Below are 54565 nucleotides of genomic sequence, written 5' to 3' on the forward strand. Positions count from 1 at the left end.
GCTCCGGGTCCGGTTTGCAGCGTCCGAGGCGTACCGAGAAGATCTGGGCGTCGAGCAGCGGCGCGACCGCGAGCTGTGGCAGGAACGCCGGCAGTTCGTGCGTGCAGTCGCTGACCAGCCCGGTGCCGACGCCCCGGTGGCGCAGCGCGGCCAGCACCGAAACCGCCTCCGCGCGTAGCCGGGTGTCGGCCCGTACGGCCCGGTGGCGGGTGGCGACGGCGGCGCGCACCGCCGCGTCGGACGGGTGGACGCCGAGCCGGGCGCACACCCAGCGCATGGTGGACTCGGCGTTCCCGAAGGAACCGCTGGCCCGTTCGTAGAAGCTGCCGTGCAGCACCTCCACCAGCGCCTCGGTGGAGCAGCCGAGCAGTTCGGCGGTGGCGCGGTGGGCGGCGCCGCGCCGGACGCCGTGCGTCAGGGTGCCGAAGAAGTCGAACAGCACCGCCTGGAATCTGGGCATGAGGGAACGCCTCCGGACGTCGAGGGGGAGATCGCCGGGACGCACGATCGTAACGGAGTGCTGACTTTCCGTGTCTGTCGGGTGTCCGTGGGACGATTACCGTTCGTGCCGACCGTTCCGCACCGCCCGCCGCTCGACGTGTTGACGGTGGGCGCGCTCGCCCTCGCTGTCGCCTCGGTGTCGTCCTCGGCGCCGCTCGTGGCGTTCGCCGCCGCCTCGGCGCTCGCTGTCGCGTTCTGGCGTACCGCGTTGTCGGCGGTGGTCCTGGGGCCGGTGGCGCTGACCCGTCGACGGGCCGAACTGCGCGCCCTGACGGTCGGGCCGGGCCGGCGCGAGGGCCTCTACTGCGTACTCTCCGGGGTGGCGCTGGCCGCACACTTCGCCACCTGGATGCCGAGCGCGCAGCTCACCTCGGTCGCGGCCGCGACCGCGCTCGGCGCGACGCAGCCGGTGTGGCAGGGCCTGATCGCCCGCTGGCAGGGACGGCGGCTGCCGTCGGCGATGTGGGCCGGCATCGCGGTGGCCGTGCTCGGCGCGGCGCTCGCCACCGGCGCGGACTTCGGCGTCTCCGGCCGCGCGTTCGCCGGTGACCTGCTCGCGGTGGTCGGCGGCCTGTTCGCGGCCGTCTACACCGCCTTCGGCGAGCGGGCCCGGGCCAGCATCAGCACCACCACCTACACCACCGTCTGCTACGGCGTGTGCGCGCTGGTCCTGCTGGTGGTGTGTCTGCTCGGCGGGGTACGCCTGCACGGCTTCGACGGCCCGACCTGGCTGGCGATCCTCGGCCTGGTGGCCGGCGCCCAACTGCTCGGCCACTCGATGTTCAACTACGCCCTGCACCGGGTCTCCGCGACCACCGTGAGCGTGCTGATCCTCCTGGAGGCGCCCGGCGCGGCCCTGATCGGCTGGGTGTGGCTGGATCAGCTGCCCCGGCCCCTGGCCCTGCCGGGCCTGGCGTTGCTGCTGGCCGGCGTGGCGGTGGTGGTGCTCGGCGGGGCGCGGGCCGGTCGCCGCGTCACGCCGGTCGCCGCGCCCGCCGACCCGACCCCGCTCGGCGACGCGACGCGGGCGCGGCGGCCCGGCGACGCGCCCGACTGAGCCAGTCGGGGCGAAGTCGCGCCGTTCCGGCCACCGGGCGGTCCGGTTTGCACGAAAGTGCTCAGGGTGGGGACGGAGCGGGACGACGCGGCGCAGGCGGGCACCGTCGTCACGCCCTCGGCCGAGTTTCCGCCGCTCGGCGACGAGGAACGGGCGGCGCTCGGCCGGATCGGCGAGCGGTGGCGCGGCCCGCGCCGCGCCGACGACCTGCCGGTCGACCCGACGCTCGGGCGGCACGACCACCAGCCGGCGCCGACCCGGTTCGGCCGGCTGGCGCCGATCGACATGTTCACCGTGGCGCAGCCGGGCGAACTGGTCGCCACCGGCGCGGCGGACCTGCCCGGCAACCGGGCCGGCCGGTCGGTCGCCCGGGTCCGCCGGACCCTGTTCGGTCCGCCGTTGTCCAGCGCGTCAGTGTTGTACGAGCGGATGCGCAAGCTGGTCGCGCTGCCGGTGCTCTCCTCGGACCTGCTCAGCTCCGTGGCGTACGGGCCGGAGGCGATGCTCGCGGTGCTGGTGCTGGCCGGGAGCGCCGCGCTCGGGCTGGCCCTGCCGCTCGCCGCCGTGCTGGTGGTGCTGATGGTCGCGGTCGGCCTGTCGTACCGGCAGACCATCCCGGCATACCCGCACGGCGCCGGCTCGTACATCGTCGCGGGGGACAACCTCGGGCGTACGCCGGGACTCGCCGCCGCGGCCGGGCTGATGCTCGACTACGTGCTGACCGTGTCGGTGTCGATCGCGGCCGGGGTGCACGCGGTCACCTCGGCGCTGCCCGGGCTCGACCGGTGGACGGTGCCGCTCGGCGTGCTGGTGATCGCCGTGCTGCTGGCCGGGAACCTGCGCGGCGTACGCACCGCCGGGAACATCTTCGTGCTGCCCACGTACGCGTTCGTGGTGGTGCTGCTCGCGGTGCTGGCGGTCGGGTACGCGAAGGCCGCCTCGCGGGGTTTCGCGCCGCTGCCGCCGCCCTCGGCGCCGGCCGCCGAGGGCTTGGGCCTGCTGCTGGTGCTGCGGGCGTTCTCCTCCGGGGCGGTATCGATGACCGGCATCGAGGCGGTCTCCAACGCGGTGCCGGCGTTCCGTCCGACCGAGTGGCGCAACGCCCGCACCACGCTGGGCTGGATGGTGGCCATGCTGGTCACGCTCTTCGCCGGCCTGGTCGGGCTGATCCACCTCGACGGCCTGGCGCCCCGGGCGGACGAGACGCTGCTGTCCCAGCTCGGCCGGGTGACGTTCCCCAGCGGACCCGGGTACGCGATCCTCCAGGCCACCACCGCGCTGATCCTGCTGCTCGCGGCGAACACGGCGTTCAACGACTTTCCCCGGCTGCTGTTCTTCATGGCCCGGGACGGGCACGCGCCGCGCCGGTTCCTGCACATGGGCGACCGGCTGGCGTTCAGCAACGGGCTGGTGGCGCTGGCGCTGACGGCCGTGCTGGTGTTCGTCGCGTTCGGCGGGCACACCGAGCGGCTGATCCCGCTCTACGCGGTGGGCGTCTTCCTCGCCTTCACGCTGTCCCAGACCGGGATGGTGGTGCACTGGCGACGCCGCCGGGGACCGGGCTGGCGCCGCCGGCTCGCGCTGAACGCGGTCGGCGCGACGCTGTCCGGTCTGGTGCTGCTGACCGCGGCGGTCGCCAAGTTCGCCGAGGGCGCCTGGGTTGTGGTGCTCGCGGTGCCGCTGCTGGTGCTGCTGTTCCGCCGGATCCACAGGCACTACGACCGGCTGCACGGTGCGCTGGCGCTGCACTCGCCGCCGCCCGCGCCGCCCGCCGAGTGCGACGAACTGCCCCAGCAGGTACGCCACCTGGTGGTGGTGCCGGTGGCCCGGCTGAACCGGGCGTCGCTGCGCGCGCTGGCGTACGCGACGTCACTCGGGCGGCCGACGCTCGCCGTGCACATCGCTCCGGCGCAGGACGAGGCGGACCGGTTCCGGGACCAGTGGCGGACCTGGGGCGACCACCTGCGGCTGGAGACGATCGTGTCGCCGTACCGGTCGGTGATCGGGCCGCTCGCGCACTACCTGGAGGCGCTGCACACCGCGAGCCCGGATCTGACGCTCACCGTGATCGTGCCGGAGGTGGTGCTGCGCCGGCGGCGGTACCGGTTGCTGCACAGCCGCGCCGAGCAGCGGCTGCGGACCGCGTTGCGGGCGCTGCCCGGCGTGGTGGTCACGAGCGTCCCGGTGCACGTGGCGTGACCTCAGAGGTATCCGGCGAAGTGGTTGGCGACCAGCGCGGCGACCGCCTCGGCGTCCCGGCCGAGGTCCACCTCGATCACGCGTACCCCGAGCGCCCGGGCGCCGGCGACCGCGTCGGCGGCGACCAGCTCGTCGCGCGCGATCCGATGACGCCACGCCCGCTCCGGGTCGCTCACCCCGGGATGGCGGGCCGTCGCCCGCGGCAGCCGTTCCAGCTGGTACGCGCGGAACTCCGGCGTCGGCACCAGCACCACCATCTGCCGGGTCGACTCGACGACCGGTGCGACCAGTTCGGGGCGCAGCCCCCAGCCCTCGGCGACCACCCGACGGCCGCTCACCAGCGCGCTCAGGTCGTCCAGCACCCACTCGAAGCGGCGCGGAAACCCGGCGAGGGTCTCGGCTGCCATCCGCTCGGGGTCCGTCGTCACCCAGGTCGCCTCCGCGTCCGGACCGTCCGGCGGCTCACCTCGGCGGATCCGGTCGGCGATCCGCCGGTCGTCGTGCCCTCGCGCGTCGTGGCGGTCGTAGAGGTACGTGGTCAGCCCGTACCGCAGCGCCAACGTGACAGCGAGTGTCGTCTTGCCGGCCCACTGCGCGCCGCCGATCCAGAGCGCCCGGCGGGCGGTGGCCAGGGGATCGAAGTCCATGCCCAGACCATGCGTCTCACCAGCCCCAAGATCAAGTCTTGTTCTCGGCGCCCTCGCGTGATGAAGTGAGGGAAGAGGCGCAGCTCAGACGTCGCGTACCTCCAGCACCCGGGTGGCGGGCGCGGCGTCGCCCAGCTCGGCGCGCAGCGCGGCGCGGTCCGGGTCGGCCAGGAACGCGTCCAGGCCGGCGCGGGCCGCGAACCGGATCACGTGCACCTCGGTCTCCCCGTCGCCGGTACGCAGCCGCCGTTCCAACTCGCCGCCGTGCCGGCCGAGCAGCGCCAGCACCGCGTCCTCGTAGCGCCGCCCGGCGTCCGCGTCGGCGCTCAGGTCGACCAACGCGACCAGCAGGACCTCGTTCCCCGTCGTCATGGCGTCGAGTGTCCCAGCGGACCGGCGGTCGCGGTGGCCCTCAGACGTCGATGCCGACCGCCTTCGCGCTGGCCGTCCAGAGCCGGGCGGCGAGCGACGGGTCGGCCGCCTTGGGCCGGGGCCGGTGCGGCTTGCGGTCGGCGTAGTAGCCGCCGTCGATCAGCCGGGACGGATCCTGGCAGGCGAGCCAGACCAGCGTCTCCGCGCCCTTCTCCGGGCTGCGGAACGGCAGCAGCCGCATGCCGAGCGCCACGATCCGGCTCTCGTTGCCGAAGCGGGTACGCACCACGCCCGGGTGGAACGCGTGCGCCGGCACCTCCGGCCAGCGCCGGGCCGCCTCGGCGGTGAACAGGATGTTCGCCTGCTTGCTGGTGCCGTACGCCCGGAACGGCCGGTAGGAGCGCAGCGCGGAGTTGAGGTCGTCCGGGTCGAGCACGCCGCTGCGGTGCGCGTCCGAGCCGGTGACCACCATCCGCCCGATCCGGTCGGCCAGCAGGTTGCTGAGCAGGAACGGGGCGAGGTGGTTCGCCTGCATGCTCAGCTCGAAACCGTCGACCGTGGCGATCGGTTCCAGCACGATCGCGCCCGCGTTGTTGGCGAGCACGTCGATCCGGTCGTACCGCTCGCGCAGCCGTTCGGCGAGCCCGCGTACGTCGTCGAGCACCGCGAAGTCGGCGCGGAACAGCTCGGGCTGCTCGCCGCAGCACTCGCGGACGCGCTCGCCCGCGGCGCGCAGCCGGGCCGGGTCGCGGCCGACGAGCACCACCTGGTCGCCGCGGCGCGCCAGCTCCTCGGCGGCGGCCAGGCCGATGCCGGAGCTTGCCCCGGTCAGCACCACGATCCGACGCTCAGTGAGATCTTCCACAGGTCCATTCACCCCGGTCACGGCACGAGGTTACCGTGGCGTCACCACGCCCTTTGGGATCGTTAAGTTCTCGAAATCCACCGCTGCGTCGGCGCCTGCGCCGGACGCTGGAAGGAGCGCATCCATGACCGCTGTCGGTCGCCCCCGCCGATCCTGCCTGGCGGTACCCGGCTCCAGCGTCAAAATGCTCGGCAAGGCCCAGGGCCTCCCCGCCGACCAGGTCTTCCTGGACCTGGAGGACGCGGTCGCGCCGCTGGCCAAGCCGGACGCGCGCAAGAACATCGTGGCCGCGCTGAACGAGGGCGACTGGACCGGCAAGACCCGCGTGGTCCGGGTGAACGACCTGACCACGCCGTGGACGTACCGGGACGTCATCGAGGTGGTCGAGGGCGCCGGGGCGAACCTGGACTGCATCATGCTGCCGAAGGTGCAGAACGCCGAGCAGGTGCACTGGCTGGACCTGCTGCTCACCCAGATCGAGAAGACGCTCGGCCTGGAGGTGGGCCGGATCGGCATCGAGGCGCAGATCGAGAACGCGGCCGGGCTGGTGAACGTGGACGCCATCGCGGGCGCCTCGCCCCGGGTCGAGACGATCATCTTCGGCCCGGCCGACTTCATGGCCTCGATCAACATGAAGTCGCTGGTGGTCGGCGCGCTGATCCCGGACTACCCGGGCGACCCCTACCACTACATCCTGATGCGCATCCTGATGGCCGCCCGGATGCACGACAAGCAGGCCATCGACGGCCCGTTCCTGCAGATCCGGGACGTGGACGCGTTCCGCGAGGTGGCGAAGCGCTCGGCGGCGCTGGGCTTCGACGGCAAGTGGGTGCTGCACCCCGGCCAGATCGACGCGGCGAACGAGGTCTACTCGCCGGCGCAGGCCGACTACGACCACGCCGAGCTGATCCTCGACGCGTACGACTACTACACCTCGGAGGCGGGCGGGAAGCTCGGCGCGGTGATGCTCGGCGACGAGATGATCGACGAGGCGTCCCGCAAGATGGCGCTCGTGATCGCCGCCAAGGGCCGCGCCGCCGGCATGTCCCGTACGTCCTCGTTCACGCCGCCCGCGTCCTGACCGCACACCGGGCCGCCCCCTCGCCGGGGGCGGCCCGGTGGCGTCAGTAGCTGCTGCTGGTGCTGGAAGCGCCGATCGCGATCACGATCATCACGATGTAGAAGATGATGACGGCGACCAGCAGAGCGGTCAGGATCCAGCCCACGATGATGGCCGCCTTGGCCATGCCCTCGCCCTGCTCACCGGTTTCCCGGATCTGCTTGCTGGCGACGTGGCCCATGATCGCGCCGATCGGCGCGGTGATGCACGAGGCGAAGCCGACGAGCGACAGGACCAGCGCCACGATTGCCATCGTGTTCGTGCGGGCCGGCGGCATCGCGTAGCCGGGATAGGCCCCCGGCGGGGGGTAGGCGCCCGGGGCCGGGTAGCCGGGCATCGGCGCGGCGTACGGGTCGCCGCCGGGCGGGGCGTAGGGGGACTTCGCGCCCGCGTACGGGTCGGCGACCGGCGCATAGGGATCGGCGACCGGCGCGTACGGGTCGGCCGGGCCGGGCTGATTCGGGATCGCGGGCATTATCGGGTCGGCCGGCGGCGCCGAGTGCGGCCCGGCCGCCGAGGGGTCCTGCCAACCACCGGGCGGTGGGGGATAGCTCATCTGATCATCTCCAGGTACGTGGTCGGCTCAGGGTAGCCACCGGGCGCGCGACACGGAGCACCCTCTTTCCGGGCGCGCGTTGCCCGGCGGGTCCGCACCGGGCAGGATCCTCGGCATGGCACTTGACGCGCGTGGGGGTCGGTCGCGACGGGACATGAGCCGGCCGGGGTCGGTGCGGCGCCCGCGTGGCGGCGAGCCGGTCGGCGCCGCCGACTCCGAACGGCCGGCGCCGCTGCCGGAACCGGCCACCATGCGGCTGGACGGCCGCGTCGCGCTCGTCACCGGCGCGGGCAGCCCTGACGGCATCGGGTACGCGACCGCGCACCGGCTGTCCGACCTGGGCGCCCGGGTGGCGATCGTCTCCACCACCCGGCGCATCCACGACCGCGCCGGCGAGCTGGGCGTCACCGGCTTCGTCGCCGACCTCACCGACGAGTCGGAGGTGGGCGCGCTCGCCGACGCGGTGGCCGAGCAGCTCGGCGACGTCGAGGTGCTGGTGAACAACGCGGGCCTGGCCAGCCGGGCCAGCCCGGAGGTGCTGCGCCCGGTCGCCCAGTTGACGTACGACGAGTGGCGCGGCGAGATCGACCGCAACCTGACCACGGCGTTCCTGTGCAGCCGGGCGTTCATCGGCGGCATGGCCGAGCGGGGCTGGGGACGGATCGTCAACCTGGCCGCCACCGCCGGGCCGGTGAACGCGCTGCCCACCGAGGCCGGTTACGCGGCGGCCAAGGCCGGTGTGGTCGGGCTGACCCGGGCGCTGGCGATGGAGATGATCGCCGACGGGGTCACGGTGAACGCGGTGGCGCCGGGCATCATCCACACCGCGGCGTCCACGATGGCCGAGATCAAGCAGGGGCTGGGCACGCCGGTCGGGCGTCCCGGCACGCCGGACGAGGTGGCCGCCGCGATCGCGTTCCTCTGCTCGCCCGCCGCCTCGTACATCACCGGGCAGATGCTCGTGGTCGACGGTGGCAACAGCGTCCGGGAGGCGCAGTTCCGCTGAGCGTCAGTAGGTGCCGCTGTCGGAGTTGGCCCAGATCGCCAGCCCGATCCAGCCGCAGCAGGCCACCAGGCCGACAGCGGTGAAGATGTAGCTGAGGATCAGTCCCCAGGTGGCGAGCTGTTCGCCGTCCTCGCCGGTCTGCCGGATCTGCCGCTTCGCCAGGTGGCCGCAGACGATGCCGGCGGGCGCGAAGACGAACGCGAAGACCAGCGACAGGATGGCGAGCACGTTCGTGCCGCCGGGGCGCGGCCCCTGCCCGGGCGGGCCGTACTGGCCGTAGGGCGGCTGCGGGGCGTACGGGGGCTGCTGGCCCCACTGCAGGTGCTGCTGGCCGTACTGCGGCTGCCCGTACGGCTGGCCGTGCGGCGGCGGCTCGTACGGTGAGGGTGGCTGCTCGTCGGTCACGCGCGCCCCTTTTCCCCAGGTGAACGGGCCCTCTCTCTTGCGGACGCTACCCGCAGCGGTGAACCTTTTCACAGCGGTTGTAGGGACTGGTCACCTTGGCTGTGCCGGTCCCGGGGCCGATACTGACCGAGCGTTCAGTTACCCCTGAGTAATGCGCCGACGACCCCGGAGGCTGAGATGGCCCGACTCGCCCAGACGCCCGGACTGACCGACGTGCAGCGGGCGATCCTGGAAACTGTCCGGGAGTTCGCCGACAAAGAGATCATCCCGCACGCGCAGCGGCTGGAGCACGCTGACGAGTACCCGAGCGACATCCTCGACGGCATGCGTGAGATGGGGCTGTTCGGCCTCACCATCGACGAGGAGTACGGCGGGCTGGGCGAGTCCCTGCTGACGTACGCGCTCGTGGTCGAGGAGCTGTCCCGGGGCTGGATGTCGATCTCCGGCATCGTCAACACGCACTTCATCGTGGCGTACCTGATCTCGCAGCACGGCTCGGCCGACCAGAAGGCCCGGCTGCTGCCCCGGATGGCCACCGGCGAGGTGCGCGGCGCGTTCTCGATGTCGGAGCCCGAGTGCGGCTCGGACGTCTCGGCGATCAAGTCGAAGGCCGTCCGCGACGGCGACAACTACGTCCTCAACGGCCAGAAGATGTGGCTGACCAACGGCGCGTACTCGTCGGTGGTGGCCACCCTGGTCAAGACCGACACCGGGGCCGACTCGGTCTACGGCAACATGAGCACCTTCCTGCTGGAGAAGGAGCCCGGCTTCGGCGAGACCGCCCCCGGCCTCACCATCCCCGGCAAGATCGACAAGATGGGCTACAAGGGCGTCGAGACCACCGAGATGGTGCTCGACGGCGTCACGGTGCCCGCCTCCGCCGTGCTCGGCGGCGAGGAGAAGGTCGGCCGCGGCTTCTACCAGATGATGGACGGCATCGAGGTCGGCCGGGTCAACGTCGCGGCCCGCGCCTGCGGCATCTCGATCCGGGCGTTCGAGCTGGCGGTCGCGTACGCCCAGCAGCGCCACACCTTCGGCCAGCCGCTCGCCAAGCACCAGGCCGTCGCGTTCAAGCTCGCCGAGATGGGTACGAAGATCGAGGCCGCGCACGCGCTCATGGTCAACGCCGCCCGGCTCAAGGACGCCGGCCAGCGCAACGACGTCGAGGCGGGCATGGCGAAGCTGCTGGCCTCCGAGTACTGCGCCGAGGTGGTCCAGGAGGCGTTCCGGATCCACGGCGGCTACGGCTACTCCAAGGAGTACGAGATCGAGCGTCTGATGCGCGAGGCGCCGTTCCTGCTGATCGGCGAGGGCACCTCGGAGATCCAGAAGACGATCATCTCGCGCGGTCTGCTCAAGCAGTACAAGCAGTAGACCGGGACGGTCAGGCGCGCCGGGTCAGTCCGGCGGCGGCCCGCTCGACGATCAGGCACCTGTCCTCGACGTAGTCGAGGCCCGCCTCCTCGGCGATCCGGCGCGCCTCGTCCGAGAAGATCCCGAGCTGCAACCACACCGCCGGGGCGCCGATCGCCACCGCCTGCCGCACCACGTCCACCGCGTCCCGTGCCGGGCGGAACACGTCGACCAGGTCGACCGGGTGCGGGATGTCGGCCAGCGTCGGGTACGCCTTCTCGCCGAACAGCTCGTCCACTGTCGGGTTGACCGGGATGATCCGCCAGCCGTGCCGCTGCATCTCCAGCGGTACGCGGTGCGCGGCCTTGCCCGGATCGCGGGAGGCACCCACGACGGCGATCACGGCGGAGTCGGCGAGGACCTGCTGAGCGGAGCGCATCGGCCGACTCTAGCGCCGCCGCTCAGCCCTCGCCGGCCAGCGCGCGAACCAGCCGGGCGTACTCCGCCCGGGTGCCGATCGCGGCCCGGTGTTCGGAATGGGTCAGGTAGTGCCGGATCGCGCCGGCGACCAGCGCGGGAGCGACGTCCACCTCGCGGACCGCCATGGTCGTGCCGTCCCGGCCCACGCCGCGACCGGCGCGGATCAGATCCGGTCGGGCGACCGGCAGTGAGATCGTCCGGTTGCCCGGCCGCCAGCCGACCTGCCCTTGCGGGTCGAGGGCGGCCCAGGGGACGAACCACCGCCGTTCATGACGGCCATGGGTGATCCCCTCCGGGGTCAGCTCGACCACCGGCACGCGGAACCAGCCGAGGGCGGTGAAGACGATCGCAAACGGGAGGAAGAACGCGGCGAGTCCCCAGTCCCAGCTGCCCTCCACCGCCCCGTCCCCGCTGACGATCGCGCGGTACAGCACGAAGCCCGTCAGGACCGTCAGGAAGCCGACCGTCGCCCGTGGCGGGGCGAAGAACGCCCGCTCGTGCTCGTCCATCCGCAGGTTGGCCCTGCTGGGCCGGCGGCGGAGTTCCCGCACGGCCGCCACCAGGAGGACGGCGAGCGGCACCAGGCTGACCAGCACCAGGGGCCCACCGGCCTCCTCCGCGCGCATGTCGACCACGGCGGCCAACCACCCGACGACGACCGCGACAGCCACCCCGATTCGCTGCCGGCGCAGCGCCGCGCCGAGGGTCTCCCGCATGGCGGGCACGTTAGTCGATACGCGTTACAGGAGCGAAAGTTGCTCGCTCGTCGGCGGGGCCGGGGAAGGGGCCGGCCGACGATTGTCCCCCGCCTCGCCCCGGTGCAGCCCGTGGCGGCGGGCGGCCATCCGCACCCGCGCGGTGACCTCCCGCTGGTAGGCCTGCGGCGTGTACGCCCCGGCCTGGTAGAGCTTCCGGTAGCGGGGCACCAACTGCGGGAACTCGCGGGCCAGCCAGCGGGCGTACCACTCCCGGGCGCCGGGACGCAGGTGCAACGGCAGCGCGGTGACGCTGACCGCGCCGGAGGCGGCGATGGCGGCGACGGTGGCGTCGATCGACTCGTCGTCGTCACTCAAGCCGGGCAGGATCGGCGCCATGAGCACCCCCACCTCGAACCCGGCGTCGGTGAACTGACGGACCGCGTCGAGGCGGCGGCGCGGACTCGGTGTGCCCGGCTCGGCTGCCCGCCAGAGCGCCTCGTCGACGAACCCCACCGAGTACGACACCCCGACCCGGGTCACCTCGGCCGCCTGGCGCAGCAGCGGCAGGTCACGCAGCAGCAGGGTGCCCTTGGTCAGGATCGAGAACGGGTTTGCGAAGTCGCGCAGCGCCTCGATGATCGGCGGCATCAGGCGGTAGCGCCCCTCGGCCCGCTGGTAACAGTCCACGTTGGTGCCCATGGCGACGTGCGCGCCGCGCCAGCGCGGGGCGGCCAGCTCCCGGCGTACCAGCTCGCCCGCGTTGACCTTGACGATCACCTTGCTGTCGAAGTCGGCGCCGGCGTCCAGGTCGAGGTAGGTGTGCGTGTTGCGGGCGAAGCAGTTGTGGCTGACCACACCGTTGGCGATGAAGTCACCGGTGCCGGTGGTGATGTCCCACAGCGGAAGCTCCAGGCCGAGATCCTCGACGGCTGTCACCTGGAGACGCGCCGCGCACTTGAGCGCCATGCCCTCGATCGAGCGCCGGGCGGTGACGGCCGGGTCGGTGAGATGGAAGAAGCGCAGCCGCTCGGGCAGCCCGCCGGTCAGCCGGAGCTGACGTGCCGCGCCCGGCACGCCCGGCACGTCCAGCGCCCACCGGAAGCCGAAACGCTCCAGCGCGCCCGACGTGCGGGCCTGGCTCGCGTCGTCCGCGACGCTGATCCGGAACACGCCCCGGTGGCAGGTGCCGGCGGCGTCGAACATGCCGGCCAGGTAGCCCAGCGACCAGTCGTCGGTCGTCTCGTCCGGAGGACGCAGCAGGCCGGTGACGACCTCGGCGGGGCCGGATGTTCGTACCACTGTGGTCGTCGGCCGGCGGCCCACCCGGGCGACCGTGGCCCGCTCGACGGTGACCCCCGCGTCGGCCAGATAGCGTTCGGCCCGCTCAAGCGCCTCCGCCTCGGCGGTGGCCAGCCGGAACCGGGCGCCGGCCCGGTCGTCGTCGCGGACGAGGGCGTGCAGGTAACCCTGGCGGTAGTCGGCCGAGCGCTTCGGCGCCACCGTGAAACGGCCGGTGCCCAGCAGGCGGTTGCGGGTGGTCAGGTGGGGACGGCGTCCGCCGCCCCGCATGCTCCCGGTGACGTGTTTCCAGCCGCGTTCGGTCAGGAACCGGTGGTCGCCGCTGGCGACGAGCGTGGTGCCGTCGGCCAGGGTGACCCGGTAGGCGCGCTTCACGGTGGACCACTTGTCGAGCACCGTGGTGACGACGTAGTGGCGGTAGGCGCCGCGCCGCCGGGTGCCGTAGATGCGGTCGCCGGGCTCCAGCTCGCTGATCGCCCTGGTGCGCCCGTCGGCCATCAGGATCGGCGTGTCCCCGCCCAGGCAGTAGACGCAGGCGTGCGAACAGCCCCGGTAGGGGTTGATCGTCCATTCGAACGGCACACGCGACTGACCGGGCACCCGGTTGATGATCGACTTGGCGTGGACCTCGTAGAAGGTCATGCCGGCGAAGCCCGGGGTGTCGAAGGTGCGGGCGATGGCGCCGGGCAGCGCCAGCGGCAGGGGTGGAGCCGCCGGCGCCGCCCGATCGGGAGTCCCCTCGTCCGGGGGAGCGGAGAGGTTGTCCCAGCGCATGGACCTCATTCGAACACGTGTACTAACAAAGCGCAAGTGACGCTGCGGACACCGCGCGCCGCCGCGTCCGGGGGCGGTGCAGGATGGAGACATGGAGACGTCGACCTTCGTCTACGACGGCGACTGCGCCTTCTGCACCCGGTGCGCGCAGTTCATCGAACGTCGCATCCCGACCGGCGCCCGGGTGGTGCCGTGGCAGTTCGCCGACCTGGCGGCGCTGGGCCTGACGGAGGCCGAGTGCGAGGAGGCGGTCCAGTGGGTGGGCGCCGACGGCTCCCGTGCCGCCGGGCCGGACGCCATCGCCCGGCTGCTCGGCGACAGCGGGCCGCTCTGGCGGTTCGCCGGGACCGGGCTGCGCCTTTCCCCGGTACGCGCGGCGGCCTGGCCCGCGTACCGCTGGGTGGCCCGCAACCGGCACCGGCTGCCGGGTGGCACGGCCGCGTGCGCGCTGCCGCAGGAGGCCCGGGAACGGCTGTACGGCCAGACCGGCCGCCCCGGCCCGAACGCCTGACCGGCCCGGACGGCGGCGGTCAGGCGCCGGCCGTCGGGGACGGGTCGGGGGCCGCCGCCGCGGAGACCGGCGCCGCCGCGGGGGACGCCGGTACGGAGGACGTCGGCACGGCGGGCGGCGGACGGCCGAGCAGGCGCCGGACGAACACCACCGGGCGGACCTTCTCCAGCGCCAGGAAGCTGGCCATCGCCACCAGGTGCGGCGCGAACGAGATGGTGATCGTCGCGATGGTCACCAGGTGGAACGAGTAGAAGAAGCCGACGGTCATCGTCCGCCACCGTGACGGCACCACGAACACCAGCGGGCTGAGCAGCTCGAACGCCAGGATGCCGAACTGCGCCACGATCAGCAGGTGCGGCACCTGCGCGATCAGGTCGGCGAGGTCGGTGCCGCGCCGGATGATCGCGCGGGCCAGCACCGAACCGTTCGCCCAGTCCAGGCCGCCGAAGCGGAACTTGGCCCAGGCGGCGAGGAAGTACGTGCAGATGACCGAGATCTGGGTGACCCGCAACGCCCAGCCGCCCGCCTCGGTGCGGGTCGGGTCGCCGTGCCGGGCGCGGCCGGCGGTGGGCAGCACGGCAAGCGCCACGAGGAACGCGAACCGGTCGTGGTCGACCTTGCCGTAGCTCATCGCCACGATCATCCACTCGAAGTACAGCGCGAAGACCGTCCAGCCGAGCAGCCGGTGCGCCCGGCCGGTGGCGGCGAGCAGCGCGGTGACCAGCAGCGCCCAGAAGACCACGCCGACCAGGGCGGGGGTGGGGGTGGGCAGCGGGAGCAGCCGGCCGACGAGCAGCGGCTGGTAGAGGTCGCCGGGTACGTCCACCCGGGTGCGTACCCAGGGGGTGAAGACCACCAGATCGGCGGCGACGAAGAGATAGACGAGGGTGCGGAACGCCGCGATCCGGCCGCGCGGGACCGCCTCGGTCAGCCAGGCGGTCATCCGACGGTCTCCCAGCGGACGGCGGTCTCGTCGGTCCATTTGCCGGTCGGGCGGCCGCCCTTGATGTCGAACCAGCGGACCACGATGCGCACCTCCACCAGCTCCGGCGCGCCGGGGTGGCGTTCGGCGTACGCGTCGGCGACGGTGCGCAGCAGGCTCGGGTCGGCGGCGTACCGGTCCTGCTGGCCCTCGATCTCGGCGCGGCGGATGCCGGTGGCGTCCTGGCCGAGCGGGACCACCGCTCCGGTGCGGTCCACGCCCTCGACCCGGGTGTCCGGGGCGGGCGCGTTCGGCGGGTCGGAGGTGGAGTACATCCGGAACGGCCCGAACGGGAAGTCGTCGTCGGTGCCGCGCACGGTGCCCAGGAGCAGCAGCGCCAGGCCGAGCAGGGTGGCCCCCACTCGGACCGCGCGCCCGCGGGCGGTCAAGGTCTCCATCGCGTGGTGACGATACGGGAGTTAAGCGGCCGAAAGTGTCCCTCACTCGGCCATTCCTCACTGTCCGTCCCGCCGGTGCGGCGGGCGCGAAAACGCCGCCGGTCGGGCCCGGGGGGACCGGCCGGCGGCGTGGGGAACGTCAGTGGTTGTGCTCGGCCAGCTTCTTGCGGACGTCGTCCATGTCCAGCGCCTGGACCTGCTCGATCAGGTTCTCCAGCGCCGACTCCGGCAGCGCGCCCGGCTGGGCGAACACGATCACGCCGTCGCGGATCGCCATGATCGTCGGGATTGAGCTGATGTTGAACTTCGCCGCCAGCTCCTGCTGCGCCTCGGTGTCGACCTTGCCGAAGGCGATGTCCGGGTGCTTCTCCGAGGACCGCTCGTAGACCGGGGCGAAGCGCTTGCACGGGCCGCACCAGTCCGCCCAGAAGTCCAGCAGGACGATCCCGTCGCGCCCGGTCACCTCGTCAAAGTTGGCCGTGGTCAGCTCAACCGTTGCCATTGCTCTCTCCGATCACCGCGGATTGTCGTACGTCCGGTGGAACCAGGGTCAGTCCGTCCGAATTCCCGGGACCGTGGGGACGAAACGCTCAGCGCACGGACGGTGACCCTGGGCGCATCGAACTCTATCTGTGCCCTCCGCTCGTGCGGAACGCAAATGCATGCCGCACTTGCGTGACGGGACGTGATGGGAGCGTTTCCAAGGAGATCACGCTCAGTTCTTGCTACGGATCAGTAACTTCGGCCTTGACGAGCATCGATCCTGCCTGGGGAGATCGCTTACCGACGGGGTGTCGGTGACTCTTAGTAGTGTTACGAAAAGATAAATGTGACCTCCATCTCTGTTGGTGCGGTGCGTCGTACGGCAGAATTCTTCGCATCAGAGCGTGGGCGGCGGGTGCCGGGGAGGGCCCCGCCGCTCATTGCGTCCGGACCCGGTCGCGCCGGTGTGACATTTCCGCCGCGCGAACGCCCCGGCCCTCGCCTTAACAAGCGATAAGGCATGCTGTGCCGAACTCCATCGCCGCCTGTCGAAGGGGACAAGGATGCAGTTCGGCCGCTACTACGAGGAGTTCGAGGTCGGCGCGGTCTACCGGCACTGGCCGGGCAAGACGGTCACCGAGTACGACGACCACCTCTTCTGCCTGCTCACCATGAACCACCACCCGCTGCACATGGACGCGCACTACGCCGAGTCCGCCTCGCAGTTCAAGCGCAACGTGGTGGTCGGCAACTACATCTACTCGCTGCTGCTGGGCATGTCCGTGCCGGACGTCAGCGGCAAGGCGATCGCCAACCTGGAGATCGAGTCGCTGCGGCACGTCGCGCCGACGTTCCACGGCGACACCATCTACGGCGAGACGACGGTGCTGGACAAGCGGGAGTCGGCCTCTAAGCCCGACCGGGGCGTGGTCGCGGTCGAGACCCGCGGCTACAACCAGGACGGCACGCTGGTCTGCGTGTTCCGCCGCAAGGTCATGGTCCCGAAGAAGGAGTACGCGGCCGCCGCCGTCCCGGACGGCGTCGACCCGGAGCGGCCCAGCTTCCCCGAGCCGCGCTGACCCGCGTCCGTCCGGCTCGCCGGGCCTCGTTCTCCGTTCGGCGGGGACGGGGCCCGGACCTCGTCCGGAGGCATATGCTCGGGCTGGAGGTGCCCATGAGCCACTCCGCAGCCGGAGAGCCGCCTTCCGCCGGTCGCCGCGCCGCCCCGCTCACCACCGCCGCCTACTCCGCGGCGGAGTGGGACCTGCTGACCGACCTGCCCGGCCGTGTCCTCGTCGCCGCCGCCTCACCCGGGCCCGGGCGTCCGCCCCGGGGCGTCGCCGCCGGCCTCGCCGGGCTGGACGCGGTGGCCGCCGGCCGGGCCTTCGACAGCGATCTCGTCCGTGTCGTGGTGGCCGCCATCTACGCCCGCCACGACGGTGCCACCGAGCGGGACGAGCGCCTGACCGACCTGGTCGACCTGCTGGCCGCCGCCCGGGCCGCGGTGCGGGTGCTGCGCCGCCGGGCCGACCCGGCCGACTCGGCGGCGTACCGGCAGTGGGTGGAGTCGGTGGCCGCCCGCGTGTGCCGCGCCGGGCAGACCACGCCGAGCCCTGCCGACCGGCGTTTCCTCGACCGTCTGGGCGGCGCGCTCGACCTGCGCTGACGCGCGGCGCCGCCGGGCCGTACCCTCGGCAACCGTGACCGACGACCAGCTCGACGTGGGAGTGGGGCCGTGGCCCGGTGACCCGCCGGACGACCCGCGCTACGACCCGGAGCTGCTCGTCGCCGGTGACCGGCGCAACGTGGTGGACCGGTACCGTTACTGGCGGCGCGAGGCGGTAGTGGCCGATCTGGACCGCCGCCGCCACGACTTCCACGTGGCGATCGAGAACTGGCAGCACGACTTCAACATCGGCACCGTGGTCCGCAACGCCAACGCCTTCCTCGCCGCCGAGGTGCACATCGTCGGGCGGCGGCGGTGGAACCGCCGGGGCGCCATGGTGACCGACCGCTACCAGCACGTCCGGCACCACCCGACGATCGAGGAGTTCGTCGCCTGGGCGCGGCACGAGAGCCTGCCGGTGGTCGGGATCGACAACCTGCCCGGCTCGCGGCCGATGGAGACCGCGGCGCTGCCGCGCCGCTGCGTGCTCCTCTTCGGCCAGGAGGGGCCCGGCCTGTCCCCGGTGGCCCGGTCGGCCTGCGACGCGCTCTTCTCGATCGCCCAGTACGGCTCGACCCGGTCCATCAACGCGGGCGTGGCCAGCGGCATCGCCATGCACGCCTGGATCCGGTCGTACGCCGGGCCGCCGCCGGACTGACGCCGCGGTTCCACCACCGGACGGAAATCCCACGCCGGTCGGCCCGGCCCGCTTGACGCCTCGCCGCGCGAGGGCGACGGTGAGGGTGTGACTGTCGCGGTGAGTTGTCCGAGATGCGCCGGGCCGGTGCGCGCGCCGGACCTGATGCACGCCGAGCACCGGTGCCTGCGCTGCGGCCCGGTCGCGCCGCTGCACGTGCCCGAGCGCATCAACGACGAGATCATGGCCAGCGTGGTGGAGCGGATGGCCGCCGACCCCGACCCGACCGGCCGGCTACGGATGCCGCTGTGGTGTCCGTGGCCGCTCCCACCGGGTTGGACGCTCACCGGTGTGGCCTGGGCGGGCGACGAGCGCGCGGGAGTCCGGGCCACCCTGGTCGCCTGCGCCGGACCGGCCCCGCTGGACGGTGGACCGGCCGACCTGATCTTCCTCGCCGAGGAACCCGGCGTCGGTCTCGGTTCCCGCTTCGCGGGACTGCCCGGCCCCGATCCCGGTCCGCAGGTGGAGGAGGCGCTGACCGATCCCGGCCCTGGTCATCCCGAGCGGCTGCCGCACGCGAAGATCCGGGTGGGCGGCCATCCGACTCCACTGTGGCTCGTACGCTCCGAAACGGATCGAAGCGCGTACGCCGGCGAGGCTCGGGGAATGTGGCTCCATGCGATAGCCTGGCCGGCGAGTGCGGGTCACCTCCTCGCGGAAGAAGTCGTGTTGCACGACCTCACCGAGTGGACACCGCCCGACCTCGTGTACGGCGCACCGTCTCCGTACCTGCACGGGCGGGCCTGACCGGGCCTGCGCGGGCAAGTCGGAGAGCGGACGCAGATATTCACGGTAAGACACCATGCTGATACTCTGGGTGCCGCTGCGGTAAACGGACCCGGCTCCGCGCGAGAGGATGGCCCGCTATGGTCAAGAAGGTCCTCACCTGGGCCGGCATCGCATTCTTGATCTTCTTCGTTGCGTACCGGCCAAACTCCGCCGCCGACGTCTTCAAGTCTCTCGGTGGCGGCATCATGGACATCGCGCAGGGCTTCGGCGACTTCTTCACCAACCTCGTCGCCTAGCCGCCCATGGGAAGCCCCTCCGGTCCACCCTTCGACCCGGACGACCCCGACCGGGCACGCCGGGAGCGCGACACCGAGCCGATCCCGCGGATCGACCCGGACGATCCTCCCAGCGCCTACGGCCCCGGCCCCTACGGCGGTGACCCGGACGACGCCGGCTACGGCGGCGCCTACGCCGGCGAGGGGCGATCGAGCCGCGCGTGGGCGCGTGACCCGGAGGGCTTCCCGGAGCAGCCCATCTCCGAGGAGGAGTTGGCCGGGTTGCGGGCCGACGCCACCGGCATGGCACCGCGCCGGGTGCTGCCGCTGGAGGACGAGCCCAGCTCACTCGTCGCGCGCTACCTCTTCCCCACCGAGCGCTACCGGGGCGAGTGGAAGCGGCACTGGATCCATCTGACCACCCCGATCATCGTCGGCGTCGCGGCCACGTTCGTGCTCGGCTACCTCTCCGGCTTCCTCGCCGGGCGGAACGTCGGCGCGCTGACCACCGTCGCCGTGCTGCTCTGGTTCGGCGTGATGGGCTGGGTGGCCTGGCGGGTCGCCGACTGGTGGTACGACCGGTTCATCCTCACCAACAAACGGGTGATGGTGGTCGCCGGCATCATCACCCGGCAGGTCGCGATGATGCCGCTCACCCGGGTCACCGACATGAAGTACGAGCAGAGCCCGACCGGCCGCGCCCTCAACTACGGCACGTTCGTGCTGGAGTCCGCCGGCCAGGAACAGGCGCTCCGGGTGATCAAGAACCTGCCCAACCCGAACGAGCTCTACCTGCGTGTGGTCGAGGAGATGTACGAGCCGCAGGCGGTCGAGGCGCGGCTGGGCAAGGAGGCCGACGAGGCGAAGGCCGACGACGGAGCCTGAAAGTTTTCGTCCGAACATCGGATGAACTGCACACCTTCCGCCATCGACCTGACCGGCCGGGCCGTGGCATTCTGCCAGGCAGGACGGGGGGAGACGAGCGTGGTGAGCAGGGATCCGCTGGAGGAGGAGTTCCGCGAATTCGTCGCGGCCCGGTCCGGCGCGCTGCTGCGCACCGCCTACCTGCTCGCCGGTGACTGGGCCACCGCCGAGGACCTGCTCCAGACCGCGCTGACCAAGACCTACCTCGCCTGGAAGCGGCTCGGCGGGATCGACGCCATCGAGCCGTACGCCCGCCGGGTCCTGGTCAACACGTCCACCAGCTGGTGGCGTCGCCGCTGGCACGGCGAGCGCCCCACCGAGGTGCTGCCGGAGCACGCCGGTGTCGACGAGATCGAGCAGCAACTCGACCGGGACGCGCTCTGGCGGCACCTGCAGGCGCTGCCCGCCCGGCAGCGGGCCGTGCTGGTGCTGCGCTTCTACGAGGACATGTCCGAGGCGCAGACCGCCGCGCTGCTGGAGATCTCTCCGGGCACGGTCAAGAGCCAGACCTCGCGGGCGCTCAACACGCTGCGCCGCCGCCTGGGCTCCGAGGCGGCCCTGAGCCTGCCCGGGCCCGCGTCGCCGCCGCCCGCCCCGGCCGGCCGGTCCGTGCCGCCCGCGCGCGGAAACGGGCAGTCCGTGCCCCGCACCCCGGCGCGACAGCCCGCCCCCCGCGTGCCGCGACCGGTCCCACCGCCGGCGGCCCCGGTCCGCCCCGCCGTTCCGATCCCGGCGGAGAGCCGATGACCGGCATCCGGCGCAACGGTGACAACCGGACGGGTGGCCCGGAGCGTCCATTGGCCGTGAGCGACGACGAGCTGGAACGCGCGCTGCGGGAGACGCTGACCCGCCGCGTCGCCACGTCCCGGCCGCTGCCCGTCGACCCGGCCGGAGCGGTCCTGCGCCGGGCGCGGCGCACGGGTCGGCGGCGTACGCTCACCGGCCTGGCCCTGGCCGGGGTCGCCACCGTGTTCGTCACCACCGGCGTCGCCCACTTCAGCGCCGCGGGCGGCGACGGCGGCACCCCCACCGTCGTGCTCGGCGACCCGCCCGGGTTCTCCCCGTCCCCGCTGGCCTCGGGGCCCTCGATCACCCGCTTCGGGCCGGTCCGCGCCGAACTCGACCTGCTCGTCGGCGACCGGCTGGACACCAGCGGCGGCGAACGGCGGCAGCTGACCGGGGTCAGCGGCGTCGAACGGGCGCAGCGCGTCCACGACCGGGAAGGCTGGCTGATGACCTCGGCGGCCACCGCCGCCGGTCGTACCCTCTGGTGGGTCCCGGCCAACGGCACCGCGCCGCAGGTCATGCTCGCCGCCGCGGACGCGGTCGCGGTCTCCCCGGACGGGCGGCAGGTCGCCTGGCGGGACGGCCCCGAGGTGATCGCCGCCGGGGTGGTCGCCGGTCAGCTCATCGCGCCGGTCCGGACCCCCGCGCCCGACGGCGCAGTGCCGGTCGGCTTCGCCGGCGACGCCGTGCTGATCCAGCAGCCCGACGAGGGCGGAGTGAGCGTCTGGGAACGCGCGCTCGGTGGGCGGCCGGCGCCCGCGAACCCGGACGTACGCGCCGTCTACGGCACCCGGCCCGACGGCCGTCTGGTCGGCCTGGTCACCGCCGACCGGCCCGGGCAGCACTGCCTGGCCCTGCTCGACCCGGCCCGCGACCTCGCGCCGGTGCGTACCGGCTGCGGCCTGAAGCTGGCCGCCGACGGACTCGGCGGAGTCTCCGCCGACGGCCGGTGGCTGCTCGCAAACGGCAACGCCCGCTCCGCGCTGCTTGTCGACCTGGCCGACCCGGGCGCCTCCCCGGCCGCCCACCCGGCCGGCCCGGTGCTGGCCGGCGAGGTGGCCTGGACCCACGCGGGCGTGGCGCTGCACGTGGACGCGACCGGCGGGCTGGTCCGGGTCAAGCCGGAGCGGGTGCTGGCCGGGGACCGGCCCACGGCGTCGCCTGTCGAAGGGCTGGCGCCGGGGGATCGGCCGGTGGTGGTGGCCGACGTCCCCGCCACGCCGGAAGGCGCGTAGCGTCGGGCGGGTGAGCGCTCCGGCCCGCATCGACCTGCACACCCACTCCACCGCCAGCGACGGCACGCTCGATCCGGCCGAACTGGTCCGGGCCGCCGCCCACGCCGGGCTCGACGTGGTGGCGCTCACCGACCACGACACCACGGCCGGCTGGTCACCGGCGGTCGCCGCCCTGCCGCCCGGCCTCACCCTGATCCGCGGCGCGGAGATCTCCTGCCGCTGGTTCGGCGCCGAGCCGGCCATCCCGCTGCACCTGCTCGCGTACCTCTTCGACCCGGACGAGCCGGAACTGGCCGCGGAGCTGGCCCGGGTCCGGCGGGCCCGCGAGGAACGCGGCGAGCGCATCGTGCGGCTGCTCCAGGCCGACGGCATCCAGGTGAGCTGGACGGAGATCCTGGCCGGCGCGGGCGGCGGCACCGTGGGCCGCCCGCACATCGCGCAGGCGCTGATCCGGGCCGGTCTGGTCGCCACCACGAGCGAGGCGTTCGGGCCGGACTGGCTCGGCGAGCGGTACCGGCTGCCCAAGGACGACATCGAGGTGTTCCGCGCGGTGGCGCTGGTGCGGGCGGCCGGGGGCGTGCCCGTCTTCGCCCACCCGAAGGCCAGCCGGCGCGGCCGGATCGTGCCGGACGAGCTGATCGCGGACCTGGCGGCGGCCGGCCTGGCCGGCCTGGAGGCCGACCACGAGGACCACGACGCGGCCGAGCGGGAGCACGTCCGCCGGCTCGCCGCCGAGCTGGGGCTGCTGGTGACCGGCTCGTCCGACTTCCACGGCACGCACAAGACCGTCCGGCTCGGCGCGCACACCACCGGACCCGAGGCGTACGAGCGGATCGTCGCGCTGGCCCGCGGGGTGACCCCTGTCGCTTCGAGCTGAAGCGTTCCGGCGGCACGGCTACCGTGTCCGCGTGGATCTCAAGCTCTTCGGCGAGGTCTTCGTGACCCTGCTGGTGATCGTCGACCCGCCCGGAATGATGCCCATCTTCCTCGCGCTCACCGGGCCGTTGACGGCGCGCGACCGGAACCGGGCCGCCTGGCAGGCAGTGGCGCTGGCGCTCGGGGTCATCGTGATCTTCGCGGTGGCGGGGCAGACGATCCTGGCGTACCTGCACGTCGACCTGCCCGCACTCCAGGCCGCCGGCGGCCTGCTGCTGATCCTGGTCGCGCTGGAACTGCTGACCGGCAAGTCGGACGACCCGAGCCAGCAGGTCACCTCCAACATCGCGCTGGTGCCGCTCGGCACCCCGCTGCTGGCCGGGCCGGGCGCCATCGTGGCCACCATGCTCTTCGTCCAGCAGGCCGGCGGTGGGGTCGACTACCTGGCCATCGGGCTCGCCATCGTCGCGGTGATGGTGACCGTCTGGGTGGTGCTGCGCTTCTCCGGCGGGATCGTCAAGGTGCTGCGCCCCGGCGGCATCGAGGTGCTGACCCGCATCGCCGGCCTGCTGCTCGCCGCCATCGCCGTGCAGCTCATCGCCGACGCGATCGCCGCGTTCGTGACCCAGTACCTCAACAACGCCTGAGCGCTTCGTCCGCTGTCGTACCGGGGTGGCAGGATCTCAGGGGTGCGACGACCGTCAGCGGCCGGCTCCACCGGCTCCCGGGCCCCCCGACCCCGCGCCGAGCAGGCCGAGCAGCTCGGCTTCGAGGGCATGCCGGAACGCCTGTTCGTCTGCACCCCCAGCAAACTCGGCGCGTACGCCGACTGCCCCCGCCGCTACCGCTACGCCTACGTGGACCGGCCCGCGCCGCCCAAGGGCCCGCCGTGGGCGCACAACTCGCTCGGCGCCAGCGTCCACACCGCGCTGAAGAACTGGTACGCGCTGGCCCCCGACCGGCGCCGCCCCGAGATGCTCGGCACGCTGCTCAAGGGCACCTGGGTCCGTGAGGGCTACCGCGACGACGAGCAGGAGCGCGACGCGTTCCGGCGGGCGCTGACCTGGCTGGAGAGCTACGTTGCGGGCCTCGACCCGACCGACGAGCCGGTCGGCGTGGAACGGGTCGTCGCGGTGAAGACAGCTGTGCTCGCGTTCAACGGCCGCACCGACCGGATCGACTCGCGCCCCGGCCCGGACGGGCGGCCCGAGCTGGTCATCGTCGACTACAAGACCGGCCGCACCGGCCTCGACACCGACGACGCGCGCGGCTCGCAGGCGCTCGCGCTCTACGCGTACGCGGCCGAGCGGGTGTTCCGCAAGCCGTGCCGCCGGGTCGAGCTGCACCACCTGCCCACCGGCACCGTCGCCGCGCACGAGCACACGCCGGAGTCCCTGCACCGGCAGCTCACCCGCGCCGAGGACACCGCCCGCGACATCATGGCCGCCGAACGCGCGGTCGCCGACGGCACCGACCCGGACGCGGCGTTCCCCACCGAGCCGGGGCCGCGGTGCGGCTGGTGCGACTACCGGCGTACCTGCCCGACCGGCGCGCAGATCCCCGGCAAGGAGCCCTGGTCCGCAGTCGAGCGGTTCGCCGACCCGGACTGAGCGCCGCGCGCCGTCAGGCCGCGGCCAGGCGGGCGGCGCGTTCCTTGGCCGCCTGCTGCAACGGACCCTCCCGGTACCGCCGGGGCACAGCGGCCAGCGCCAGCCGCAGCGCCCGCGCGCTCAGGTCCGCCGACAGGGCGGTGGTCGGCAGGCCCAGCCCGCCGTAGAGCCGCAACGCCCAGGGCGGCAGCATCCCCAGCGCGGTGGCGGCGATCCCCAGGTACGCCCAGCGCGGCGGCCCCAGGTTCAGGCCGACCCGCGCCGGCAGGCTGAGCTTCCACGGGATCGGCGGCGCGGTCAGGAACAGCGCGGTCTCGGCCGCCTCCCGGGTCATCCGCAACTGCGGGCGTACGTCCCGGTAGTAGTCCGCCACCTCCGCGGCGGTGCCCGGCACGTCGTCCGGGTCCAGCCCCACCAGGCCCGCCGACCGGCGCTGCTCGGTGTAGTACCCGTCCACCTCGTCGTCGGTGAGCGCCAGCCCGGCCCGCCGGGCGGTGCTCACGAACGACTCGACCTCGGTGACGTGCACCCAGCGCAGCAGCTCCGGCTCGTCGACGCGGAACTCATCGCCGGTGAACGGGTCGGTGGCGCGCATCCGGGCGTGCCGCGCACGCACCCGTCGCCCGGCCGCCTCCGCCTCGGCCGTGGTGCCGTAGATCGTCGTCCCCACGTAGGTCGCCGTGCGGACCAGCCGGCCCCAGGCGTCCGAGCGGTAGTTGCTGTTCTGCGCGACGCCGGCCATCGCGCGCGGATGCAGCGCCTGGAGATAGAGCGAGCGCAGGCCGGCCACGATCAGGATCGGCTCCTCGTGCACCTTCCACGTGACCGAGCCCGGACCGAACAGGCCGAGGTCGTCAGTGTCCACCGATCAAGAGTGCCACGCCGGGCGCGGACGCCTCCCGGTCGCCGGGCGGACGGCCCTGTCAGTCGTCGGCGGAGCGGCGCGACTGACAGGCCGGGCAGAGACCCCAGAAGGTCACCTCGGCCTCGTCCAGCTCGAAGCCGTGCCCCACGCTGGGGTCGAGGCAGGGCGCGCTGCCCACCGCGCAGTCCACGTCGGCGATCTCGCCGCAGCCCCGGCACACCACGTGGTGGTGGTTGTCGCCGACCCGGGCCTCGTACCGCGCGGGACTGCCGGCCGGCTCGATCCGGCGGGACAGCCCGGCCCGCGACAGCGCGCCGAGCACGTCGTAGACGGCCTGGGTGGAAACGGAGTCGATCCGCTGGCGGACCCGGCGGGTGATCTCGTCGACCTCCAGGTGGCCGCCGGCGGAGAGCACGTCCAGCACGGCGAGACGCGGTCGTGTGACCCGTAGGCCCCTCGACCGGAGCAGTTCCTCACCCGTGGACATGAATCCATGACAGCACGCAGGTGACAGGCCGACAAGCGAGCGTCCCGGCGGGTGTCCCGGGCCACAGGTGAACCGGCGGGGCCGCTCCTGCGTGTGTCGAGGTACACAGCCTCGCGACGTACGCTGAGCGCGCCTTACCACCCACTCGCCGGAGGTGTCGGTGTTCAGGGAATTCAACGGTCTACCGCTCCACGTGCTCGTCATCCACGCGGTGGTGGTGCTCGTGCCGCTGCTGGCGCTGTTCGCCATCGCGTACGGGGTGCTGCCCCGCTGGCGGCACCGGCTGGATTGGGCGGTCGCCGCGCTCGCCGTGATCACCCCGGCGGCCGCCTGGGTCGCCACGGAGTCCGGCGAGGAGTTGGAGGGGATCCTGCGTGCGAAGGGCTACCCGCCGGACCGGCTCCAGCAGATCAGTGAGCACGCGTCGTACGGGGACACGCTGTTCTGGTACGCGCTCGGGCTCGGCGCCGCGGCGCTGCTGCTGGTGCTGTCGACGAGCCGCTTCGTCGCGGGCCGGAACCTGCCCCGCTGGCTGCCGATCCTGCTCACCGTCGCGGTGGCGGTGCTGGCGGGCTTCGCGCTCGTGTACGTCTACCTGACCGGTGACAGCGGCGCCAAGATGGTGTGGGACGGCATCGTCTGACGGGTGCCGCACGGCGTTGTTTGACAGGCGCCGCTCAGAACAGCAGCCGTGAGCAGAGCAGGCAGGTGAGCAGCACCAGCACCACGGCGACGACCGCCCCGACGCCGTAGGTGAGCCGCTGCGCGCGCTGCTCCGCCTGATCCATCGCGGCCATGTCCTGCGGCGGAAGCTGGCGGGGCGGCGCCGGCTGGACGTGCACCGGCGGCCGCCAGCCTGGAGGCGGAGGCGTGCTCGGCGGCGGGCCGGCGTAGCCACCGGCAGCCGGGTCACCGGCGTACCGGCTCGGCCACGGCCCGCCCGCGACCGTCCAGCCGCCGGCCGCCTCCGGCTTCGCCCACGGGCTCTCGGTGGCCGCCTCGCGCGACCACGGGCTGTTCGGCCCGGCTGCCCCTGAGGCGTCGGCGGCGGTGGTGACGTTCGCCCCGGCCGCGCCGGTTCCGGTCGGCTGGCTCCCGGCTTCGCCGGTGCCGAGCGCGTCCCGCCCGCCGAGGTCGGCCGGGTGGCTCACGGGTTCGAAGTCGGCGGGGTGGCCGACGGGTCCGGGGTCGGCGGGGTGGCTCACGGGTTCGGGGCCGACCACGGGTTCGGGGTCAGCCGGGCGGCCCACGGGTTCGGGGTCAGCCGGGCGGCCCAGGCGTCCGGGATCGGCGGGGTCGCCCACAGGCCCGAGGTCGGCCTGACCGGAGCCCGTCCCGCCTGGGCGGGACGCCCCGGCGTCGTTCTCCTCGCCCGTGGCCTGTTGCTCCGGGCGTCGCCAGGTCTCGTCGTCGGGGCTGCCACCGCTCGGCGTCGTCACGCCGTCCGACGCTACCAACGCCCCGGCCGATCGGCCGCCCGACACCGGCACCTCGGCGCTTGCCTCTTGCGCGGCGGGCTCCGGCCCGCTGCCGGACCCGACGGGATCGAGTGGCCCGTCCGCGCCCGGGCCGCCCAGGATCACGGCTCCGTCTCTGCGGGGGCCGATCAGAATCACGGCTCCGTCCGCGCCGGGCCGTCCAGGATCACGGCTCCGTCTCTGCCCGGGCCGTTCAGGACACGCCCTGTCCGCGCCGGGCCGATCAGGATTACGCCCCGTCCGTGCCGGGCCGTTCAGGATCATGTTCTCTCCGTGCCGGGCTGTTCCCGATCACGGCCCCCGTCCGTGCCGGATGTCGCGGGATCGAGGTGGCCGCCGGCCCGGCGGTATCGTTGCTGCTCGTGACCGACCCCGGCATCCGGACACCGCGCGGCGACGACGACCGCGTGGTCGACCTCAGCGAAGACTTCGTGGTGCTGCCCGAACAGACCACCGACGACACCGACCGCGGCTGGGGCGAGCGCCCCGGCGGCAGGGACGACTGGCTGCTCGCCGAGCGCCCGCCGCACTGGGACTGACCGCCAGGCCCCGCGTCACCCGCGTACGACCACGGCGAAGCGGCTGCCCTCCGGCAACCCGACCGCCCGTCGCGCCTGCTCCGGCGGCAGGGCCAGGTAGAGCGCCGAAGACCCGTCGACCGCGCCGCTGGCGCCGACCACGTCGAGCACCAGTGCGCGCGGCGCCAGCAGCGTGGGATCGGTCGACCCGCCGGCCGGCACCACCAGGAGATCGACCCGGGCACCTGGACGCAGCACCGCGAGGGCGGCTGGCTCGGCCAGCCGGATCGGCACACCGACCGCACCGGCCGGCAACGCGCGTGGCCCGCCGGGCGGCGTACCGGCCGGTGCCGTCGAGGCTGCCGGTGGCGCGCCGGGTTGGCAGGACGGAGGTGTCTGGAGCACCGCCGCGGCCAGTCCCAGCAGCACCGCGACGAGTGTCACCCGCAGGAGCGTTCGGCGCTGCGGCAACCCGCGCCAGCGGACCGGACGCAACGTCGCCTCGCCACCCGCCACCGCTGCCTCCCACCGTCGGTCAATCATCCGACCCGCAGGTTAGGACCGGGCCACAGTCGCCCGCCGCCCCACCGCTCGCCCCTGTGGATAACCCGCCGCCCTGTGCACAACCGCAGTCCGGGCAGGGCCCGGCGTCACCACTTCGGGGAGGTGGTCGCATCCGGTGCGGCCGGGGCCGTCAGTTCGGGGAAGTGGTGCTTTCCGGGCGGGCTGATGCAGCCATTTCGCCGAGCTGGTGAGCAAGGCGGGCTGGTGCAGCCGCCCCGCCGAGGTGGTGAGCAACGCGGGGGTGACTCAGCAACCTCGCCGAGGTGACGAGCAACTGCGGCGGGCCGGTCTGCCACACGAAACGTGGCCGCCCCGGAGTCGGGACGGCCACGTACAGCGCGAAGCGTTGGTCAGGAAGAGCTGGACGCCGCCGGCGCCTTGCCCGCCGTCGACCCGGAACCCGAACCAGAGCTGGAGCCAGAACCGGAACCGGAACCGGACGACGACCCCGAAGAGGACGACGAGGACGAATCAGACGACCCTGAAGAGGACGACGGGGACGACTCGGACTTGGCCGGCTTGCTCGCGGCGCCGGTGCCGTTCTCGGACCCGGACGTACGGGAGTCCGTGCGGTAGAAGCCGGAGCCCTTGAACACGATGCCCACCGAGTTGAAGAGCTTTCGCAGCCGCCCCTCACACGCCGGGCACTCGGTCAGCGGGTCGTCCGAGAAGGACTGCACCGCCTCGAGCTGGTGGCCGCACGCGGTGCAGGCGTACTGGTACGTGGGCACGTTCTCCTCCGGATCTTGGCACGGCCTGTTGGCACTCGTGGTCTTCGAGTGCCAATGGTGCGTCATCACCCCCGGGTTCGTCCAGCGGAAGCGCCCGGGCCCACACCCGGGACGGCCACCAGCCCGTCCGCCGGAGTGATCACACAGTGCACCGGGCGGTCGTGTGACTGGGCGGGGACCGCCTCGACCAGTTCGCCGTCGTGCAGGAGAGCCACAGTCGGCACTGTGGCGGGCACCCGCGCCAGCGCCCGGTCGTACGAGCCGCCGCCGCGGCCCAGTCGAATGCCCCGGCGGTCCACGGCGACGGCCGGCACCACGACCAGTCCCGCTCCGGCCACGGCGGCACGTCCCCGGGGCGGCGCGGTCGGCTCGCGCATGCCCCGGCCGGCGGCGCGCAGCGACTCCCGCCCGGTGTAGGGGGCCCAGTCCAGGTCCATGTCGTCGCAGAGCACCGGCAGCAGCAGCTCGGCGTCGGGCGGCAGCGCGGCCCGCAGCACGTCCGGCAGGTCGTCCCCGCCGGGCTCGGAGGCGACCGGCACGTACGCGCTCATCCGGGCCGGTCGCAGCCGGCGTACCAGGGTCACCAGCTCGGCCTGGACGGCGGCTGCCGCCACCGCGCGGTCGGGCGCGGACAGCGACCGGCGGGCGGCGAGTAGCGCGACGCGCATCTTCTGCTTCGCATCGTGCGCTTCATCCGAAAATTCCGGCACGCAACACTCCTGACGCAACGCTTGCCTAATGGTCGCTCTGTGTCAGCATCGCACCAAGGGGCGCGGAACTTCCGGGGGGAAGCTTGACGCTACGCGGGCGGTTGACGGCAGCCTTCCTCGCGGTGGTGCTCGGCCCCGTCCTGCTCGGCGCGCTCTTCGTCGGAGCCGCGCTGAGCGCCGTGGACCGCAGCCGCGCCACCGAGCGACTGGGCCTGGCCGCGGCCGGTGTGCGTACCTCGATCGACGCGCTCTGCCAGCAACTGCGCGCGGCGGCCGATGCGGTCGCGCTCGTGGGTGACCCGGCCGCCCGGTCGCGTGCGGCCGACCAGGTGGTCGGCCGAGGGCTGGCCGCCGCCGTGCTGATCGCCGACGCCGCCGGCCGCACCACCTATGTCACAGCGGGCGGCCCGGCCGGGCGCTGGCAGGACTGCGCCGGCGCCCCCGCCACCGGAGTGGGCGCGCTCTCCGCCCAGGTGCGGCTGCGCGACCCGGCCGGCACGGACCTCGGCGCCGTCGCCGCCGCCCAGCCCGTCGACCGGGCCTTCGTGGCGCGGCTCGCCGCCGTCACGGGCGTCGCGGTCACCCTCGTCGACGCCCCCGGGCAGATCACCCACACGACCGAGGACCAGGCGGTACGCGCAGCGGTGCTGGCCGCCGCCGGCAAGGCGCACGGGAACGGGGTGGCCGGGACGGGCGACGGCCGGTATGTGCGCCGGGTGGGCCCGATGCCCGGTCAACCGCTGCCGCTGGTGCTCTCGATTGCCGGTGAGCGCCCGCCCGGCCTGTACGGTGCGCTGATCGCGGCGGTGGCGCTGGCCGCCCTGCTGGCCGTGCTGACCGCCTGGCGGCTCGCCCGGGTGACCACCCGGCCGCTGGGCGAGCTGGCCGGGGCGGTGGACCGGGTGGCGCGGGGCGACCTGAGCGCCCGGGTGCCGGTGCGCAGCCGGGACGAGATCGGGCGGCTGGCCGGCGCGTTCAACCGGATGGCCCGGGAGACCGGCAGTTACGTGGCGGCGCTGACCAGCAGCCGGGACCAGCTCCGCAACCATCTGGCCGTGCTCGGCGACACGCTCGCCAGTACGCACGACCTGCAACGCATCCTCCGGGTGATCCTGGACAGCGCGATCGCCGCCACCGGCGCCCGGGCCGGCGCGGTGCTGCTTGTCGACGCCGAGGGCGTGCTCGTCGGCCGGTGCGTCGAAGGGCTGGCCGGACGCCGGCCCACAGGCGATCCGGCCGACCCGGCGACGCTGCGGGTGCCGGTCGGCGCCGGGGTGCTCGGCGCGGTCGCCGCCACCGGCGAGCCGCTGCGCGGCCGGTGGACCCCGCCTGAGACCCCGACCGGGGAGCCGTCCTGCGAGACGTACGTGGCGGTGCCGTTCGCCACGCCCGGCGGCGCCGAGTCGCGCGGCCCGGACCGTCCCGGCCACCCGCCCGCCGACGGCGAACCGCCCGGCTCGGCCTGCGCGGCGCTCGGCGTGCTCGTGCTCTACGACCGGCTCGGCGGGCCCGAGTTCCACGACGACGACGTGGTGACGCTGCGGACGTTCGCCGGGCACGCGGCGGTCGCGGTGGAGAACGTCCGGGTGCACGAGGAGGCGCAGCGGCTCTCCCTCACCGACCCGCTGACCGGGTTGTGGAACTACCGCTACCTGCGCGAGTCGATCCGCCGGGAGGTGGAGCGGGCGAACCGGTTCGGCCGGATGCTCAGCGTGCTCGCGCTCGACCTGGACCGGTTCAAGCGCGTCAACGACACCTGGGGGCACGCCGCCGGGGACGCGGTGCTCGTCGAGTTCGCCCGCCGGGTACGCGGCGTGATCCGCGAGGTGGACCTGGCGTTCCGGCAGGGCGGCGAGGAGTTCGTGGTGCTGCTGCCGGAGACCGACGCGCGGGGCGCCACGATCGTCGCCGAGCGGCTCGGCGCGGTCGTACGGGACCAGCCGGTGACGGTCGAGGGGAACGCAGACGAACCGGTACGTGTGCCGGTGACCGTCTCCATCGGCATCGCCGTCTACCCGGACCACGCCGCCGACGGCCAGCAGGTGCTCGACGCCGCCGACGACGCGCTGTACGCGGCGAAGGCCGCGGGACGCGACGGCTACCGGCTGGCCCCGGCGCCCGATCCGGTTCCCACCCAGGAGATCCCGGTGGTGGCCGCCACCGTCAGCCCGCCGGACGGGCTGCCCCGGGCGGGCACGGCGGACGCGCCGGGCACCGTCCAGGGCGGCGCGTCTTCCGGTCCTCACCCGCCGCGGCAGAGCCGTGGCCGATAGTCTCGCGACATGTCGGAGCACTCAGCGAACCCCTCAGCGGCCCCCGGTCGCTCCCGCGCGGTCAAGGCCGTGATCCCGGCCGCCGGCCTGGCCACCCGGTTCCTGCCGGCCACCAAGGCGGTTCCCAAGGAACTGCTGCCGGTCGTCGACCGGCCGGTTCTGCAGTACATCGTCGAGGAGGCCGCGCAGGCCGGCATCGACGACATCCTGCTGATCACCGGTCGCGGCAAGACCTCGATGGTGGACCACTTCGACCGCCGGTCCGACCTGGAGGAACGGCTCGCCAAGAAGCCCGAGCTGCTGGCCGAGGTCAAGCGCACCGAGGAGCTGGCCGCGATCTACACGGTCCGCCAGCCGGAGCAGCTCGGCCTCGGTCACGCCGTCGGGTACGCCGAGTCGCACGTCGGCGACGCGCCCTTCGCGGTGCTGCTCGGCGACGAGTTCGTCAAGCCCTCCGAGCCGCTGCTGCCGGCCATGCTGGAGCTCCAGGCCCGCACCGGCGGCGTGGTGCTCGCCTTCTTCGAGGTCGACCCGGCCGAGACCAGCCGCTACGGCATCGCGTCGGTCGAGCCCGCCGAGTCGGAGTACGCCGACATCGCCGAGGTCGTCAAGGTCACCGGCATGGTGGAGAAGCCCAGCCCGGAGGACGCGCCCAGCAACCTGGCGGTCCTCGGCCGGTACGTGCTCCCGGGGAAGATCTTCGACGCGATCCGGCGTACCGACCCGGGCAGCGGCGGCGAGATCCAGCTGACCGACGCGATGGAGTTGCTGCGTACCGAGGGGGTGCCGGTGCACGCGATCGTCTACCGGGGCACCCGCTACGACACCGGCATGCCGCTGGGCTACCTGCAGACCGTGGTGCAGATCGCGGCCGAGCGGGAGGACCTGGGCGCCGAGTTCCGCAAGTGGCTGGCCGAGTTCGTCAACAACGGCGACGAGACGGTCACCGCGGCGATCCTCAACGGCGTGCGTGACGCGTCCGGCGGTGCCGATACATGACCGCGACGGCCGACGCCGAGGCGGCCGCGAACGAGTTGACGCCGCTCGCCGACTACCTGGGCAGTGTGCTGCGCAGGTTACGCGCGCTGCCTCCACTCGACCTCGACCTGACCCAGGCGTACGGCAACGTGCTCGCCGAGGACGTGGTCGCCCCGCACTCGTACCCCGCCTTCGACCAGGCGGCGGTGGACGGGTACGCCGCGCGCTGGGAGGACATCTCCGGTGGGAGTCGGGGGCCGGGCTACGTCCCGGCCCCCTCCGGTATGCCCGGTGGCCGCAGCATCCGCCTCAACGTCGTCGGTGACCTGGGCGCGGCGAGCTGGCGGCCGGTGCGGCTCACCCCCGGCTCGTGCTTCTCGGTCGCGGCGGGCGCGCCGCTGCCGATCGGGGCCGACGTGGTCGTCCCGGTGGAGTGGACCGACCAGGGCATGGCCGCCGTCGAGATCTTCCGCGCACCCAAACGGGGGTACGGCCTGCGCCGCGCCGGGGAGGAACTGGTCGCCGGGACGCTGCTCGCCCGCGCCGGCGCGTACGTCTCACCGGCGCTCGTAGCGGTGTTCGCCGCCACCGGCATCGGGCACGTCGTGGTACGCCCCAGTCCGCGCGTGGTCATCGTGGCCACCGGCGACGAACTGGTCGACGTGGGCCGGGGCAGCCAGGCCGGGCAGGTGGTGGACACCAACTCGCACGCGCTCACCGCGGCGGCGGCCGAGGCGGGCGGGCTCGCGTACCGGGTGGGGATCTGCGACGACGACCCGGAGGCGCTGCGCGGCCTGCTGGAGGACCAGACGCTGCGGGCCGACCTGATCATCACCACCGGCGGCACCGGCACCGGCCCGGGTGACATGGTCCGCCGCATCCTGTCCCGCCGCGACGGCGGCCGGGCCGGACCGGTCACGTTCACAGAGGTGGCCCTTTATCCGGGAACGGCTCTCGGGTTCGGTACGGTCGGTGCCGAGGAGGTGCCGGTGGTGTGTCTTCCCGGCGAGCCCGGCGCGGCGCTCATCGGCTTCGAGGTGCTTGCCCGGCCGGCCATCCAGCTGCTGGCCGGCGCCGAGCCGGTGTTCCGGCCGAGCGTCCGCGCGCACCTGCTGGAGACCGTCTCGTCGCCGGCCGGGCTGCGCGAGTTCCGGCCCGCGCACGTCGCCGAGCGGCGCGGCGGCGGGTACACGGTGCAGCCGCTCGCCGGTGGCCCGTACACGCTGTCCGGCCTGGCCGAGGCGAACGGCCTGCTGGTGCTCGGCGAGCGGGTGAACACCGCCGCCGCGGGGTCCACGGTCGACGTGCTCCTGCTGGACCGGCGCCGGTGAGCGCGGGGAGTGATCTCGGAAGCCGCGCCGTCGCGAACGGAAGGTCGGCTCGGTGAGGTTCTGGCGGGCTCCGGGATGGCCGGCGGTGCTTGTGGACGGCCCGGTGGTGCTGCGGCCGTACCGGCGTTCGGACGCCGGCGCCTGGTCGGAGATCCGGCGCGCGAACCGCGAGTGGCTGGCGCCGTGGGAGTCGCACGTGCCGGGCGGCTGGTACGAGACCAACTCGCCCGCGGCGTTCCGGCTGGTCCACGCCGACCAGCGCAAGTCCGCGCGCAGCGGTGAGGGCATGCCGTTCGCGGTGTGCCTGCGGGAGGACGGCCGGGAGCGGCTGGTCGGTCACGTCAACATCGGCAGCATCGTGCGGCGGGCGTTCTGTTCCGGGTACGTGGGCTACTGGGTGGACTCCCGGGTGGCCGGCCGGGGCGTGATCCCGACCGCTGTCGCGCTCGCCGTGGACCACGCCTTCGGGCCCGGCGGGCTGCACCGGATCGAGGTGAACATCCGGCCGGAGAACATGCCGTCCCGCCGGGTGGTGGAGAAGCTCGGCTTCCGCGAGGAGGCCTATCACGTGCGCTACATGCACATCGACGGCGCGTGGCGCGACCACATCGGATACGCGATGACCGGCGAGGAAGTAGTGGCCGAGGGCGGCTTGCTGGCGCGGTGGCACCGCGTACGTGACAACCGCCGCTGACGTGCTCGCCCGGCGCGGCGCACTGTGAACTGGGTCGACGGCCCGTAACCTCAAGTAACTGCAAGCTATGGCAAGCGCTGCCCGCCCGCACGAAGTGCGCCGTAAACGACGGTCGACGGAACAAGTTGCGGCGGGTGGCGCTCGCCAGAGAACTTTGGTGACGGGAGGGGTGAGGGTGCCCACGTCGGTGCTCCTCGCCGTCCTCGCCGCCGCCGGTCTGCTCGCCCTCGCTCCGGCGCTGGTCCGCCGGTACGACGCCACCGAGCGGCTGGTGGCGGAGCGGGCGCAGTCGACGGCGCGGGTGCTCCAGCGCCAGCGTCGACGGCGCACCGTGCCCGGGCGGCGACCGCTGCACCCGCCACGCTCCCTCGTGGTGACCCTCAGTGAAGACTCCGATACGGGTAGTCTCGCCCGCCCGGTCTCCGCGCCACCGCTGCGCCGCCGTTCCGGTCGGCTCCGGCCTGTCTCCGCCGTCCCGGCACAGTCCCGCCGACGGAACCCGCCCCGGCGGCGGCACACCCCGGCGATCTACCGTCGGCGCCGGGTGCTCGCCGCGCTGCTGCTGCTCAACCTGGTGGAACTGGGCGGCGTGGTGCTCGTCGGACCCGGGTTCTGGATCAGCGTCTCGGTCACCGGCGCGCTGCTCGTGGCGTACGTCGTACACCTGCGGCAGCGCGCCCTGGCCGAGCGTCGGCGGCGGCGCGCGGACGCCCGGGAGGCGGCCTGGCTGGCCGCCCGCCAGGCCGAGGTGCGCCGCGAGCAGGCCCGGCGCGCGGCGGCCCGCCGGGAGGCGCAGCGCCGGCTGGCCGCCCAGCGCGAGGCGGTCCGGCGTACGGCAATGGGGCTGGATCGTCCCGCGGACCTGCCGCCCGCGGCCAGCGGTGGCTCGGTGTCCTACCGGCGGGCGGGCGGCCTGCGCGGACGCCCCTACCAGTCCGGCCGAGGCGCCTGACGCCCTCGCGCGGCGTGGCCCTCGACCGCGCATGATCGCCCAGCGGGTGGAACGCCATGGGTGTCTCCGGCCCTCCATGACACCCATGACGTTCCACTCACGCGGTTCGCGTCGCCCGCGGCGGGCGATCTTGGAAGAATTGGGCCCTTCCGGGGGCCGCTTTCTTCCAAGATCTACGGGTGCGGTGGGGCGGTTCGCGCCGTGGGGGCGCGACCTGTTAGCCTTGTCGCCGGCCCACCCGGTGAAAGCTGGGTGGGACCGACGCCGGTTCGCCGGCGGAGGGGCTGTGGCGCAGACCGGTAGCGCACCTCGTTCGCATCGAGGGGGTCAGGGGTTCAAATCCCCTCAGCTCCACCCAGTTCAAAGGCCGTTTCCCGTGGTGGGAGACGGCCTTTTCGAACGCGTCCGCGTCAGTCGAACAGCCGGTCGAGCGCTTCCTGTTCGAGGTCGCGCCAGCGCTCGGCGTCCTTCAGCGCCTTGGCGATCTCCTTCTCGTTGAGGTGATGGGCGCCCTCCTCGCGGATGCACGCGACGCTGAACGGCCCGCCGACCGACGGCGAGGTCCGCTCCAGCGCCTCAAGCACCCGAACCACGCCCACCACGCCGTACTCGACGGGGCGTGTGGTCATCCGGAAGTGGGACAGCAGCGCGCCGGCCTGCTGGGCCATCGGCGCGCCGGAGCCGATGGCGTGGAAGCCCACGTCCTCGTAGCGGCCGATGAGCCCGTTGGGGTTGATCTCCACGATCCACGGCCCGCCCTGGCTGTAGCCGGCCGCGAGCAGGTACGCCGACACCCCGCCGCCGGCGCCCTCGCCGGGCACGTCCGGGATGTAGTTCTCGTAGTGCTTCTTGAAGACGGGCAGGACGCGCTCCTGCAACTCGTCGCCGATGTCCGGCGCTTCGAGGATGGCGGTAGCCGATTCCTGGAGAAGAGGGCGCAGGTCGTTGAGCACTCCCCGCGCGCCGCTGCCGCCCCAGGCGGCGCAGTCGCCCAGCGGATGCAGCTTCTGGGCGGGGAAGCTCAGACCACGGCCGCTCTCGGTGATCTGGGAGTCCGCGCCGATCACCACCCCGTCGTCGCAGACAACGGCGAGTACGACGGTCATGAGGTCCTCCTGTGCAGGGGTGCGGGGTTGGGCGCGAGGTACCCGGCATCCCGCCCGCCTACACCCCGGCGGGTGTCGGCCCGCTCACTACCCGGACCAGAATCCCCTTACATGACGGTGGCGGCGGTGAGGAAGAACGTGACCGCGTACGTGAACCGGCCCGCCTCGACCGCCTCGTCGAACTGCTCTTCGAACGCGCGAGCCTCGGCGGGGTCGAGTACGCCGCGCTGAGCCGCCGTGTCAGCCCAACTGCGCAGGCCGAGAACGTTGTCGGCGGCGCTCGGGTCCCGAACCAGCAGCGTTCGGGGCTCGACGGTGACGTCGGCCAGGCCGAGCGTGGCGAGAATCCCGGCGTGCTGGTGAGCCAGGGTGCCGTTGCGGAGCATGACGTCGGCCCGGAACCTCAGCACGCGCCGGGCAAGATCCTGGTCGGCGATGTCGAGCACCTGCGTGTCGTAGTCGGGGTCCGCGAGAACGATCCGGCCACCCGGGCGGACGACTCTGGCGAGTTCCCTGATCGCGGCGTGCGGATCGGCGAGGTGCTGCACGGTGCGGTCGGCCCAGGCGCCGTCGATCGAGTCGTCGAGGAACGGCAGCTGATGCGCGTCGGCGACGGCGCACTGGGTCAAGTCACGGGCTCGCATGGCCAGAGCCATGGTCAGGGAACGATCCACCGTCAGCACGGTGACGTCGTGATCGTTCCTCAGGCGGACCGCGCTCGCCCCGGTGCCCGCACCGACGTCGAGGTAGCGCCGGCCGGGCGAGGGGCGGAGCAACTCGCGTACCCGCTGCTGGTATGCCTGGTAGAAGGGCTCGCCGGTCAGGCGGTCGAGCACGCCCACCCACGATTTCGGGTCCGGCTGCCGGTCGACATCCGTGAATCCGTGCACGATCTGGAGCCTATTGCGCTGCTGTCGGTTGATCCCGCAGCGCCGACGCGTGTCAGCGGGGCCGCTTGTCCTCGACGTGTACGACGGTCAGCTCATGGCCGTCTCGATTGCGCTTGTGGCGCCCGTACAGACCCACCGCAAGGTCGCTGTCGTCCGAGACCTCGTCCGGGCCGACGTAGGTCAACACGTCGTTGTGATGGCCGTAGACCGCCCAGCCGGGGCCGGGATCGAGCGTGACGGTACCGAAGTCCGCAGAAGGTGAGCCGACGTGGACGGGGCCGTACTCGCGCAGGATCTCGACGGCCTGTGCGGCGAGGTCGACGCCCGGCGCGGGGTCCGGTAGGACGACGCACGTGCCGTGCGCGAACACGACCCAGGACTTGCCGTCCCCCAGGATGATGCGGCGCCAGATGTCGGCCAGGTTGTCATTGGACATGAAGCTGATCATTGCCGAGGCCGTGCGCCGTCGCTACCCGCGAACCGTCCCGCCACCGAACCACCTGGTCAGCGCCTCCTCCAGCGTCCGCTGACCGTCACCCACCCAGGCCACGTGCCCGTCCGGCCGCAGCAACGCCGCAGGCAGGTCCACCCCGGCAATATCGGCGACATGTCCGACCCGGTCGGCCCAGCCGTCCACCGACAGCCTCCCGGTCCCGTCCAGCAACAACCCGCCGCCGGTACGCATCAGCTCGTACAGGCGTCCCTGCGGCAGCGGTACGTCGCGCAGCCGCCGCCCGAGCAGAGGATGACCCTCGCCGACGTCGTACCTGACGCTGATCGCCGTGATCTTCTCGATCAGGAAGCGGTTGACCTCGTCGAAGTCCATGAGCTGCGTCAGCACCTGCCGTACCGCCTGCGGTCCGGGCTCGTTCGTGGTCAGCAGCATCTGCGCGCGCGTGTTCGTCAGCACGTCGGCGGCCACCGGGCGCCGCTCGGACTCGTAGGTGTCCAGCAGATCGTCCGGCGCCCACCCGTTCACCTCCGCCGCCAGCTTCCAGCCCAGGTTGAACGCGTCCTGGATGCCCAGGTTGAGCCCTTGCCCGCCCAGTGGTGGGTGGACGTGCGCGGCGTCGCCGGCCAGGAACACCCGCCCGACCCGGTAACGCTCGGCCAGGCGGGTCGCGTCGCCGAAGCGCGACAGCCAGCGCGGGGAGTGCACGCCGAAGTCGGTGCCGGCGTACGCGGTCAGTTGCCGTTTGAAGTCGTCCAGCGTCGGCGGCGCCGATGTGACGTCGGCCGCCGGCACGACCACCCGGAACACGCCCGGCGTGCCCGACGGCCCGAGCCCGAACCGCTTCTCGGTGCGGCGTACCTCGGTCATGATCGTGGTGATCTCGTCCGGGGAGGCGGTCACCTCCATCTCGCCCAGCAGCGTGTCGACAGTCGACGGCTCGCCGGGGAACCCGACGCCGAGCAGCTTCCGGACGGTGCTGCGCCCGCCGTCGCAGCCGACGACGAACCGCGCCCGCAGCGCCTCCGAGGTCTCGTCGTCGAGGCGGACGGTCACGCCGTCGTCGTCCTGGTCCAGCCCGGTCACCGCACGACCGCGCCGGATCTCGGCCCCGACCTCTGCCGCGTGCTCGGCGAGCAGCCGGTCGGTGAGCGTCTGCGGGATGCCGAGCACGTACGGGTGGGCGGTGTCCAGATCGGCGGGGGCGGGCTTGTCGATGCCGGCGAAGAACCCCCGGATCGGGTGCTTGCCGCCGTTGTCGAGGAACCGCTCCAGCAGCCCCCGCTGGTCCATCACCTCGATGCTGCGGACGTGCAGCCCGAGCGACCGCACGTACGGCGGCGGCTCGGGGTCCCGCTCCAGCACGAGCACGCCGACGCCCTGGAGGCGCAACTCGCTCGCCAGCATCATGCCGGTCGGCCCGCCGCCGACCACGATCACGTCGAACACACTTTCCCCCGTGCCGAGTGTCAGGCGACCGTCCCCTTGGGCGGCACGAACCGACCATAGCCATCGTGCCGGAACACCCGGGCCCCGAAGGGCAGGCACGCGGGCAACTCCTTCAGACCGCCCGGCGTCCGCCGCGCCCGGCGAGTTTCGCCATGACGCCTCTGCAACCCGGCGGGAGACGGCGGCAATCCGGTCAGCCGCGGCGGAACGTCCGGCGGTAGGTGTCCGGCGGCACGCCCACGGTGCGGTGGAAGTGCCGGCGCAGCGTCGTCGCCGTACCCATGCCTGATGCCTCCGCGACGGCGTCGATGCTGTCGTCGGTGTTCTCCAGCAGTTCCTGCGCCCGCCGGATGCGCTGCATCGCCAGCCACTGCGACGGCGTGGCGCCGGTCGCGGCGGTGAAGTGGCGGACCAGGTTGCGGGTGCTCATGTTGGCCTGGCGGGCCAGGTCCGCGACTGTGAGCGGGCGGTCCAGCCGCGCCATCGCCCAGGGCAGCAGCGCGGCGAGCGGGTGGTCCTCGCGGGCCGGGACCGGGGTGGTGACGTACTGGGCCTGGCCGCCCGCGCGGTGCGGCGGCACGACCAGGCGGCGGGCGACCGCGTTGGCGACTGTGGAGCCGTGGTCGCGGCGGATCAGGTGCAGGCACAGGTCGATGGCGGCGGCCTTGCCGGCGGAGGCGAGCACGGTGCCGTTGTCGACGTAGAGCACGTCCGGGTCGACGTGTACGCGGGGGTAGCGGGCGGCGAGCGCCTCGGTGTGCGCCCAGTGGGTGGTGGCGCGCAGCCCGTCGAGGATGCCGGCGGCGGCGAACACGAACGCGCCGGTGCAGAAGGAAACCATCCGGGCGCCTGCCTCGTGGGCGGCGCGGACCGCGTCGACCAGGTCGGACGGCGGCTCGGCGTCGGTGTCCTCGATCGCCGGGACGATCACGGTGTCGGCGCGGGCCAGGTGGTCCAGTCCGTGGTCGGGCGTCATCGCGAACCGGCCGATGCCGACCGGGCCGGGGCCGCAGACCACCAGGTCGTACCAGGGGTCGGCCAGTCCGGTCGGGTCGCGGACGAAGATCTCGCAGGCCGCTGCCAGCTCGAAGTGCAGCATCCCGTCGGTGGCGGCGAGCGCGATGGTGGCCATGTCCGAAACTGTACGGGCATTGGCGTTTGCGACACTGGCCCGGCTCCCGGCGCCCGGCGAGGATCATTCCAGTCGATCTTTTGAGGGGGCGTCATGCGGGTGGCGGTGTTCGGGGCGTACGGGCACACCGGGCGGTTCGTGGTGGCGGAGCTGCGCGAGCGGGGGTACGAGCCGCTGCCGCTCGGGCGCGACGCCGGGAAGCTGGCGGCCGCGTTCCCGGAGGGGGAGCACCGGGTGGCGTCGGTGGATGATCCGGGCTCGTTGGGCCGGGCGCTGGCCGGGGCGGCGGCGGTGGTCAACTGCGCCGGGCCGTTCGCCTCGACCGCGGGCCCGCTGATCGAGGCCGCGTTGCGCGCCGGGATTCCCTACGTCGACGTGGCGGCCGAGATCGAGGCCAACCGGGACACGTTCGCGCACTATGCCGAGCGTGCCGAGGCCGCCGGTGTCGCGGTGGTGCCCGCGATGGCGTTCTTCGGCGGACTCGGTGACCTGCTGGTGACCGCCGCGATGGAGGACTGGACGGCGGCCGACGAGGCGCACGTCGCGTACGGGCTGAGCAGCTGGCACCCGACGGCCGGGACGGTCGCCTCCGGCGTCGTGTCGCGCGAGCGCCGCGACGGCCGGCGGCTCCGCTTCACCGACGGGCGTCTGGTGTACGCCGACGGCAACCTGCCCCGGCTGGACTGGGAGTTCCCGGCGCCGCTGGGGGTGCGGCCGGTGCTCGGCGAGTTCACCATGGCCGACGTGGTGACGGTGCCCAGCCACCTGGACATCCCGGAGTTGTGCACGTACATGACCGCCGACGCTGCCCGCGACCTGGCGGCGGGCGACGCTCCGGCCGCTGTGGACGAGCACGGCCGGTCCGCGCAGACGTTCACTGTCGACGTGGTGGTGCGGGCCGGCGACGTCCGGCGGCGGGTGGTCGCGCAGGGGCAGGACATCTACGCGGTCACCGCGCCGCTCGCGGTGGAGGCGACGCACCGTGTCCTGACCGGGCGGACCCGGGTGAAGGGTGTCGCCTCGGCCGGCCGGATCTTCGACGCGCCGGACTTCCTGCGCGCGCTGTCGGACCACCTCACAGTGCGGTCGTCGGCGGTGTGACGGACGGAAACGGCCGGTCCACCCCGATCGGGTGGGCCGGCCGTTTCGCGGGGTGGTCAGCAGCTGGTGTAGCCGCGGCCGCCCTTGCCCCAGCTGCAGCTGTCGACCAGGCTGCCGGAGGGGTTGCGCAGGTAGGCGGTGTCGCCGTCGTTGTTCCAGACGTACGCGGCGCGGCCCCAGTAGCGGTGGGTGCCCTTGTTGGTGCCCTTGCCGGTGTGGATGACGATGCTGTTCCCGGCGGCCACCTTGAAGTCGCCGGTGAACGAGTAGACGTGGCCGGCCTTGTCGCGCACGTAGTAGCCCTTGAGGTTGAGGACCGTCTTGCGCTTGTTGGTCAGCTGGACGTACTCGGCGTTCAGGCTCGCGTTCGAGCGGGTGTCCTTGCCGGGGGAGTCGTAGTACACCTTGGTGATCATGAAAGGTGGCGTGGCGGCCTGGGCCGGAGCGGCGGCGGCGAAAGTGCCGGCGAGGGCGATGGTGATCGCCGACGCGATGCCGAGAAGCCTTCTGCGCACGATGTCCCCTTGAGGTCAGAGCGGTGTTGGCGGGCGAGAGCGTAGCGAGGATTCCCAGCCGAATTTGTTCCCACGAGGCGTGTCCGGCGGTTTCGGCCCGGCCGGCGGGTCCGATGTGGCCGGTTGTCGAACCGGCCTGGTCGGTGGGGTGAGGATGGGACGCCGGAACGGTTACGCATCCACATATGCCGATTGACAATGTTTGGAATCCAAACTTATTCTCGCGCTGGGCGGGTGCGCGCCCCGCCTTCCCCGTCCACGCGCCCACCCCACCACGAAGGAACCACCATGTTCCGCTCTTTCCGTACCGCCCGATTGCGGGTCGGCCTGGTCGCGGCGACCGCCGCCACACTCGTGGCCGGCACCGCACTGCTGGCGACGAACGCCCAGGCGGCGGCCGGCTGCCGCGTCACCTACACGACCGCCAGCCAGTGGCCCGGCGGCTTCACCGCGAACGTCGACGTGACGAACCTCGGTGACCCGGTCAACGGCTGGAGCCTGCGCTGGACGTTCCCGTCCGGCCAGCGGGTCACCCAGGCGTGGAGCGCCAACGTCACCTCCTCCGGCGCCGACGTCACCGCCACCAACGTCGGCTACAACGGCGCCATCGCCACGAACGGCACCGTCTCGTTCGGCTTCAACGGCTCCTGGACCGGCGCCAACACCGCGCCCACCGCGTTCACGCTCAACGGCGTGGCCTGCACCGGCGGCGTCGGCGGAACCACCCCGCCGCCGAGCACCACGCCGCCGCCGACCACCCCGCCCCCGACCACGCCGCCGCCCACCACCCCGCCGCCGGCCGGCAACGCCATGGCCGCCGTCGCCGCCATGCAGCCCGGCTGGAACCTCGGCAACTCCTTCGACGCGGTCGGCGCGGACGAGACCGCCTGGGGCAACCCGCGGGTCACCGAGGCGCTGCTGGACAACGTCCGGGCGCAGGGCTTCAACAGCATCCGCATCCCGGTGACCTGGAGCAACCACCACGGCGCCGCGCCGAACTACACGATCGACTCCGCCTGGCTCAACCGGGTACGCGAGGTGGTCGGCTGGGCGCTCGCCGACGGCTTCTACGTGGTGCTCAACATCCACCACGACTCGTGGCAGTGGATCAACACGATGCCCACGGACCGCACCAACGTGCTGAACCGCTACAACGCGCTCTGGACCCAGATCGCCGCCGCGTTCAAGGACTCCTCACCGAAGCTCACCTTCGAGAGCGTCAACGAGCCGCAGTTCACCGGCAGCTCCGGCGACGCGCAGAACGCCACGCTGCTCAACGAGCTGAACACGTCGTTCCACCGCATCGTCCGCCAGTCCGGCGGAAACAACGCCACCCGGCTGCTCGTCCTGCCGACCCTGCACACCTCCGCCGAGCAGGCCCGGGTGGACGAGCTGGTCAGCACGTTCAACACGCTCAACGACCCGAACCTGATCGCCACCGTGCACTTCTACGGGTACTGGCCGTTCAGCGTGAACGTCGCCGGCGGCACCAAGTTCGACGCCACGGTCCAGCAGGACCTGACCGACCAGTTCGACCGCGTCTACAACGCCTTCGTCACCCGCAACATCCCGGTCATCATCGGCGAATACGGGCTGCTCGGCTTCGACCGGCACACCGGCACCATCGAGCAGGGCGAGAAGCTCAAGTTCTTCGAGTTCCTCGGCCACTACGCGCGCAGCCGCAAACTGACCACCCAGCTCTGGGACAACGGCCAGCACCTCGACCGCACGTCCTTCGTGTGGAAGGACCCCGAGCTGTTCGCGCAGATCAAGTCGAGCTGGACCACCCGCTCCGGCACCGCGTCCAGCGACCAGGTGTACGTGCCGCGTACCGGCACGATCACCGCCAAGAGCCTGACGCTCAACCTGAACGGCACCACGTTCCAAGGGCTGCGCCAGGGCACCACCGACCTGGTCAACGGCACCGACTACACGGTCTCCGGCAGCACCCTGACGCTCACCGCGTCGGCGCTCACCCGGCTGGTCGGCTCCCGCGCGTACGGCGTGAACGCCAACCTCCAGGCGCGCTTCTCCGCGGGTGTGCCGTGGCGGATCAGCATCATCACGTACGACCCGCCGGTGCTGTCGAACGCCACCGGCACCACCGCGGCGTTCACGCTCCCGGCGCAGTTCCGCGGCGACCAGCTCGCCACCATGGAGGCGAAGTACGCGGACGGCAGTAACGCCGGCCCGCACAACTGGACCTCGTACAAGGAGTTCGACGTGACGTTCGCGCCGAACTACACCGGCAACACGATCGCGCTGAAGCCGGAGTTCTTCGCCGAGGTCAACGACGGTCAGCGGGTCACCCTGACGTTCCACTTCTGGAGCGGCACGAAGCTGACCTACTACGTGACGAAGTCCGGCAGCACCGTCACCGGCACGGTGAGCTGACGGCGACGGCACGGCTCGCGGCGGTGGGCGTCGACACCGCCGCGAGCCGGTTCCGGCGGAGATTCCCGCCGGACCGATGAATTCCCGGACCGGCGACGGTCGACAGAGGCATGAACACGCTTACTCTGCAGACGCCCGAGGTCGACCTCGTCTACGACATTCGCACGCCGAGCGCCGCCGACACCGGACACCGCCCGCTGTTCATGATCGGCCAGCCCATGTGCGCCGACGGCTTCGCCACGCTGGCCTCGTACTTCCCGGAGCGGACCGTCGTCACGTACGACCCGCGCGGGCTCGGGCGCAGCGTCCGCAAGGACGGCCGCGGCGACGACGTGCCCGAGGTCCAGGCCCGGGACGTACGCGACATCATCGAGGCCCTCGGCGCGGGACCGGTGGACATGTTCGCCAGCAGCGGCGGCGCGGTCACGGCGCTCGCCCTGGTGGCCGCCTACCCGGATGCGGTGGCCACGCTCGTGGCGCACGAGCCACCGCTGATCCAGGTGCTGCCCGACGCCGAGGCCGCCCGCCGAGCCACGGCCGCCTGCCAGGCGGTGTACCAGAAAAAAGGCTGGGGCGCCGCCATGGCGGCGTTCGTGGCGATGACGTCGTGGCGGGGCGAGTTCACCGACGAGTACTTCGCCCAGCCGCTGCCCGACCCGGCCGCGTTCGGCATGCCGACCGAGGACGACGGCAGCCGGGACGACCCGCTGTTCTCCGACCGCGCCGCGGCGGTCACCAGTTTCCGGCCGGACGTGGACGCGCTGCGCGCGGCGCGTACCCGGGTCGTCGTCGCGGTGGGCGAGGAGTCGGCGGACACCTTCACCGGACGCACGTCGGTGGCCGCGGCCGAGCTGCTCGGCGGGAAGGCCGCGGTCTTCCCCAGCCACCACGGCGGGTTCCTGGGTGAGGAGACGGGCTACGCCGGGCAGCCGGAGGCGTTCGCGCGCCGGCTGCGGGAGATCCTCGACGGCGCCGCCTGACCGTGCTCAGGCGCGGCGCACGTCGGTGACCATGACCGGGTAGGGGCCGGCCGGCATGTCGGCCCCTGCCTGGTCGGCGGGGACCACGTTCGCCATCCTCAGCCGCAGGGTGGCCGGGTCGGCGGTGTCCACAGTGATCCGCCACTCCCATCCGCCGCCGTACCCGGCGCTCAGCTCGACCGCCGCCGCGCCGCCCGCCGTGCCGGTCAGCGTCATGGGCGTCGGCTGCTGGTGCCACGAGTCGCCCCACCAGGCGACGAGCGAGCCCGGCTGCTCGCCGGCGGCGATCACCACCAGACCGTCCTGCGGCCCGTCGTCCGGATGGGCCCACGAGTACGACACGGTGGTCAGGTGACCACCGGCGGCGGTCGCGACGGTGGCGGTGGCCGGCGACTCGGCGAGCGGATCGGCGGGCATCAGACGGAAGCCGCTGGTGCCGGCCCAGGACCCGGTGACGTCAGTGAGAACCATCGACCCAGGATAGGAACCACCCCCGACACCGCCCGCCGACGCGGGTCACGCGGCGCGCCACCTCGCCCGGTCCTCGCCGGCCTTGCGCGTGCAGCGCATCAGCGTGCCCTTGGCGGTACGGCCGGTCGCGCCGACCGGCGAGCAGAAGGCGCCAGGGTGGACGGAGCCCTGGACGGTGCCGGTGGACGGCTTGGTGGTCCGCGGCGCGCTCGTGGTCCGCTTCGGCGTCGGCTTGGGCGTGGTCCGCTTCGGCTTCGGCCGGGGCGCCGGCCGCGCGGTCGCGGTCTGCGGCGACGGCTCGGCGGACCGCGTCGTCGGCAGGGCGGACGGCGAATCGGTCGGTGTGGCGACGTTCGAGGGCGAGCCGGACGAGTGGGCGGCAGGGGGCGGGCCGGCACTGCGCGCGGTCGCGGACGAGGCCGCGCTGATCGACGCGGGCTTCTCGTCCGTCGCGCCGCCGACGGCGGCGAGCCCGCCGCCGCAGCAGCACAGCATCAGCACGCCGCCGGACACGAGCACGGCTTTCGTACCGCCGGAGAGCCGGCGCCACCAGGACTGCTTCGGCATCGGCCATGATCTCTGCGGTGATGGCTTGGTCACGCCACACAGTCTGCTTGCGCCATCAATGATTGCGATTGGTCAACTGGCGCGTTTCGCATCGACGCTCGGCGACATGGGCCAACAATCCGTCGGCATGCTCAGCCGACCGATGAAAGTCAGGGCACAGCCGACCCATCGGCGGTCCCCGATCGGGAGGCGCGACGCCGCCAGGCGTACGCATTGATCTGCCGATCATCGTGGGTGACCGGACGCCGCGAGATCTTGGAAGATTTCGGCCCCTATGAGGGCCGTCTGCTTCCAAGATCTGCGCTTTGGGGAGTGCGGAGGCGCTAGACGGTGAAGTTGTCGTCGGCGTCGCGGGCGTCCTCCTGGATGTGCTCGCCAGGGCGCTTGCCGCGGATTTCGTCCAGTTCCCGCACCCGGTCGGCTTCGGCGTGTTCGTCCTGGTTCAGGTCGCCCAGGCGTGCCCGGGCCGGACCGGCCAGGTTCTCCAGGTCGTTGTTCGCCCGCTCGACGCTCATGCCGCCTCCCCGGATCGTCGCGTGGCGGCCCTCGCCGCCTGCCACGCCGCGTCCCCGTTGACCCGCACGGCAAACCGCCGCCACCGGATCCGCGTCAGCCCGCAGCCCGGCACGACCCGCGCCGCCCGGCCGTGGGCGCGCCGCCCGGGCCGTGGGCGCGCCGGGCGGCTATGCCGGCGGCAGTGCCGTGAGCAGGTCCTCGGCGTGCCGCAGCGTGTCGGCCAGCCGGGCGCGCGACTCGTCGTCCAGCGGGACCGCCCGGGCCTGCCGCACCAGTTCCCGGGCGGCCTCCGGCTCCCCGAGTTGCAGCGCCAGCTCGGCCCGGTAGACCAGCGCCTCCACCAGGACCGCGGGGTCGTCGGCCGCGCCCGGCCGGGCCAGCGCGCCGTCGAGAATGCGCGCGGCCTGACCGGGATTGCCGCGCGAGTCGCCCTGCACCACGGCGTTGCCCAGCGTGCGGGCGAGCCCGCCCCGGTCGTCGGCGTCCGGCGCCGAGGCCCGGGTCACGAACCGGATCCAGTTGCCGCCCGGGTCGACGATGCTGAACCCGGAGTGCCCGTCCTGATTGCGGCGGGGTCGGGGCCGGGTCATCCGGGGTACGCCGGCGACCAGCACCTTGCCGTACGTGGCGCGCATGCCGTCGGCGAAGGCGCGGTGCAGGCCGGCCAGGTCGTCCACCACCACCACCAGGCAGGAGCCGTACGAGTCGGAAATGACCATTCGGGCGGCGGGCACCGTCCGAACGGTCACCGGGGCCGGTCCGAGACGGACCGGCCCCGGTGCGGGTCAGGCGCGGGTCAGGGCTTCCAGGACCCGGCGGTACGGAAGCGGTGCTTGTACTCGACGACGCCGTTCTGGTCCTTGACGTCGAAGATGAGCTGACCGCTGCGCTTGGAGCCGGCGGGCAGGTTGTTGCCCGAGGTCATCAGCTTGCCGCACCCCGAGAAGGCGCCGCCGATGCCGTTCTCCTCGGTGCCGTCCTCGGCCACCCAGGAGAAGTAGAACGGGTTGATCGAACCGGTGCCCTTGGTGATCTCGGCGGTCACGTCGGCGATCATGAACATGCCCTTCTTCGGGCCGGGCATGATCTCGTTGCAGGCGGCGTTCCGGGTCCGGAAGTTTCCGACAGTGATCTCGATGGTGCCGTCGGTGTCGTTGATGATCAGCTTGTCGCCGGCCGGCATGTTGAAGGTCTTGTCGTCGGTGGTGCCCGGCTGCGGCGTGCCGGTGGGAGCGCCGGTCGGGGTCTCCTGGGCCGGGGCGCTGTCGGTGACGCCCGGCGTGGGCGGCGAGTCGACGACCTCCTGGGCCTTGTTCACGCCACTGTAGACGGCGAAGATGCCGCCACCGCAGCAGAGCAGCAGCAGGAGCGCCGCGACGATGCCGATCGTGATCCAGACGTTCTTGTTCGAATTCTTGGCCGGCGGCCCGAACGGCGCCCCCGGCGGCGGATACGGCGCGCCGCCGGGCGCGTACGGCTGCCCACCGCCCGGCGGCGGGTAGCCCCCCGGCGGCTGATACGCCCCGCCCGGCTGCTGGTACTCACTGCCCGGCGGCGGGTACGGCGCGCCCGGCTGCTGGTACTCGCTACCGGGGGGCGGGTACGCGGCGCCCGGGGGCTGGTACTCGCTACCGGGGGGCGGGTACGGCGCGCCCTGGGCCTGGTACTCGCTGCCAGGCGGCTGATACGCCGCGCCCGGCGGCTGGTATTCGCTGCCCGGCGGCGGGTAGGGCACGCCCGAGGTCGGCGGATACGGCGCGCCCGAAACGGGCGGCTGCGGCGTGCCCGGGGGCGGCGGATAGGGCGCGTCTGAGACCGGGGGCGGCGGCTCGTACGGGTCGCTCGGCGGCATCGGCGCGGTGGGGAACGCCTGCGTCGGCGGCTCCGGTGGCTGCTGGTTCGGGTCCGGTGACCCGGACGGAGGCTGAGGGTGGCTCACCGTACTCCTTGGGGCGCCTTCGGGGCTTTCAGTCGGAACGACGGTACAAGCCTGCGGCAACCTGGCTGACAGGGCGTCATCGATGTGGCAGGACGGCGGCGGTGCGCACCAGATCGTCGTCCACCGCGAATCGTCCGGTCACGCGGGACGGCGGGTCGGCCACCGGAGCGGCGGCGAGGCGGGCCGGCGCGATCTCGGCGTGGAACGTGCCCGCCTCCGGGTCGAGCGTGACGCGCGCGTCGGCGAAGCCCAGCCAGGTCCCGACGAGCGGGTGCCAGACCTTGTAGACGGTCTCCTTGGCGCTGAACAACACGGTTGGCCAGGGCGTCCCGGCCGGCAGCCGGGCCAGGTCCGCCTCCTCGTCGGGGCGGCACACCTTCCGTCGTACCCCGGGGGAGAGCGGGCGGAGCCGCTCGGCGTCGATGCCGACGGCGCGCACGTCGGCGGCGCGGGCGGCGGCGGCCGCGCAGTAGTCCCGGGTGTGGGTGATCGCGCCGACGACGCCGGGCGGCCAGACCGGGGCCCGGTCCGCGCCGGCCGGTACCGCCGTGGCGGTCAGGCCGAGCGTGGCGAGCGCGCGGCGGGCGCAGACCCGGCCGGCGGTGAAGTCGCGGCGGCGGTGCAGCACCGCGCGGTCGCCGAGGGCGGCCTGTTCGGCCGGAAGCAGTTCGCCGGACCAGTCGGCCGGTCCGGCCACCGACACGGCGACCACGGCCGGCAGCAGATCACGCACGTGTGGTGGATGACGGGGACACGCGGTGAACGTACCGTAACGCTGGAGCGTGCCGCGGCGCTGAAGGGATGTTGCCGGGAGGCAACCGGTCCATCACCACCACGAACCCGAACAGAGAAGGAGCGGCGGATGACGCGTGGCGCGGAGGCACCGGGGAGGCGGGACGGCGAGCACGTGCCGGTGACCCCCGACTGGACCTGTGGCTCGTGCGGTGACGACTGGCCCTGCGCCACGAAACGTCACCACCTGCTGCACGAGTATCAGGTGGATCGGGCGTCGTTGAGCGTCTATCTCGGCTCCTGCCTGGCCGCGGCCACGCAGGACCTGCGCTCTGTGCCGGTCACCGCGCTCCAGGACCGGTTCATCGGCTGGGTGCCGCGCGGCCCGAGGACGATCTGAGCTCCCGGTGGCCGTCGCGTCGGGTCCACGACGGCCACCGGAAGTGGTCCTCAGCTGCGGCGGGGCCGCCGGGTGAGCGCGAAGCCGACCACGCCGGCCACGGCGGCGAGCACGCCGCCCACGCCGGTCCACACCCAGCGCGAGCCCGCGTCGGGGAGCCAGCCGGTCAGGTCGGTCTCCTCCTCGGCCACCGGCTCGGGCGTCGGCTCGGCGGCGAGCACCTTGCCCGCCCTGGTGTTCGGCACCAGCGGCGCGGCCAGCTCGCCGTCGTCGCCGGACGCGCCGCCCTCGTCGGTCGCGCCGACGAGCATCTCCACCTCGACCGGCAGGCCGAGGTCGGGCTCGGGCAGGTCGGTGACGGAGAGCCGGACGTAGTAGGTGCCGGGCAGCGGGTCGCCCGACCATGGCTCGGCCCACTGTCGTACCCGGCGCAGCGTGCAGCCGAGCGCCACGCTCGTCGCCGCCGCGTCCACTGTCGGCGTCTGCGCGCCGGCCGTGCACGCCTGCCGGCGGCGCAGCCCGTCGAAGACGTCGACGGTCCAGGTGGACGCGCCGGTGCGACGCTTCGGGAACGTGACGGTGGCGGTGATCTCGTGCACCTGCCCGGCGTCGGCCCGGAACGACCAGTACAGGTGGTCGCCGGTCGACGCGCCCACCTGCACCGGCTGCCCGGCGGTGACGGTCGTGGCGGTGAGGAACGAGGTGCCGGCCTTGGTCACGGTGGTCGCGCCCGGTGACGGGCTGGGCGCGGCCAGGGCCGCCGCCGGGGTGAGGGCGAGTGCCGTGACGGCCGTCGCCGCCGCGGCGCGAATCAGCGTACGCATGCTCAGTTCACCCTCCACGTGTGCACCCACCAGCGGGTGAGCAGTCCGGCGACCAGCCCGGTGAGCAGTCCGGCAAGCGTGAGCAGGAGCAGCAGCACCCAGCCGCGGCCGAGGTCCGGCCCGTCCGGGGCGGGGGAGGCGGCCACCACGTCGACTGTCAGCTCCACCGGCATGCCCGGCTGGGCCTGCGTACCGGGCCGGGCCGCGAACGAGTTGCTGACCACCAGGCAGACGGTTCGTACTGCCTGCTCCGCGCCGGGGCTCGGCTCCGGGCTCGGGCCGTCGTCGTCCTCCTCTTCGGCGGCCGACCAGCGCAGGCCGGCGGAGATCACGTCGGTGCGCCCGCTTCCGGCGTCGACGCCCCGGACCAGTTCCCGCCCGTCCGGCGCGGTGGCGCGCAGCAGCACGCCGTAGTCCGGGTTGACCGGCCGGTCCAGCGCGACGCTCACCGAGGCGCGCAGTTCCTGCCCGGGCCGCACCGGCACCCGGTACCAGCGGTGCTCGGAGAACGCCTCCCGGTCGCTGTAGACGCCCGGGGCGAGCAGCGGCGCGCCCTGGCACGCCGCGCCGCCACCGACCACCGCCGGGGTGGCCGTGTACGTGTCCCGGGCCCGGTCGACAAGCTGCTTGATCCGGCCGGTCAGCTCGTCGGCGCTCTGCGCCGCCGTGTAGGTGCCCCCTGTCGCGCCGGCGATGCAGAGCAGCTGCCGGCGTACCTTCTCGTCCGGGGCGAGACCGAGCGTGTCGACGACGAGCCGGGTGCCCTGGGCGGCCAGTTCGCGCGCCACCTCGCACGGGTCGGGCGGGGCGCAGGTGTCCTCGCCGTCGGTGATCAGCACGATCCGGCGGGCGGTGCTGCCGGTGCCCAGGTCCTGCGCGGCGGAGCGCAGCGCCAGCCCGACCGGTGTGAAACCGGTCGGGCGTAGCCCGGCGACGGCGGCCTTGGCCTGGGTACGGTCCACCGGGCCGACCGGCACGATCTGCTGGGTGTCCAGGCAGCCCTGCTTCTTGTCCTTGCCCTGGTAGGTGGCGCCGAGCACCCGGATGCCGAGCTGTGTCTCGTCCGGCAGGGCGTCGACCACCTCGTTGAACGCCTGCTGCGCGACGGAGATCCGGCTGCGCCCGTCGATGTCCCGGGCCCGCATCGAGCCACTGACGTCGAGGACCAGCTCGACCTTGGGCGGCTCGGCGACCGGCTCGGTGGTCTCGTCGTCGGCCCCGGCAGGGCTCGGCCCGATCAGCGCGGCGGCCGCCAGGAGTCCGAAGAGGACAATCGTCGATCGTCTCTTGTTGATCACTGGGCGAAGTGTAGTGAGATCCACTTTGGAAGATCATCCGGGTCTGGCGACCCTCCGCGCGGCCGTTGCGCCGGAGATCGAACCCGTTATGTTCCCGCAGGATGACCCACGGTTAGATGATTGAGGCGACCTTCCGGAAGTGGCGTGCCCGTCGTAAATCTGACCGGCCCGCACCCGTTGTGCCCGTGCCGGAGTGTGGTTAAGCTCTGTCTTGCGCGCCCCAATCGCCCGCTTCCCCCGTGGCAGGCGATCGGGGCGCGCTTCTTTGTGCCGGCGCCCGCGCCTCAGATCCAGCGGCCGTCCAGCCACATGCGCGCCGACCACTCCGCGTACGGCAGCACCCGGCCCACGAAGATCGGGTAGAAGTACGCGAAACAGAGCGCCACCAGCAACACGTAGGCGCCCGCGATGATCCCGCCCACCATCCGCCGATCCCGTAGCTGTTGCGGGTCGGGCGGCGCGGCCGTGGCGGTCGTCGCGGTCACCGGCGCCGGGGTGGTGATCGCCCCGAGCACATAGACCACCGCGAGCACCAGGAACGGCACCGCCGGCGCGGCGTAGAAGGAGAACATCGTCCGGCCGTCGAGGGCGAACCAGAACCAGGGCAGCAGGCCGGCGGCGACGCTGAGCAGGATCGCGCCCGCCCGCCAGTCCCGCCGGGCCAGGCCGAGCCAGGCGGTCGCGGCGATCGCCGGCAGGAACGACCACCACAGCAGCGGGGTGCCCAGCAGCAGCACCTCCGAGGCGCAGCTCGGCGCGCCGCAACCGCCGTCCCCGGACCAGTGGAACGCCACCGGGCGGCCGAGCAGCAGCCACTGCCACGGCCAGGACTGGTACTTGTGCGGGTCGTCGAGCTGGGTGTGGAACCCGTACGAAGCCTTGTGGTATTCCCACAGGTTGTTCAGCGCCCCGATGAACGGGGTGTCGCTCAGCTCCGGGTTGTTCGGGTAGCGCTCGGCCAGGCGGTAGTAACCCTCGTCGCTGAGCAGCCAGCCCGACCAGGTCGCGACGTAGGTGACCACCATCAGCACGCCGGCCGCGAGCAGCCAGGGCAGCTCGTCCAGCACCGCGTCACGCCACGGGCGGCGGACCCCGGCCGAACGGCGGACGCCCACCTCCCAGAGCAGCACCAGCAGCGCGAACGCCGGCACGAAGTAGATCGCGCTCCACTTGACCGAGCAGGCGCAACCGAGCAGCACCCCGGCCGCCAGCCGCCACCACGGCCAGTTCCGCCACCCGGACGGAGGCCGCCCGGCCCGGCCCGGCCTGGTCGGGTCGAGCCCGGCCTCCAGGGCCCGCGTCCAGCGCCGCCGCCGGGCGTCCCGGTCGAGCACCAGCGCGCCGAACGCGGCCAGCACGAACAGCAGCAGGAAGATGTCGAGGATGGCCGTGCGGGACAGCACCAGGTGGAACCCGTCGAGCGCGAGCAGCAGACCCGCCGCGCAGCCGAGCACCGTGGAGCGGAACATCCGCCGGCCGATGCGGACCAGCAGCAGCACCGACAGCGTGCCGGCCACCGCCGCGCCGAACCGCCAGCCGAACTCCGGCGACGTCGTGATCAGGTGGCCCGGCACCGAGACGCCGCTGTCCGCGTCCTGGTAGCCGAAGGCCCACTCGCCGATCCCGATCATCCACTTGCCCAGCGGTGGATGCACCACGTACGACGGGCCGTTGTCCTTGTAGTTCCACTCGACGCCGCGGTCGATCAGCCCGTA

General features: G+C 73.1%; 61 protein-coding genes, 1 tRNA gene and 1 pseudogene (2 of these 63 cut by a window edge). 31 read left to right on the top strand and 32 right to left on the bottom strand.

From position 1 onward, the window contains the following. On the bottom strand, positions 1 to 460 hold the 5' portion of the coding sequence (locus FHU28_RS06295; RefSeq protein WP_184681755.1) for an HAD family hydrolase. The gene continues 236 nt to the left of window position 1, outside the view; only the first 460 of its 696 coding nucleotides appear in the window; it begins with the start codon at positions 458 to 460; the stop codon falls past the left edge of the window. Between the two features lie 105 nt (positions 461 to 565). On the opposite strand from FHU28_RS06295, the gene FHU28_RS06300 reads away from it, so the two are divergent. Continuing rightward, a complete protein-coding gene (locus FHU28_RS06300; protein ID WP_184681757.1) occupies positions 566 to 1558 on the top strand; it encodes a DMT family transporter in 993 nt (330 codons plus the stop codon). 66 nt (positions 1559 to 1624) lie between these two features. Beyond that, positions 1625 to 3757 carry an APC family permease gene (locus tag FHU28_RS06305; protein ID WP_311773531.1) on the top strand — a complete coding sequence of 711 codons (2133 nt, stop codon included), beginning with the start codon at positions 1625 to 1627 and terminating at the stop codon, positions 3755 to 3757. Between the two features lie 2 nt (positions 3758 to 3759). On the opposite strand, the gene FHU28_RS32445 is transcribed toward FHU28_RS06305, so the two are convergent. The 3 genes from FHU28_RS32445 to FHU28_RS06320 all read right to left on the bottom strand — a co-directional run bounded on the left by FHU28_RS32445 (position 3760) and on the right by FHU28_RS06320 (position 5641). Next, positions 3760 to 4404, bottom strand: a complete 645-nt coding sequence (locus tag FHU28_RS32445; protein ID WP_184681761.1) for a hypothetical protein — start codon at positions 4402 to 4404, stop codon at positions 3760 to 3762. An 84-nt stretch (positions 4405 to 4488) separates the two neighbouring features. Beyond that, positions 4489 to 4776 (bottom strand): hypothetical protein, encoded by a 288-nt coding sequence (locus FHU28_RS06315; protein ID WP_184681763.1) that lies wholly within the window; start codon positions 4774 to 4776, stop codon positions 4489 to 4491. A gap of 40 nt (positions 4777 to 4816) precedes the next feature. Continuing rightward, the gene (locus tag FHU28_RS06320; RefSeq protein ID WP_184681765.1) at positions 4817 to 5641 is read right to left on the bottom strand and encodes an SDR family NAD(P)-dependent oxidoreductase; all 825 of its coding nucleotides are present in this window, start codon (positions 5639 to 5641) and stop codon (positions 4817 to 4819) included. A gap of 124 nt (positions 5642 to 5765) precedes the next feature. Here FHU28_RS06320 and FHU28_RS06325 point away from each other — a divergent pair, with 124 nt between their 5' ends. After that, complete coding sequence (locus FHU28_RS06325) at positions 5766 to 6722, top strand: HpcH/HpaI aldolase/citrate lyase family protein (RefSeq protein WP_116503786.1); 957 nt, start codon at positions 5766 to 5768, stop codon at positions 6720 to 6722. Positions 6723 to 6765: 43 nt separating this feature from the next. Here FHU28_RS06325 and FHU28_RS06330 read toward each other — a convergent pair whose 3' ends face one another. Further along, positions 6766 to 7317 (bottom strand): DUF4190 domain-containing protein, encoded by a 552-nt coding sequence (locus FHU28_RS06330; RefSeq protein WP_184681767.1) that lies wholly within the window; start codon positions 7315 to 7317, stop codon positions 6766 to 6768. A gap of 115 nt (positions 7318 to 7432) precedes the next feature. On the opposite strand from FHU28_RS06330, the gene FHU28_RS06335 reads away from it, so the two are divergent. After that, positions 7433 to 8323: an SDR family NAD(P)-dependent oxidoreductase gene (locus tag FHU28_RS06335; protein WP_184681769.1), complete on the top strand. Its 891-nt coding sequence runs from the start codon at positions 7433 to 7435 to the stop codon at positions 8321 to 8323. 3 nt (positions 8324 to 8326) lie between these two features. On the opposite strand, the gene FHU28_RS06340 is transcribed toward FHU28_RS06335, so the two are convergent. Next, complete coding sequence (locus FHU28_RS06340) at positions 8327 to 8728, bottom strand: DUF4190 domain-containing protein (protein ID WP_184681771.1); 402 nt, start codon at positions 8726 to 8728, stop codon at positions 8327 to 8329. A gap of 177 nt (positions 8729 to 8905) precedes the next feature. Here FHU28_RS06340 and FHU28_RS06345 point away from each other — a divergent pair, with 177 nt between their 5' ends. Next, positions 8906 to 10102 carry an acyl-CoA dehydrogenase family protein gene (locus tag FHU28_RS06345; protein ID WP_184681773.1) on the top strand — a complete coding sequence of 399 codons (1197 nt, stop codon included), beginning with the start codon at positions 8906 to 8908 and terminating at the stop codon, positions 10100 to 10102. 10 nt (positions 10103 to 10112) lie between these two features. Here the strand turns inward: FHU28_RS06345 and FHU28_RS06350 are convergent, their stop codons facing one another. The 3 genes from FHU28_RS06350 to FHU28_RS06360 are packed head-to-tail and all read right to left on the bottom strand — an operon-like array spanning position 10113 to position 13425. Then, positions 10113 to 10520 (bottom strand): CoA-binding protein, encoded by a 408-nt coding sequence (locus FHU28_RS06350; RefSeq protein ID WP_116503791.1) that lies wholly within the window; start codon positions 10518 to 10520, stop codon positions 10113 to 10115. Between the two features lie 22 nt (positions 10521 to 10542). Then, positions 10543 to 11277: a hypothetical protein gene (locus tag FHU28_RS06355; protein ID WP_184681775.1), complete on the bottom strand. Its 735-nt coding sequence runs from the start codon at positions 11275 to 11277 to the stop codon at positions 10543 to 10545. Between the two features lie 24 nt (positions 11278 to 11301). Then, positions 11302 to 13425 carry an intein-containing Rv2578c family radical SAM protein gene (locus tag FHU28_RS06360; protein ID WP_311773532.1) on the bottom strand — a complete coding sequence of 708 codons (2124 nt, stop codon included), beginning with the start codon at positions 13423 to 13425 and terminating at the stop codon, positions 11302 to 11304. Here FHU28_RS06360 and FHU28_RS06365 point away from each other — a divergent pair. Beyond that, positions 13424 to 13843, top strand: a complete 420-nt coding sequence (locus FHU28_RS06365; protein ID WP_184681779.1) for a thiol-disulfide oxidoreductase DCC family protein — start codon at positions 13424 to 13426, stop codon at positions 13841 to 13843. The genes FHU28_RS06360 and FHU28_RS06365 overlap by 2 nt on opposite strands. Positions 13844 to 13862: 19 nt before the next feature. Here the strand turns inward: FHU28_RS06365 and FHU28_RS06370 are convergent, their stop codons facing one another. The 3 genes from FHU28_RS06370 to trxA form a co-directional block, all read right to left on the bottom strand. After that, complete coding sequence (locus FHU28_RS06370) at positions 13863 to 14786, bottom strand: HTTM domain-containing protein (RefSeq protein WP_184681789.1); 924 nt, start codon at positions 14784 to 14786, stop codon at positions 13863 to 13865. Continuing rightward, positions 14783 to 15223 carry a hypothetical protein gene (locus FHU28_RS06375; protein ID WP_184681792.1) on the bottom strand — a complete coding sequence of 147 codons (441 nt, stop codon included), beginning with the start codon at positions 15221 to 15223 and terminating at the stop codon, positions 14783 to 14785. Before FHU28_RS06375 ends, FHU28_RS06370 begins: the two co-directional genes overlap by 4 nt. 139 nt (positions 15224 to 15362) lie before the next feature. Next, entirely contained in the window at positions 15363 to 15725 is a 363-nt protein-coding gene (gene trxA, locus FHU28_RS06380; protein WP_013283893.1) for a thioredoxin, read from the bottom strand. A 526-nt stretch (positions 15726 to 16251) separates the two neighbouring features. On the opposite strand from trxA, the gene FHU28_RS06385 reads away from it, so the two are divergent. From FHU28_RS06385 to FHU28_RS06435, 11 genes are all read left to right on the top strand, one after another. Next, positions 16252 to 16785 (top strand): MaoC family dehydratase, encoded by a 534-nt coding sequence (locus FHU28_RS06385; RefSeq protein WP_338013367.1) that lies wholly within the window; start codon positions 16252 to 16254, stop codon positions 16783 to 16785. A gap of 95 nt (positions 16786 to 16880) precedes the next feature. Continuing rightward, positions 16881 to 17372, top strand: a complete 492-nt coding sequence (locus FHU28_RS06390) for a hypothetical protein (RefSeq protein WP_184681795.1) — start codon at positions 16881 to 16883, stop codon at positions 17370 to 17372. 34 nt (positions 17373 to 17406) lie between these two features. Continuing rightward, positions 17407 to 18030, top strand: a complete 624-nt coding sequence (locus tag FHU28_RS06395; RefSeq protein WP_184681797.1) for a TrmH family RNA methyltransferase — start codon at positions 17407 to 17409, stop codon at positions 18028 to 18030. A gap of 99 nt (positions 18031 to 18129) precedes the next feature. After that, entirely contained in the window at positions 18130 to 18816 is a 687-nt protein-coding gene (locus FHU28_RS06400; protein WP_311773533.1) for a DUF6758 family protein, read from the top strand. Positions 18817 to 18935: 119 nt separating this feature from the next. After that, the gene (locus FHU28_RS06405; protein WP_013283898.1) at positions 18936 to 19094 is read left to right on the top strand and encodes a hypothetical protein; all 159 of its coding nucleotides are present in this window, start codon (positions 18936 to 18938) and stop codon (positions 19092 to 19094) included. A gap of 6 nt (positions 19095 to 19100) precedes the next feature. Beyond that, on the top strand, positions 19101 to 19958 hold the full coding sequence (locus tag FHU28_RS06410; RefSeq protein WP_184681806.1) for a PH domain-containing protein: 858 nt from the start codon (positions 19101 to 19103) through the stop codon (positions 19956 to 19958). Between the two features lie 99 nt (positions 19959 to 20057). Continuing rightward, positions 20058 to 20744: a SigE family RNA polymerase sigma factor gene (locus FHU28_RS06415; RefSeq protein ID WP_184681809.1), complete on the top strand. Its 687-nt coding sequence runs from the start codon at positions 20058 to 20060 to the stop codon at positions 20742 to 20744. After that, positions 20741 to 22018 (top strand): TolB-like translocation protein, encoded by a 1278-nt coding sequence (locus FHU28_RS06420; protein WP_184681811.1) that lies wholly within the window; start codon positions 20741 to 20743, stop codon positions 22016 to 22018. The genes FHU28_RS06415 and FHU28_RS06420 overlap by 4 nt, the downstream gene beginning before the upstream one ends. 10 nt (positions 22019 to 22028) lie before the next feature. Next, on the top strand, positions 22029 to 22895 hold the full coding sequence (locus FHU28_RS06425; RefSeq protein ID WP_184681813.1) for a PHP domain-containing protein: 867 nt from the start codon (positions 22029 to 22031) through the stop codon (positions 22893 to 22895). Between the two features lie 31 nt (positions 22896 to 22926). Continuing rightward, positions 22927 to 23541: a MarC family protein gene (locus FHU28_RS06430; RefSeq protein ID WP_064447588.1), complete on the top strand. Its 615-nt coding sequence runs from the start codon at positions 22927 to 22929 to the stop codon at positions 23539 to 23541. A gap of 129 nt (positions 23542 to 23670) precedes the next feature. Next, positions 23671 to 24504, top strand: a complete 834-nt coding sequence (locus FHU28_RS06435; protein ID WP_221453626.1) for a RecB family exonuclease — start codon at positions 23671 to 23673, stop codon at positions 24502 to 24504. A gap of 13 nt (positions 24505 to 24517) precedes the next feature. On the opposite strand, the gene FHU28_RS06440 is transcribed toward FHU28_RS06435, so the two are convergent. Further along, positions 24518 to 25369 (bottom strand): oxygenase MpaB family protein, encoded by an 852-nt coding sequence (locus tag FHU28_RS06440; protein WP_184681820.1) that lies wholly within the window; start codon positions 25367 to 25369, stop codon positions 24518 to 24520. Between the two features lie 58 nt (positions 25370 to 25427). Next, on the bottom strand, positions 25428 to 25856 hold the full coding sequence (locus FHU28_RS06445; protein WP_184681823.1) for a Fur family transcriptional regulator: 429 nt from the start codon (positions 25854 to 25856) through the stop codon (positions 25428 to 25430). A 160-nt stretch (positions 25857 to 26016) separates the two neighbouring features. On the opposite strand from FHU28_RS06445, the gene FHU28_RS06450 reads away from it, so the two are divergent. Further along, positions 26017 to 26499 carry a DUF2231 domain-containing protein gene (locus FHU28_RS06450; protein ID WP_073827026.1) on the top strand — a complete coding sequence of 161 codons (483 nt, stop codon included), beginning with the start codon at positions 26017 to 26019 and terminating at the stop codon, positions 26497 to 26499. Between the two features lie 34 nt (positions 26500 to 26533). Here FHU28_RS06450 and FHU28_RS33230 read toward each other — a convergent pair whose 3' ends face one another. Next, entirely contained in the window at positions 26534 to 27295 is a 762-nt protein-coding gene (locus FHU28_RS33230; RefSeq protein WP_376700657.1) for a hypothetical protein, read from the bottom strand. A gap of 395 nt (positions 27296 to 27690) precedes the next feature. Here FHU28_RS33230 and FHU28_RS06460 point away from each other — a divergent pair, with 395 nt between their 5' ends. Beyond that, a complete protein-coding gene (locus FHU28_RS06460; RefSeq protein WP_184689297.1) occupies positions 27691 to 27873 on the top strand; it encodes a hypothetical protein in 183 nt (60 codons plus the stop codon). A gap of 15 nt (positions 27874 to 27888) precedes the next feature. On the opposite strand, the gene FHU28_RS06465 is transcribed toward FHU28_RS06460, so the two are convergent. Beyond that, complete coding sequence (locus FHU28_RS06465; protein WP_221453127.1) at positions 27889 to 28395, bottom strand: flagellar biosynthesis protein FlgA; 507 nt, start codon at positions 28393 to 28395, stop codon at positions 27889 to 27891. Between the two features lie 324 nt (positions 28396 to 28719). On the opposite strand from FHU28_RS06465, the gene FHU28_RS33020 reads away from it, so the two are divergent. Continuing rightward, on the top strand, positions 28720 to 28992 hold the full coding sequence (locus tag FHU28_RS33020; RefSeq protein ID WP_311773716.1) for a hypothetical protein: 273 nt from the start codon (positions 28720 to 28722) through the stop codon (positions 28990 to 28992). A gap of 14 nt (positions 28993 to 29006) precedes the next feature. Here the strand turns inward: FHU28_RS33020 and FHU28_RS33025 are convergent. Together FHU28_RS33025 and FHU28_RS06475 are read right to left on the bottom strand one after the other, a co-directional pair. Next, positions 29007 to 29213, bottom strand: a pseudogene (locus FHU28_RS33025) (FmdB family zinc ribbon protein); the annotation flags it as partial. After that, positions 29213 to 29857, bottom strand: a complete 645-nt coding sequence (locus tag FHU28_RS06475; protein WP_376700658.1) for a 5-formyltetrahydrofolate cyclo-ligase — start codon at positions 29855 to 29857, stop codon at positions 29213 to 29215. The gene FHU28_RS06475 and the pseudogene FHU28_RS33025, both read right to left, overlap by 1 nt. An 83-nt stretch (positions 29858 to 29940) precedes the next feature. Here FHU28_RS06475 and FHU28_RS06480 point away from each other — a divergent pair, with 83 nt between their 5' ends. The 6 genes from FHU28_RS06480 to FHU28_RS06505 all read left to right on the top strand — a co-directional run bounded on the left by FHU28_RS06480 (position 29941) and on the right by FHU28_RS06505 (position 36439). Continuing rightward, a complete protein-coding gene (locus FHU28_RS06480) occupies positions 29941 to 32130 on the top strand; it encodes a GGDEF domain-containing protein (RefSeq protein ID WP_184681845.1) in 2190 nt (729 codons plus the stop codon). A gap of 9 nt (positions 32131 to 32139) precedes the next feature. Then, positions 32140 to 33129: a UTP--glucose-1-phosphate uridylyltransferase gene (locus FHU28_RS06485; RefSeq protein ID WP_184681847.1), complete on the top strand. Its 990-nt coding sequence runs from the start codon at positions 32140 to 32142 to the stop codon at positions 33127 to 33129. After that, entirely contained in the window at positions 33126 to 34439 is a 1314-nt protein-coding gene (locus FHU28_RS06490) for a molybdopterin molybdotransferase MoeA (RefSeq protein WP_184681850.1), read from the top strand. The genes FHU28_RS06485 and FHU28_RS06490 overlap by 4 nt, the downstream gene beginning before the upstream one ends. Before the next feature lie 52 nt (positions 34440 to 34491). Next, a complete protein-coding gene (locus FHU28_RS06495) occupies positions 34492 to 35133 on the top strand; it encodes a GNAT family N-acetyltransferase (RefSeq protein WP_030501124.1) in 642 nt (213 codons plus the stop codon). A 169-nt stretch (positions 35134 to 35302) separates the two neighbouring features. Then, positions 35303 to 36085 carry a divisome protein SepX/GlpR gene (gene sepX / locus FHU28_RS06500; protein WP_184681852.1) on the top strand — a complete coding sequence of 261 codons (783 nt, stop codon included), beginning with the start codon at positions 35303 to 35305 and terminating at the stop codon, positions 36083 to 36085. A gap of 280 nt (positions 36086 to 36365) precedes the next feature. Next, positions 36366 to 36439, top strand: a tRNA-Ala gene (locus FHU28_RS06505). A gap of 56 nt (positions 36440 to 36495) precedes the next feature. Here the strand turns inward: FHU28_RS06505 and FHU28_RS06510 are convergent. The 5 genes from FHU28_RS06510 to FHU28_RS06530 form a co-directional block, all read right to left on the bottom strand. After that, positions 36496 to 37191, bottom strand: coding sequence for a proteasome protein (locus FHU28_RS06510; protein WP_184681854.1), 696 nt, complete (start codon positions 37189 to 37191; stop codon positions 36496 to 36498). 107 nt (positions 37192 to 37298) lie between these two features. Continuing rightward, positions 37299 to 38081 (bottom strand): methyltransferase domain-containing protein, encoded by a 783-nt coding sequence (locus tag FHU28_RS06515; protein ID WP_184681855.1) that lies wholly within the window; start codon positions 38079 to 38081, stop codon positions 37299 to 37301. 52 nt (positions 38082 to 38133) lie between these two features. Further along, positions 38134 to 38529, bottom strand: a complete 396-nt coding sequence (locus tag FHU28_RS06520; RefSeq protein WP_184681858.1) for a hypothetical protein — start codon at positions 38527 to 38529, stop codon at positions 38134 to 38136. 21 nt (positions 38530 to 38550) lie between these two features. Then, a complete protein-coding gene (gene rox, locus FHU28_RS06525; RefSeq protein ID WP_184681860.1) occupies positions 38551 to 39981 on the bottom strand; it encodes a rifampin monooxygenase in 1431 nt (476 codons plus the stop codon). A 193-nt stretch (positions 39982 to 40174) separates the two neighbouring features. Beyond that, positions 40175 to 41113, bottom strand: coding sequence for a helix-turn-helix domain-containing protein (locus FHU28_RS06530; protein ID WP_184681862.1), 939 nt, complete (start codon positions 41111 to 41113; stop codon positions 40175 to 40177). A 93-nt stretch (positions 41114 to 41206) separates the two neighbouring features. Here FHU28_RS06530 and FHU28_RS06535 point away from each other — a divergent pair, with 93 nt between their 5' ends. After that, entirely contained in the window at positions 41207 to 42214 is a 1008-nt protein-coding gene (locus FHU28_RS06535; protein ID WP_184681864.1) for a saccharopine dehydrogenase NADP-binding domain-containing protein, read from the top strand. Between the two features lie 56 nt (positions 42215 to 42270). Here FHU28_RS06535 and FHU28_RS06540 read toward each other — a convergent pair whose 3' ends face one another. Then, positions 42271 to 42729 (bottom strand): lamin tail domain-containing protein, encoded by a 459-nt coding sequence (locus FHU28_RS06540; protein ID WP_311773534.1) that lies wholly within the window; start codon positions 42727 to 42729, stop codon positions 42271 to 42273. 288 nt (positions 42730 to 43017) lie between these two features. Between FHU28_RS06540 and FHU28_RS06545 the strand changes: the two genes are divergently transcribed. Further along, positions 43018 to 45123: a cellulase family glycosylhydrolase gene (locus FHU28_RS06545; RefSeq protein WP_073825434.1), complete on the top strand. Its 2106-nt coding sequence runs from the start codon at positions 43018 to 43020 to the stop codon at positions 45121 to 45123. A 110-nt stretch (positions 45124 to 45233) separates the two neighbouring features. After that, positions 45234 to 46103 carry an alpha/beta fold hydrolase gene (locus FHU28_RS06550; RefSeq protein WP_184681866.1) on the top strand — a complete coding sequence of 290 codons (870 nt, stop codon included), beginning with the start codon at positions 45234 to 45236 and terminating at the stop codon, positions 46101 to 46103. 6 nt (positions 46104 to 46109) lie between these two features. On the opposite strand, the gene FHU28_RS06555 is transcribed toward FHU28_RS06550, so the two are convergent. After that, complete coding sequence (locus FHU28_RS06555) at positions 46110 to 46574, bottom strand: hypothetical protein (protein ID WP_184681868.1); 465 nt, start codon at positions 46572 to 46574, stop codon at positions 46110 to 46112. Between the two features lie 88 nt (positions 46575 to 46662). On the opposite strand from FHU28_RS06555, the gene FHU28_RS06560 reads away from it, so the two are divergent. Next, on the top strand, positions 46663 to 47358 hold the full coding sequence (locus tag FHU28_RS06560; protein ID WP_184681870.1) for a hypothetical protein: 696 nt from the start codon (positions 46663 to 46665) through the stop codon (positions 47356 to 47358). A 106-nt stretch (positions 47359 to 47464) separates the two neighbouring features. Here FHU28_RS06560 and FHU28_RS06565 read toward each other — a convergent pair whose 3' ends face one another. The 4 genes from FHU28_RS06565 to FHU28_RS06580 form a co-directional block, all read right to left on the bottom strand. After that, on the bottom strand, positions 47465 to 47656 hold the full coding sequence (locus FHU28_RS06565) for a general stress protein CsbD (protein WP_184681872.1): 192 nt from the start codon (positions 47654 to 47656) through the stop codon (positions 47465 to 47467). A gap of 168 nt (positions 47657 to 47824) precedes the next feature. Further along, positions 47825 to 48391: a VOC family protein gene (locus FHU28_RS06570; RefSeq protein WP_376700659.1), complete on the bottom strand. Its 567-nt coding sequence runs from the start codon at positions 48389 to 48391 to the stop codon at positions 47825 to 47827. Between the two features lie 62 nt (positions 48392 to 48453). Next, the gene (locus tag FHU28_RS06575) at positions 48454 to 49596 is read right to left on the bottom strand and encodes a hypothetical protein (protein ID WP_184681874.1); all 1143 of its coding nucleotides are present in this window, start codon (positions 49594 to 49596) and stop codon (positions 48454 to 48456) included. A 76-nt stretch (positions 49597 to 49672) separates the two neighbouring features. Continuing rightward, positions 49673 to 50329, bottom strand: a complete 657-nt coding sequence (locus tag FHU28_RS06580) for a 4'-phosphopantetheinyl transferase family protein (protein WP_184681876.1) — start codon at positions 50327 to 50329, stop codon at positions 49673 to 49675. Positions 50330 to 50458: 129 nt separating this feature from the next. Between FHU28_RS06580 and FHU28_RS06585 the strand changes: the two genes are divergently transcribed. Then, positions 50459 to 50728: a hypothetical protein gene (locus FHU28_RS06585; protein WP_184681878.1), complete on the top strand. Its 270-nt coding sequence runs from the start codon at positions 50459 to 50461 to the stop codon at positions 50726 to 50728. 50 nt (positions 50729 to 50778) lie between these two features. On the opposite strand, the gene FHU28_RS06590 is transcribed toward FHU28_RS06585, so the two are convergent. The 3 genes from FHU28_RS06590 to FHU28_RS06600 form a co-directional block, all read right to left on the bottom strand. After that, positions 50779 to 51552, bottom strand: a complete 774-nt coding sequence (locus FHU28_RS06590) for a peptidase (RefSeq protein WP_184681880.1) — start codon at positions 51550 to 51552, stop codon at positions 50779 to 50781. A 2-nt stretch (positions 51553 to 51554) separates the two neighbouring features. Then, complete coding sequence (locus tag FHU28_RS06595) at positions 51555 to 52850, bottom strand: VWA domain-containing protein (RefSeq protein ID WP_184681882.1); 1296 nt, start codon at positions 52848 to 52850, stop codon at positions 51555 to 51557. A gap of 284 nt (positions 52851 to 53134) precedes the next feature. Then, a protein-coding gene (locus tag FHU28_RS06600) for a dolichyl-phosphate-mannose--protein mannosyltransferase (protein WP_184681891.1) crosses the window boundary here: on the bottom strand, positions 53135 to 54565 show its 3' portion. Its footprint extends 249 nt past the window's final position; the window shows 1431 of its 1680 coding nt (coding positions 250-1680); the start codon falls outside the window, past its right edge; its stop codon occupies positions 53135 to 53137.

Source organism: Micromonospora echinospora, assembly GCF_014203425.1.
In the GTDB taxonomy this organism is placed as follows: domain Bacteria; phylum Actinomycetota; class Actinomycetes; order Mycobacteriales; family Micromonosporaceae; genus Micromonospora; species Micromonospora echinospora_A.

Excerpts from the sequence above, each read along its gene's own strand:
- FHU28_RS32445 (WP_184681761.1), bottom strand. The coding sequence starts at position 4,404 with ATGGACTTCGATCCCCTGGCCACCGCCCGCCGGGCGCTCTGGATCGGC.
- FHU28_RS06315 (WP_184681763.1), bottom strand. The coding sequence starts at position 4,776 with ATGACGACGGGGAACGAGGTCCTGCTGGTCGCGTTGGTCGACCTGAGC.
- FHU28_RS06325 (WP_116503786.1), top strand. The coding sequence starts at position 5,766 with ATGACCGCTGTCGGTCGCCCCCGCCGATCCTGCCTGGCGGTACCCGGC.
- FHU28_RS06330 (WP_184681767.1), bottom strand. The coding sequence starts at position 7,317 with ATGAGCTATCCCCCACCGCCCGGTGGTTGGCAGGACCCCTCGGCGGCC.
- FHU28_RS06335 (WP_184681769.1), top strand. The coding sequence starts at position 7,433 with ATGGCACTTGACGCGCGTGGGGGTCGGTCGCGACGGGACATGAGCCGG.
- FHU28_RS06345 (WP_184681773.1), top strand. The coding sequence starts at position 8,906 with ATGGCCCGACTCGCCCAGACGCCCGGACTGACCGACGTGCAGCGGGCG.
- FHU28_RS06350 (WP_116503791.1), bottom strand. The coding sequence starts at position 10,520 with ATGCGCTCCGCTCAGCAGGTCCTCGCCGACTCCGCCGTGATCGCCGTC.
- FHU28_RS06355 (WP_184681775.1), bottom strand. The coding sequence starts at position 11,277 with ATGCGGGAGACCCTCGGCGCGGCGCTGCGCCGGCAGCGAATCGGGGTG.
- FHU28_RS06365 (WP_184681779.1), top strand. The coding sequence starts at position 13,424 with ATGGAGACGTCGACCTTCGTCTACGACGGCGACTGCGCCTTCTGCACC.
- FHU28_RS06360 (WP_311773532.1), bottom strand. The coding sequence starts at position 13,425 with ATGTCTCCATCCTGCACCGCCCCCGGACGCGGCGGCGCGCGGTGTCCG.
- FHU28_RS06370 (WP_184681789.1), bottom strand. The coding sequence starts at position 14,786 with ATGACCGCCTGGCTGACCGAGGCGGTCCCGCGCGGCCGGATCGCGGCG.
- FHU28_RS06375 (WP_184681792.1), bottom strand. The coding sequence starts at position 15,223 with ATGGAGACCTTGACCGCCCGCGGGCGCGCGGTCCGAGTGGGGGCCACC.
- trxA (WP_013283893.1), bottom strand. The coding sequence starts at position 15,725 with ATGGCAACGGTTGAGCTGACCACGGCCAACTTTGACGAGGTGACCGGG.
- FHU28_RS06390 (WP_184681795.1), top strand. The coding sequence starts at position 16,881 with ATGAGCCACTCCGCAGCCGGAGAGCCGCCTTCCGCCGGTCGCCGCGCC.
- FHU28_RS06405 (WP_013283898.1), top strand. The coding sequence starts at position 18,936 with ATGGTCAAGAAGGTCCTCACCTGGGCCGGCATCGCATTCTTGATCTTC.
- FHU28_RS06410 (WP_184681806.1), top strand. The coding sequence starts at position 19,101 with ATGGGAAGCCCCTCCGGTCCACCCTTCGACCCGGACGACCCCGACCGG.
- FHU28_RS06420 (WP_184681811.1), top strand. The coding sequence starts at position 20,741 with ATGACCGGCATCCGGCGCAACGGTGACAACCGGACGGGTGGCCCGGAG.
- FHU28_RS06435 (WP_221453626.1), top strand. The coding sequence starts at position 23,671 with ATGCCGGAACGCCTGTTCGTCTGCACCCCCAGCAAACTCGGCGCGTAC.
- FHU28_RS06445 (WP_184681823.1), bottom strand. The coding sequence starts at position 25,856 with ATGTCCACGGGTGAGGAACTGCTCCGGTCGAGGGGCCTACGGGTCACA.
- FHU28_RS06465 (WP_221453127.1), bottom strand. The coding sequence starts at position 28,395 with ATGATTGACCGACGGTGGGAGGCAGCGGTGGCGGGTGGCGAGGCGACG.
- FHU28_RS06485 (WP_184681847.1), top strand. The coding sequence starts at position 32,140 with ATGTCGGAGCACTCAGCGAACCCCTCAGCGGCCCCCGGTCGCTCCCGC.
- FHU28_RS06490 (WP_184681850.1), top strand. The coding sequence starts at position 33,126 with ATGACCGCGACGGCCGACGCCGAGGCGGCCGCGAACGAGTTGACGCCG.
- FHU28_RS06510 (WP_184681854.1), bottom strand. The coding sequence starts at position 37,191 with ATGACCGTCGTACTCGCCGTTGTCTGCGACGACGGGGTGGTGATCGGC.
- FHU28_RS06520 (WP_184681858.1), bottom strand. The coding sequence starts at position 38,529 with ATGATCAGCTTCATGTCCAATGACAACCTGGCCGACATCTGGCGCCGC.
- FHU28_RS06530 (WP_184681862.1), bottom strand. The coding sequence starts at position 41,113 with ATGGCCACCATCGCGCTCGCCGCCACCGACGGGATGCTGCACTTCGAG.
- FHU28_RS06535 (WP_184681864.1), top strand. The coding sequence starts at position 41,207 with ATGCGGGTGGCGGTGTTCGGGGCGTACGGGCACACCGGGCGGTTCGTG.
- FHU28_RS06545 (WP_073825434.1), top strand. The coding sequence starts at position 43,018 with ATGTTCCGCTCTTTCCGTACCGCCCGATTGCGGGTCGGCCTGGTCGCG.
- FHU28_RS06550 (WP_184681866.1), top strand. The coding sequence starts at position 45,234 with ATGAACACGCTTACTCTGCAGACGCCCGAGGTCGACCTCGTCTACGAC.
- FHU28_RS06555 (WP_184681868.1), bottom strand. The coding sequence starts at position 46,574 with ATGGTTCTCACTGACGTCACCGGGTCCTGGGCCGGCACCAGCGGCTTC.
- FHU28_RS06565 (WP_184681872.1), bottom strand. The coding sequence starts at position 47,656 with ATGAGCGTCGAGCGGGCGAACAACGACCTGGAGAACCTGGCCGGTCCG.
- FHU28_RS06585 (WP_184681878.1), top strand. The coding sequence starts at position 50,459 with ATGACGCGTGGCGCGGAGGCACCGGGGAGGCGGGACGGCGAGCACGTG.
- FHU28_RS06590 (WP_184681880.1), bottom strand. The coding sequence starts at position 51,552 with ATGCGTACGCTGATTCGCGCCGCGGCGGCGACGGCCGTCACGGCACTC.